55 protein-coding genes, 1 tRNA gene and 1 riboswitch (1 of these 57 running past the window's edge) are annotated in these 57671 nt (G+C 38.7%); of the genes, 42 read left to right on the top strand and 14 right to left on the bottom strand.

The genetic code is table 11. The features are described from left to right. The 6 genes from metK to LJE09_RS07505 form a co-directional block, all read right to left on the bottom strand. Nucleotides 1-829: the 5' portion of a methionine adenosyltransferase gene (gene metK, locus LJE09_RS07530; RefSeq protein WP_008707987.1), read on the bottom strand. 353 nt of this gene lie to the left of the window's left edge; only the first 829 of its 1182 coding nucleotides appear in the window; it begins with the start codon at nucleotides 827-829; its stop codon lies beyond the left edge, outside the window. 162 nt (nucleotides 830-991) lie between these two features. Next, nucleotides 992-1093, bottom strand: a riboswitch (SAM riboswitch). Between the two features lie 98 nt (nucleotides 1094-1191). Then, nucleotides 1192-2484, bottom strand: coding sequence for a UDP-N-acetylglucosamine 1-carboxyvinyltransferase (locus tag LJE09_RS07525; RefSeq protein ID WP_008707990.1), 1293 nt, complete (start codon nucleotides 2482-2484; stop codon nucleotides 1192-1194). Between the two features lie 216 nt (nucleotides 2485-2700). After that, nucleotides 2701-3213, bottom strand: a complete 513-nt coding sequence (locus LJE09_RS07520) for a shikimate kinase (RefSeq protein WP_022380404.1) — start codon at nucleotides 3211-3213, stop codon at nucleotides 2701-2703. Nucleotides 3214-3264: 51 nt separating this feature from the next. Beyond that, on the bottom strand, nucleotides 3265-3855 hold the full coding sequence (locus tag LJE09_RS07515) for a flavin reductase family protein (protein ID WP_008707992.1): 591 nt from the start codon (nucleotides 3853-3855) through the stop codon (nucleotides 3265-3267). Nucleotides 3856-3889: 34 nt separating this feature from the next. Further along, nucleotides 3890-5560 carry a putative manganese-dependent inorganic diphosphatase gene (locus LJE09_RS07510; protein WP_008707993.1) on the bottom strand — a complete coding sequence of 557 codons (1671 nt, stop codon included), beginning with the start codon at nucleotides 5558-5560 and terminating at the stop codon, nucleotides 3890-3892. Between the two features lie 13 nt (nucleotides 5561-5573). Next, nucleotides 5574-6482 (bottom strand): S1 RNA-binding domain-containing protein, encoded by a 909-nt coding sequence (locus LJE09_RS07505; RefSeq protein WP_022380403.1) that lies wholly within the window; start codon nucleotides 6480-6482, stop codon nucleotides 5574-5576. A 285-nt stretch (nucleotides 6483-6767) separates the two neighbouring features. Between LJE09_RS07505 and LJE09_RS07500 the strand changes: the two genes are divergently transcribed. Then, the gene (locus LJE09_RS07500; RefSeq protein WP_020993340.1) at nucleotides 6768-7424 is read left to right on the top strand and encodes a GTP pyrophosphokinase; all 657 of its coding nucleotides are present in this window, start codon (nucleotides 6768-6770) and stop codon (nucleotides 7422-7424) included. Nucleotides 7425-7757: 333 nt separating this feature from the next. On the opposite strand, the gene LJE09_RS07495 is transcribed toward LJE09_RS07500, so the two are convergent. The 7 genes from LJE09_RS07495 to dnaA form a co-directional block, all read right to left on the bottom strand. After that, complete coding sequence (locus tag LJE09_RS07495) at nucleotides 7758-8210, bottom strand: DUF1002 domain-containing protein (protein WP_008707996.1); 453 nt, start codon at nucleotides 8208-8210, stop codon at nucleotides 7758-7760. A gap of 392 nt (nucleotides 8211-8602) precedes the next feature. Next, nucleotides 8603-9475, bottom strand: a complete 873-nt coding sequence (gene rsmA / locus LJE09_RS07490) for a 16S rRNA (adenine(1518)-N(6)/adenine(1519)-N(6))-dimethyltransferase RsmA (protein ID WP_008707998.1) — start codon at nucleotides 9473-9475, stop codon at nucleotides 8603-8605. Between the two features lie 47 nt (nucleotides 9476-9522). After that, nucleotides 9523-11877, bottom strand: a complete 2355-nt coding sequence (locus LJE09_RS07485; protein WP_255601790.1) for a hypothetical protein — start codon at nucleotides 11875-11877, stop codon at nucleotides 9523-9525. Between the two features lie 73 nt (nucleotides 11878-11950). After that, nucleotides 11951-13036 (bottom strand): DNA replication/repair protein RecF, encoded by a 1086-nt coding sequence (gene recF, locus LJE09_RS07480; RefSeq protein WP_008708000.1) that lies wholly within the window; start codon nucleotides 13034-13036, stop codon nucleotides 11951-11953. A 4-nt stretch (nucleotides 13037-13040) separates the two neighbouring features. Further along, on the bottom strand, nucleotides 13041-13250 hold the full coding sequence (locus LJE09_RS07475; protein WP_008708001.1) for an RNA-binding S4 domain-containing protein: 210 nt from the start codon (nucleotides 13248-13250) through the stop codon (nucleotides 13041-13043). A 13-nt stretch (nucleotides 13251-13263) separates the two neighbouring features. Further along, complete coding sequence (gene dnaN / locus LJE09_RS07470) at nucleotides 13264-14379, bottom strand: DNA polymerase III subunit beta (RefSeq protein WP_008708002.1); 1116 nt, start codon at nucleotides 14377-14379, stop codon at nucleotides 13264-13266. A gap of 278 nt (nucleotides 14380-14657) precedes the next feature. Further along, nucleotides 14658-16013 (bottom strand): chromosomal replication initiator protein DnaA, encoded by a 1356-nt coding sequence (gene dnaA, locus LJE09_RS07465; RefSeq protein WP_008708003.1) that lies wholly within the window; start codon nucleotides 16011-16013, stop codon nucleotides 14658-14660. 622 nt (nucleotides 16014-16635) lie between these two features. On the opposite strand from dnaA, the gene rpmH reads away from it, so the two are divergent. The 13 genes from rpmH to LJE09_RS18740 all read left to right on the top strand — a co-directional run bounded on the left by rpmH (nucleotide 16636) and on the right by LJE09_RS18740 (nucleotide 30027). Further along, nucleotides 16636-16770 carry a 50S ribosomal protein L34 gene (rpmH, locus tag LJE09_RS07460; protein WP_008708004.1) on the top strand — a complete coding sequence of 45 codons (135 nt, stop codon included), beginning with the start codon at nucleotides 16636-16638 and terminating at the stop codon, nucleotides 16768-16770. A 63-nt stretch (nucleotides 16771-16833) separates the two neighbouring features. Continuing rightward, the gene (rnpA, locus tag LJE09_RS07455; RefSeq protein WP_008708005.1) at nucleotides 16834-17205 is read left to right on the top strand and encodes a ribonuclease P protein component; all 372 of its coding nucleotides are present in this window, start codon (nucleotides 16834-16836) and stop codon (nucleotides 17203-17205) included. After that, a complete protein-coding gene (gene yidD / locus LJE09_RS07450) occupies nucleotides 17174-17386 on the top strand; it encodes a membrane protein insertion efficiency factor YidD (RefSeq protein ID WP_008708006.1) in 213 nt (70 codons plus the stop codon). Before rnpA ends, yidD begins: the two co-directional genes overlap by 32 nt. Before the next feature lie 75 nt (nucleotides 17387-17461). After that, a complete protein-coding gene (locus LJE09_RS07445; RefSeq protein WP_334303160.1) occupies nucleotides 17462-18763 on the top strand; it encodes a YidC/Oxa1 family membrane protein insertase in 1302 nt (433 codons plus the stop codon). 20 nt (nucleotides 18764-18783) lie between these two features. Beyond that, nucleotides 18784-19725 carry an RNA-binding cell elongation regulator Jag/EloR gene (gene jag / locus LJE09_RS07440; RefSeq protein ID WP_118521695.1) on the top strand — a complete coding sequence of 314 codons (942 nt, stop codon included), beginning with the start codon at nucleotides 18784-18786 and terminating at the stop codon, nucleotides 19723-19725. Between the two features lie 429 nt (nucleotides 19726-20154). Beyond that, nucleotides 20155-21528 carry a tRNA uridine-5-carboxymethylaminomethyl(34) synthesis GTPase MnmE gene (gene mnmE / locus LJE09_RS07435; RefSeq protein WP_020993344.1) on the top strand — a complete coding sequence of 458 codons (1374 nt, stop codon included), beginning with the start codon at nucleotides 20155-20157 and terminating at the stop codon, nucleotides 21526-21528. Between the two features lie 70 nt (nucleotides 21529-21598). Continuing rightward, nucleotides 21599-23473 carry a tRNA uridine-5-carboxymethylaminomethyl(34) synthesis enzyme MnmG gene (gene mnmG / locus LJE09_RS07430; RefSeq protein WP_020993345.1) on the top strand — a complete coding sequence of 625 codons (1875 nt, stop codon included), beginning with the start codon at nucleotides 21599-21601 and terminating at the stop codon, nucleotides 23471-23473. Nucleotides 23474-23652: 179 nt separating this feature from the next. After that, complete coding sequence (gene rsmG, locus LJE09_RS07425; protein WP_020993346.1) at nucleotides 23653-24375, top strand: 16S rRNA (guanine(527)-N(7))-methyltransferase RsmG; 723 nt, start codon at nucleotides 23653-23655, stop codon at nucleotides 24373-24375. 233 nt (nucleotides 24376-24608) lie between these two features. Further along, nucleotides 24609-25682 (top strand): ABC transporter ATP-binding protein, encoded by a 1074-nt coding sequence (locus LJE09_RS07420; protein WP_227311109.1) that lies wholly within the window; start codon nucleotides 24609-24611, stop codon nucleotides 25680-25682. Nucleotides 25683-25684: 2 nt separating this feature from the next. After that, the gene (locus LJE09_RS07415; RefSeq protein ID WP_128866561.1) at nucleotides 25685-26548 is read left to right on the top strand and encodes an ABC transporter permease subunit; all 864 of its coding nucleotides are present in this window, start codon (nucleotides 25685-25687) and stop codon (nucleotides 26546-26548) included. A 19-nt stretch (nucleotides 26549-26567) separates the two neighbouring features. Continuing rightward, a complete protein-coding gene (locus LJE09_RS07410) occupies nucleotides 26568-28034 on the top strand; it encodes a GldG family protein (protein WP_227311107.1) in 1467 nt (488 codons plus the stop codon). After that, a complete protein-coding gene (locus tag LJE09_RS07405) occupies nucleotides 28035-29834 on the top strand; it encodes a DUF4340 domain-containing protein (RefSeq protein ID WP_227311105.1) in 1800 nt (599 codons plus the stop codon). Nucleotides 29835-29922: 88 nt separating this feature from the next. After that, nucleotides 29923-30027, top strand: a complete 105-nt coding sequence (locus LJE09_RS18740) for a DUF6783 domain-containing protein (RefSeq protein WP_334297975.1) — start codon at nucleotides 29923-29925, stop codon at nucleotides 30025-30027. Between the two features lie 66 nt (nucleotides 30028-30093). Here LJE09_RS18740 and LJE09_RS07400 read toward each other — a convergent pair whose 3' ends face one another. After that, nucleotides 30094-31047: an alpha/beta fold hydrolase gene (locus LJE09_RS07400; RefSeq protein ID WP_008708024.1), complete on the bottom strand. Its 954-nt coding sequence runs from the start codon at nucleotides 31045-31047 to the stop codon at nucleotides 30094-30096. A 633-nt stretch (nucleotides 31048-31680) separates the two neighbouring features. Between LJE09_RS07400 and LJE09_RS07395 the strand changes: the two genes are divergently transcribed. The 28 genes from LJE09_RS07395 to LJE09_RS18395 all read left to right on the top strand — a co-directional run. Next, nucleotides 31681-32448 (top strand): ParA family protein, encoded by a 768-nt coding sequence (locus tag LJE09_RS07395; protein ID WP_025578451.1) that lies wholly within the window; start codon nucleotides 31681-31683, stop codon nucleotides 32446-32448. Further along, nucleotides 32448-33422: a ParB/RepB/Spo0J family partition protein gene (locus LJE09_RS07390; RefSeq protein ID WP_008708028.1), complete on the top strand. Its 975-nt coding sequence runs from the start codon at nucleotides 32448-32450 to the stop codon at nucleotides 33420-33422. The genes LJE09_RS07395 and LJE09_RS07390 overlap by 1 nt, the downstream gene beginning before the upstream one ends. A gap of 13 nt (nucleotides 33423-33435) precedes the next feature. Continuing rightward, nucleotides 33436-33954 (top strand): DUF4446 family protein, encoded by a 519-nt coding sequence (locus tag LJE09_RS07385; RefSeq protein ID WP_020993348.1) that lies wholly within the window; start codon nucleotides 33436-33438, stop codon nucleotides 33952-33954. A gap of 192 nt (nucleotides 33955-34146) precedes the next feature. Continuing rightward, the gene (gene serS / locus LJE09_RS07380) at nucleotides 34147-35439 is read left to right on the top strand and encodes a serine--tRNA ligase (RefSeq protein WP_008708031.1); all 1293 of its coding nucleotides are present in this window, start codon (nucleotides 34147-34149) and stop codon (nucleotides 35437-35439) included. 32 nt (nucleotides 35440-35471) lie between these two features. After that, nucleotides 35472-36347, top strand: a complete 876-nt coding sequence (locus tag LJE09_RS07375) for a DUF3881 family protein (RefSeq protein WP_008708032.1) — start codon at nucleotides 35472-35474, stop codon at nucleotides 36345-36347. Between the two features lie 236 nt (nucleotides 36348-36583). Beyond that, a complete protein-coding gene (locus LJE09_RS07370; protein ID WP_173681490.1) occupies nucleotides 36584-37393 on the top strand; it encodes a hypothetical protein in 810 nt (269 codons plus the stop codon). A gap of 490 nt (nucleotides 37394-37883) precedes the next feature. After that, nucleotides 37884-37957: transfer RNA gene (locus LJE09_RS07365), tRNA-Arg, on the top strand. 326 nt (nucleotides 37958-38283) lie between these two features. After that, nucleotides 38284-39249 (top strand): ParB/RepB/Spo0J family partition protein, encoded by a 966-nt coding sequence (locus LJE09_RS07360; RefSeq protein ID WP_227311104.1) that lies wholly within the window; start codon nucleotides 38284-38286, stop codon nucleotides 39247-39249. A gap of 14 nt (nucleotides 39250-39263) precedes the next feature. Next, nucleotides 39264-40049 carry a ParA family protein gene (locus tag LJE09_RS07355; RefSeq protein WP_055163322.1) on the top strand — a complete coding sequence of 262 codons (786 nt, stop codon included), beginning with the start codon at nucleotides 39264-39266 and terminating at the stop codon, nucleotides 40047-40049. Next, on the top strand, nucleotides 40039-40944 hold the full coding sequence (locus tag LJE09_RS07350; RefSeq protein WP_173679440.1) for a ParB/RepB/Spo0J family partition protein: 906 nt from the start codon (nucleotides 40039-40041) through the stop codon (nucleotides 40942-40944). Before LJE09_RS07355 ends, LJE09_RS07350 begins: the two co-directional genes overlap by 11 nt. Before the next feature lie 78 nt (nucleotides 40945-41022). Further along, nucleotides 41023-42021, top strand: coding sequence for a DUF6017 domain-containing protein (locus tag LJE09_RS07345; protein ID WP_173720419.1), 999 nt, complete (start codon nucleotides 41023-41025; stop codon nucleotides 42019-42021). A gap of 9 nt (nucleotides 42022-42030) precedes the next feature. After that, nucleotides 42031-42327 carry a hypothetical protein gene (locus LJE09_RS07340; protein WP_118339751.1) on the top strand — a complete coding sequence of 99 codons (297 nt, stop codon included), beginning with the start codon at nucleotides 42031-42033 and terminating at the stop codon, nucleotides 42325-42327. A gap of 7 nt (nucleotides 42328-42334) precedes the next feature. Beyond that, the gene (locus tag LJE09_RS07335) at nucleotides 42335-42739 is read left to right on the top strand and encodes a hypothetical protein (RefSeq protein WP_118339754.1); all 405 of its coding nucleotides are present in this window, start codon (nucleotides 42335-42337) and stop codon (nucleotides 42737-42739) included. 134 nt (nucleotides 42740-42873) lie between these two features. Further along, the gene (gene bsh / locus LJE09_RS07330; protein ID WP_118339757.1) at nucleotides 42874-43851 is read left to right on the top strand and encodes a choloylglycine hydrolase; all 978 of its coding nucleotides are present in this window, start codon (nucleotides 42874-42876) and stop codon (nucleotides 43849-43851) included. Between the two features lie 38 nt (nucleotides 43852-43889). Next, on the top strand, nucleotides 43890-44570 hold the full coding sequence (locus LJE09_RS07325; protein ID WP_005347231.1) for a GTP pyrophosphokinase: 681 nt from the start codon (nucleotides 43890-43892) through the stop codon (nucleotides 44568-44570). Nucleotides 44571-44605: 35 nt separating this feature from the next. Further along, the gene (gene cls / locus LJE09_RS07320) at nucleotides 44606-46165 is read left to right on the top strand and encodes a cardiolipin synthase (RefSeq protein ID WP_055053948.1); all 1560 of its coding nucleotides are present in this window, start codon (nucleotides 44606-44608) and stop codon (nucleotides 46163-46165) included. Between the two features lie 254 nt (nucleotides 46166-46419). Next, nucleotides 46420-47784 carry a citrate/2-methylcitrate synthase gene (locus LJE09_RS07315; RefSeq protein WP_172679323.1) on the top strand — a complete coding sequence of 455 codons (1365 nt, stop codon included), beginning with the start codon at nucleotides 46420-46422 and terminating at the stop codon, nucleotides 47782-47784. A 1-nt stretch (nucleotide 47785) separates the two neighbouring features. Next, the gene (locus tag LJE09_RS07310; protein WP_006858455.1) at nucleotides 47786-48211 is read left to right on the top strand and encodes a MarR family winged helix-turn-helix transcriptional regulator; all 426 of its coding nucleotides are present in this window, start codon (nucleotides 47786-47788) and stop codon (nucleotides 48209-48211) included. A 175-nt stretch (nucleotides 48212-48386) separates the two neighbouring features. After that, nucleotides 48387-49820: a phospholipase D family protein gene (locus tag LJE09_RS07305; protein WP_055053946.1), complete on the top strand. Its 1434-nt coding sequence runs from the start codon at nucleotides 48387-48389 to the stop codon at nucleotides 49818-49820. Next, nucleotides 49799-50509, top strand: coding sequence for a response regulator transcription factor (locus LJE09_RS07300; protein ID WP_003693048.1), 711 nt, complete (start codon nucleotides 49799-49801; stop codon nucleotides 50507-50509). The genes LJE09_RS07305 and LJE09_RS07300 overlap by 22 nt, the downstream gene beginning before the upstream one ends. Then, entirely contained in the window at nucleotides 50509-51552 is a 1044-nt protein-coding gene (locus LJE09_RS07295) for a HAMP domain-containing sensor histidine kinase (RefSeq protein ID WP_055053945.1), read from the top strand. The genes LJE09_RS07300 and LJE09_RS07295 overlap by 1 nt, the downstream gene beginning before the upstream one ends. A gap of 33 nt (nucleotides 51553-51585) precedes the next feature. Further along, nucleotides 51586-52650, top strand: coding sequence for an FUSC family protein (locus LJE09_RS07290; protein ID WP_055060228.1), 1065 nt, complete (start codon nucleotides 51586-51588; stop codon nucleotides 52648-52650). Beyond that, nucleotides 52640-53212 (top strand): CDP-alcohol phosphatidyltransferase family protein, encoded by a 573-nt coding sequence (locus LJE09_RS07285; protein WP_055053943.1) that lies wholly within the window; start codon nucleotides 52640-52642, stop codon nucleotides 53210-53212. Before LJE09_RS07290 ends, LJE09_RS07285 begins: the two co-directional genes overlap by 11 nt. Nucleotides 53213-54114: 902 nt before the next feature. Further along, on the top strand, nucleotides 54115-54474 hold the full coding sequence (locus tag LJE09_RS07280) for a LytTR family DNA-binding domain-containing protein (protein ID WP_227311102.1): 360 nt from the start codon (nucleotides 54115-54117) through the stop codon (nucleotides 54472-54474). Between the two features lie 68 nt (nucleotides 54475-54542). Next, entirely contained in the window at nucleotides 54543-54905 is a 363-nt protein-coding gene (locus LJE09_RS07275) for a hypothetical protein (RefSeq protein ID WP_227311101.1), read from the top strand. 192 nt (nucleotides 54906-55097) lie between these two features. Next, nucleotides 55098-55619: a hypothetical protein gene (locus tag LJE09_RS07270; RefSeq protein WP_227311100.1), complete on the top strand. Its 522-nt coding sequence runs from the start codon at nucleotides 55098-55100 to the stop codon at nucleotides 55617-55619. Continuing rightward, nucleotides 55532-57079: an alkyl/aryl-sulfatase gene (locus tag LJE09_RS07265; RefSeq protein WP_227311098.1), complete on the top strand. Its 1548-nt coding sequence runs from the start codon at nucleotides 55532-55534 to the stop codon at nucleotides 57077-57079. Before LJE09_RS07270 ends, LJE09_RS07265 begins: the two co-directional genes overlap by 88 nt. 410 nt (nucleotides 57080-57489) lie before the next feature. Further along, on the top strand, nucleotides 57490-57671 hold a 182-nt coding region (locus LJE09_RS18395; RefSeq protein ID WP_173681639.1), incomplete at its 3' end, for a helix-turn-helix domain-containing protein.

Below are 57671 nucleotides of genomic sequence, written 5' to 3'. Positions count from 1 at the left end.
AGTCTTTACCGGAGAAAGCACCGCCGCCATGACGTCCGGTTCCACCGTAAGTATCAACGATGATCTTACGTCCGGTAAGTCCGCTGTCACCATGAGGTCCGCCGATCACGAAACGTCCTGTTGGGTTGATGAAATATTTTGTGTTCTCATCTACCATATCTGCCGGAATGATCTCATCGAAAACATATTTCTTAATGTCCTCATGGATCTGCTCCTGAGTTACATCCGGATCATGCTGTGTAGAGCATACTACTGCATCGATACGGCTTGGTTTTCCGGCTTCATCATATTCTACAGTAACCTGTGTTTTTCCATCCGGTCTTAAATATTTTAATGTACCGTCTTTACGGATCTTCGTTAACTGACGTGCAAGTTTGTGTGCCATGTTGATGGCATATGGCATATACTCTTCTGTCTCATTGGAAGCATAACCAAACTGGATACCCTGGTCACCTGCTCCGATGGCATCAATTTCATCTTCACCCATTTTTGCTTCAAGAGCTTTATCTACGCCAAGAGCGATATCAGCAGACTGTTCATCGATTGCTGTGATAACTGCACATGTATCAGCATCAAATCCATATTTTCCACGTGTATATCCGATTTCACGGATAGTATCTCTTACGATTTTCTGGATATCAACATATGCATTTGTTGTAATCTCACCCATAACAAGTACAAGACCTGTAGTTGTAGCAGTTTCACATGCAACACGACTCATAGGATCTTTTTCCATAAGAGCGTCAAGAATAGCATCGGAAATAGCATCACACATTTTATCCGGATGGCCTTCAGTTACAGATTCAGAAGTAAATAAAATTTTCTCCATTGTGTTCTCCTTTTTTATTCATTTACAATTGTTTCCCGACCGCAGAATAACCCGCAGCCATTTATGTACTGTATCAACAGATTATTTCTCTCCGCTGATACTTTTCCGTTAACAAAAAGAAACAGCCCGAAGTAATCGGACTGTCTGATTATCTCAACAATCCTCTTATTGTTCGATCACTCGCTCAGGTTGGCACCTTCCTACACAAACAGGGGTTGCCGTGGCTTCGCAGATCCTTTGTATCTCCACCACTCTGAATAAAAGGCTATTACTAATTATTAACTTGCATTAATTAAGATTGCTGCATACCATACAATATACTTAACCCTTACAAATGTCAAGTAATTTTTTGGTATTTTTTATCATCCCACCCTGAGACGGAATTTCTGGATTTCTTTCTCATTGGATACTCTCTCAATCTCAGCACCGAGAGATCTCAGCTTATCTTCAAAATTCTCGTATCCTCTCTGGATATATACGATATCATCAACAACTGTGATTCCATCTGCTGCAAGACCTGCGATCACCAGGGCTGCACCTGCACGCAGATCCGGTGCACTTACTCTCGCACCTGTAAGCTTCTTCACACCATCAATAATTGCTGAATTTCCCTCAACTTTGATGTTTGCTCCCATACGTGAAAGTTCGTCCGCATACTTGAATCTGTTCTCAAAAATACTCTCTGTTACAATACTGGTTCCCTCTGCAAGTGCCAGAGTTACAGCAATCTGTGGCTGCATATCTGTAGGATATCCGGGATATGGAAGAGTCTTTACATGAGTACGGTGAAGTCTCTTTGGTGCACGTACACGAACTGCATCATCAAATTCCTCAACCTCACATCCAATTTCTTCAAGTTTAGCCGTAGTTGCTTCCAGATGCTTCGGAATTACATTCTTAACTGTTACATCTCCGCCTGTTGCTGCCGCAGCAAACATAAATGTACCTGCCTCGATCTGATCCGGAATAATAGAATACTCTGTACGGTGGAGCTTCTCCACACCTTTAATACGGATCACATCTGTACCTGCACCTTTAATATTTGCCCCCATACTGTTCAGGAAGTTGGCAACGTCAACTACATGCGGTTCTCTTGCGGCATTTTCCAAAATAGTACGTCCCGGAGCCAATGAGGCTGCCATCATAATATTGATCGTTGCACCTACAGAGACAACGTCAAGGAAAATATGGCTTCCATGAAGTTCATCTGCTTTCGCAACAATTGCTCCATGCATGATATCTACATCTGCACCAAGCGCTCTGAATCCCTTCAGATGCTGGTCGATCGGACGGCTTCCGATGTTGCATCCACCTGGAAGCGGTACCTCTGCATGTTTATACTTACCAAGAAGTGCTCCCAGCAGATAGTAGGAAGCTCTGATCTTCTTGATATATTCATAATCAACACTTACATCTCCAATTGTAGATCCGTTAATCTTCACAGTAGATTTATCAATACGGTCTACCTGTGCTCCAATACCAGCGATCGCTTCAAGCAATACATTGATATCCCTTACATCCGGCAAATTCTCTATCAGAATCGTCTCATCAGTCATTATGGCTGCTGCAAGAATAGCAAGTGCCGCATTCTTGGCACCGGCAATCTCAACTTCACCGACTAAAGGGTTGCCTCCTTTTATAACATACTGTTCCATATCACACCTCTTATTTATTTTCACTCCATGAGCAGAATTAATGGTCACTGTTCACTCTGTTTTTCGTTTTCTGCGAACATGTAACTTCTGTTTCAAATGCATATATGTTTATACTAAACGATCATCCTATTTTAAAGTCAGTTGTATATTATATCATATATTTATCATTTGTAAACAAAAATTATTTACCACTGTCCTTTTCCCGAGCTGTAATAATCACTTTCCCTGCTCTTTGATATGTATTATCTCCAGAATTGCCCGAAGACTTTCATCCAAATCTTTCCCCTCTTCATCAATGGTAATATCTGCATATTTCTCGTACAGAGGTACACGTTCCTCATACAGATCTTTCAGGCTCTGACCGTCCTTTAACAGAACTCCGCGGCCTTTCAGATTTCCCAGTCTTTTGGATAAAGATTCCAGTGATAATTTAAGATATATAACCTTACCTATAGACTTCAGATGTTCCATTGCCTCATCACAGTAAATAACACTTCCGCCGGGTGCAATGACCGTATCTGTCACATGAATGTCTGCATTAACCTGATTTTCAATTTCCTTAAATTTTTCCGGTCCGTCCTGCTCTATGATCTCTGAAAGCTTTCTTTTCTCCTGTTTCTGTATCAGAAGATCCGAATCCAGAAATTCATATCTCAATGCTTTTGCAAGAATAACTCCTATTGTACTTTTCCCTGAACCGGGCATTCCTATTAATGTCACATTATTCATGTTTATGTCCTTTCATTTTATCATACATTGTCTGCGTCTGCAAATTGCGGATTACTGTTTCTTTTTTCCGGATTTTTTCTTCTTTTTTTTAACGCTGTATCCAAATGTTCCCAGTTTTTTACCAATTCCCAGATATTCACCATGAGAATACACCAGAGGTTTCGCATCATTCAGATGAAATTTCTTCTTCTCGTCCATATACTGCGGATCAGCATGAACTGCAAGCACATCCGCCAGAAACATATGGTGGGAACCCAATTCCAGAACCTGCCTTACTTTGCATTCAATACTCACCGGAGATTCTGCGATCATGGGAACTTTCACAAAATCCGCCTTCTCTTTGGTAAGCTTCATTTCTTTAAATTTATCAACATCCCTGCCGGAACGGACTCCACAGTAATCCGTTGCATATGCCAGTTTCTCTGTTGTCAGATTTATTACAAATTCTCCCGTCTTTCTGAGCATATCATAGGAAAAACGGGATGGCCGCACAGAAATAGACACCATCGGCGGATTCGTGCAGACAGTTCCTGCCCATGCAACTGTAATAATATTGTCATTCCCCTCTCCGTCAGAAACACTTACCATAACTGCCGGAAGTGGATAAAGCATATTTCCTGCTTTCCAGGTTTCTTTTTCCATTTCTTATTATCCTCAGCTATTCTGTCTGCTGCCATCAGTTGTAATCGTTCTGTCCGGCCTGTGCAGCTTCCATAAGTGCCGGAATCAGCTGTTTCTTACGTGAAACAACGCCTTTCAGATCAAATACACCATCCTTTGGCTCCATATGGAAAGCAATACGTGCCATTTCCTCACTTCCCTCACCATAATAGAGAAGCTCTGTAGATTCCTCAATAATATTGGTAAGCATAAAGAATACGCGGGTAACACCATGACGGCCACACTCGCTGACCATAAACGGAACCAGACGCTCTTTGATTTCTGCCAGCTCATCGCTGTCCATAGAACTGATCTGTCCAACACCAAAGTTGATCTCATCCTCAGCAATAAATTTCTTATAATCCTGATAGAAAATTTCTTCCGGTGATTTGTCTTTCAGGTTACTTCCTGCTTTAAACATCTCTTTTGCAAACTGCTCAATATTGATTCCTGCAATAAGTGCCAGCGCACCTGCCGCCATCTTGTCAGATAATGTGCAGGTAGGTGAACGAAACATCAGTGTATCTGAAATAATCGCAGCACAGAGAAGCCCCGCAATACTCGGTGAAATCTCAAGTTTCTGCTCCCCATACATTTCATACAGAATCGTTGCTGTACATCCGACCGGCTGATTTCTGAAAGAAATCGGTACCATAGTTTCCAGAGAACCCAGTTTATGATGGTCAATAATCTCCACGATTTCAGCTTTATCGATATTGTCAACTGCCTGATCTTTCTCATTATGGTCCACAAGTGCTACTTTTTTCCTGTGCATATCCAGGAAATTTCTTCGGGAAATTGTTCCGATACATTTTCCCTTTTTGTTAATTACAGGGAACGCACGATGACGGTGTTTGATCATCTCATTCTGAATATCATCCGTAAAATCCTCTGTATTAAAAGTAACCAGATTATCTGTTTTCATAATATACCGTACAGGAATACTCTGGTTGATCAGTCTTGCGATCGTAAATGTATCATACGGAGACATAATAATTACAATTTCTCTCTCATGAGCAAGCTTTATCACCTTTTCGCTGACTTCAATTCCCATACCAACGATAATACAGCTAACATTCTGCGCAATCGCCTGAAGATGATCCTCTTCTCTGTCTCCCATGATTATCAGGTCATCCGGTTCAATATAGGCTTTGAGCATTTCTGGATTTGCAGTTCCCACCAGAACTTTTCCTTTTGTAAAATATCCATGCTCATTTCCCTCTACTACGGTACCTGCAATTGTCTCGGCAATTCTTCTGTACTGTGTCTTCGCTCTTGACAGCAGATAACTGTCTGTTGTATCCATATAAGTCTTAGCAATATCACCGATTGTGATCAGACCTTCCAGCTGTCCTTCTCTGTCTCTGATCGGAAGAGATACGATACTTTTCTCCATCATCAGATCCCATGCATTTTTCAGGGACATACTCTTATCAGCTTCCGGACTCATACGGATATCCATATCTTTTATCTGTGTTCCAATGTTAGACAGATATCCCGGCGGCTGCATGCCGAAACGATTTAACACATATTCTGTTTCTTCATTGATCTGTCCTGCACGCTTTGGAATGTATTTCACCTTCTGAGAAGTCCTGTTTTTGATGTCCGCATAGGCAATTGCTGAACAGATGGAATCCGTATCCGGATTCTTGTGACCTATTACAAATATTTTTTCCTGATTTCTCATACAGATTCTAACCTCAATTATCTAATTTAATGTTTGCAAAAAGTGCGCCAAGAGATGTGGAAGCCTCTTCCTTTGAATCCGGAAGCTCGATCACTTCCTCCTCAATTTCCTTAGCCATCATATCTGTTGCCTCTTTGATGCTCAGACTTAATTTTCCATCTTTGACAGCAGTTACTTTTACCTTTACTTTATCTCCAACTGTCAGAACTTCTGATGGTTTCTTAATTCTCTTCTCACAGATCTGTGAAATATGAACCAGACCTGACAGACCATTTCCCAGATCTACGAATGCACCATATGGCTGTAAGCTCTCAACAACACCTTCTGTTACAAGTCCGACCTGCACATTGGAGATTTTTGTTTTTCTCTCCTCTTCTGCTTTTTCTCTTAATATTTCCTTTGCAGAGAGAATTAATCTTCCTTTCTCTTTATCAATATCGAAAACCTGAACCTGGATTGGTTTGTTCAGATATTCGTTTGTATCCTCCACATAATTCAGGGCAAGCTTTGAGGCGGGAATAAATCCACGTACACCTTCTACATAGGCGATCACGCCGCCATTTACAATGCCTTTTACCACCACATCAATTACTTCTTTTGAATCCTTTAATTCTTTCAGCTTATCCCATGCAAGCACATCTGCTGCTTCTGTTCTGGACAACAGAATATTTCCATTTCCATCGTCTTTACTCACAACAGTCGCAGAAACTTCATCTCCCACATTCACCTGTTCCTTTAAAGAAAATCCCGGTTCTCTGCTGTAATCCTCTGCCGGAATAATGCCTTCCGCATAATACTTCAAATCTACCACAACTTCTTTTTCATCTACACTGATGACAGTTCCTGTAAGAATATCCCCTTCTTCAATTTTCTTAAAAGAGGCTTCCAGTTCTGTTTCGTAATCTTTCATTGATTCAGCCATTATCTGTTTTCTCCTTTACCTGGAATAAATGTAACTCTTCTCCATCTGTTACAGGATACTGAACAGTTACAAATAGAGTATATTATGTCAGCTATTTTCAAACATTATAACACAATCACTTTAATAATGGAAATCTGAATTTTCATACAGATAGTTCACACAAACAGATATTTATATGTTACAATAATATCATCAACCAACTATAGCAAATCTATAAACAAGTCCCCTGTGAGATTACAAAAATCAACGGGGAACTGCCTGTATCAGGAAAGGATATTATTATACATGAATTATGATTCTGTCCCCTTGAGGGATTTTAAAGAACTGAATGACTGGGAGACAGTTATTTTTGTCTATCAGTCTGCCCTTAAACAGGTAGAAACAAAGATCGATATTCTAAACGGTGAATTTCAGCACAGACATAAATACAATCCAATCGAACATGTAAAATCCAGAATCAAAACTCCGGAAAGCATTGTAAAAAAACTGAAACGACATGGATATGAATCCAGTATCGAGAACATGGTACGCTATGTAAATGACATCGCAGGAATCCGTATCAGCTGTTCCTTTACATCTGATATCTATCTGATCGCAGATATGATTTCCAAACAAAATGACCTGACGATCCTTGCAAGACGTGATTATATGAAAAATCCTAAAAAGAGCGGTTACCGCAGTTATCATATGCTGGTTACCACACCGGTCTTTCTCTCCGACAGTATCATTGATACCAAAGTAGAGATTCAGATCCGCACAGTTGCACAGGATTTCTGGGCGACTCTGGAGCATAAGATGCATTACAAATTTGAGGGAGACGGACCTGACTATATCACAAAAGAATTAAGAGAATGTGCGCGATATGTAGCAGAACTGGATACCCGCATGGAAGAACTCAATAATGAAATCCAGAAATATGGAAAATTATCAGATAAAAAATAAAAAATCCCCGTAAAACGAGGAGTGCCCCGGCAGTGGTTTACCGGGGCTATTATTATGAAAAAAATTTATGTGTAATGATAACACATTACAACGTCTTTCGTAGGTTCTTTCGAACTATCTATATAGTAGCAATCATTTATGAATAAATTATGAACTTGCAGTTAACTTTTCGTTTATTTGCACAATTATTTTATATTTTTTAATATTTTTTTATAGAATTACCACATATTTATAGTTCTTGCTTTATTTTATGCTTGTCTATCTTGTATATCTCCCATAATCTTCCATAACTATTTCGTCTCTTCACAGTTACGATTTGAGAATGAGCAGATTTTACTCAAAAAGACTCTTTGCAAAATCAGCCAGTTTATGCAGGATTCCTTTTACCTCTTCTTTACCAATCCCCATTTCTTCCAGTTTATCATATGCCTTCGTCACAGCACTTCTGAGCTGTTCCTCATCAATATCAGAATCCTTGATCTGTTTAACGATCTTTATGATTCTGTTCTCTTCTTCCTCCGAAAGGCTAACTCCTGCAGTACTCTCCGCAGTCTGGATCAGCGATCTGATCTGATCATCTGAAATATCCTGTTTTGCTGCCTCATTTTTCACATACATAATGATATCAACTACTTTGTCCGGATCTGATACAAGAGAATCAATCTCATTATCAGAAATAATCTCCTGTACAGATTCCGAAGTATCTGCTGCCATCGCCGGTACTGCCGGTGTCGTACATGTAATTGCTGCCGCAATAATAAGTATTCCTGCTTTTTTTATTCTCATGATTTAATTACCTCCATACTTTTGCCAGTCAATAATAAGTCTCTGTCTTTTCACTGTCAGCAGATTACAGACAATGAACAGGCATTTTCATTTACCGGCTCATTATATCAGAAATCTTATGCCTTCTGTAAAATAAATATCCCAATTTCTGTCTTCATAATTCCTTCGACATTTGTTCAAATTTTTTTCACATCTTAAACACGATTTTCTCATAATTGCAGGATATACTAAAGCCATAAAAATAATAAAGCCAACGTTATTTTTATAAAATTTCTTTTTCATATGTTGATTGCCGGAAGAGGCAATTAACTCTCCTTCCTTTTAAAAAATAAATTTGAACGTAATATAAAAAGCATCCGCTTAGCCACCGGATGCTTTTTATATTTATCTTTTTATGAAATTTCTGTAAATGCATTTGCCAGCTGTGCAAACTGTGCCAGTGTCAGTGCTTCTCCTCTGACACTCAGGGAAAGTCCACACATCCCCAACGCCTGCTCAATCTGTTCTTTAGAAAATGGTATCTCCTGTGAATTCTTCAGACCATTCACCAGTGTCTTCCTTCTCTGGTTAAAAGATGCTCTGATAATACGAAACATCAGCTTCTCATTCTTTACCTCAACCGGCGGTTTTTCATATCGTTCCAGTCTGATCACCGCACTTCCCACTTTAGGTCTTGGCATAAAACAGTTGGGCGGTACATTTGCCACGATCTTTGGTTTCGCATAATATTGCACAGCCAGTGAAAGCGCCCCGTAATCTTTTGTTCCGGGTCCTACCTGCATTCTGTCCGCAACTTCTTTCTGTACCATAATAGTAATAGAATCAACAGGAACCTGATTCTCAAACAATCCCATGATGATCGGGGTAGTAATGTAATATGGCAGATTGGCAACAACCTTGATCGGACGCCCCTGATTTTTTTCCAGTGCAAGCTGGCGGATGTCTACTTTGAGGATGTCGTTGTTGATGACTGTCACATTATCCCAATCTTTCAGAGTGTCGTCCAGAATAGGAAGCAGTGTTTTATCAATCTCAACTGCTGCCACTTCCCTTGCTGCTTCAGCCAGATACTGTGTCATGGTTCCGATTCCCGGTCCAATCTCCAATACAAAATCATCCTTTGTGATCTGTGCAGAATCTATAATCTTATCCAGAACATGAGTATCGATCAGAAAGTTCTGACCAAACCTTTTCTGGAATGCAAAATTATACTTCTGAAGCACTTCTATGGTATACTTTGGATCTCCTAGATACGGTCTGGGCATAATCTTTACTCCTTTTTCTTTATTACCTGTAACTGTACAAATACGCATTATTTAGTAAAATCTTTCTCGTACAGAACAATATATCCATCTCTGTCTATACGTTTCTTAGATACATTTCGTTTAAATTTACGGATTCCTCCCTGTGATTTTGCAATCGCAGCATCTATCAGTTCTTTTACTGCGCCAACATTCATAGGAGAATCCTCTTTCTGGTTAATTCCAATCAGATTATACAGCGCAAGCATTCCCATCTGATCAATAGCATAACCATTCTCTTTTGTATAAACCCTTGCAAAATTGACAAGTTCATCATTGGTAAACACAGGAATATTGATCATTGAAGTAAACTTCTTTGCGAATTTCGGATATCTGGCAATCAGTTTTCGCATACCAATCTTCTCATCTTCCACGATTACTGTAAGTCCGTCTGTATTAACTTCCATGGCTTTGTCAAGCATCTCTACTGTTTCCGGTGTCAGCTGATTTGCATTTTCGATCACAAGAAAGCCACCTGCCAGCTTTGAAAAAATCTTATAAATATTTTTTCCGTTGATCTGATCTGCAAAAACATATGCTACTTTTGACGCTTCCAGATTCAGTTCTTTACAGATTGCCGGAATCAGGCCTGAGATCAGTCTGGTCTTTCCGCATTCCTTACCGCCCATCACAATAATATTTCCAGTTTTAGAAGTCTTGTCTGCTGCAGCCATCTGTACATCATATAAAGTATCCACAAGCTGCTCTTTCATACCCGGAACCTTTACAAAATATGTAAATAACTGCTTCTCATCATCTGTAAGTTCTTTTTCTCTTGGTACGATATCCCTTGGATCTGCCCCATTTTCCGGCTGGATAGATTCTATAAAACGTTCCAGCTCCTCTTCTTCTGTCAGGGGTTGGGCTTCTTCCGTTCCCTCTGTATCATCTTCCGGATTCAGATCTGTATTCCCCATCGGTCCATGGAGAAATTCCTCTTCAGCTCTTCTAAGATCTTCTTCTGTAACCTCATCTTCTTCTTCAGCTTCTTCTATTTCCGGCTGCACCGGTATTTCCTTTTTCGGTTCTTCATCCGGCTTTGGATCAGCAACCTTTATATCTTGTATATCTCCGCTGAGGAAATCCGGTTCTTCCAGTTCCTCTGAAATATCATGGGCTTTTATTTCTTTATCATCAACATCAGTTTCTGAACTTTCTTCCTGTACTTCTTCTGTTTTTGACTCTTCTTCCTTCGGAATCTCAATTCCCTGCGCACTGGCAGCAGCAAGGATCGTATCCTCCAGATTCAACTCTTTCCCTTCCAGATCAAAAGAATCCATATTCAGTTTCGTCTCAGCAACTTCCTCAACTTTCGGCGGTTTGCTCAGTTCCATATTTTTCATGGATGCCGGAATATTTAATTCAGGCATCTTAATTGCAGCCATGGGTTCTGCCCCCGGTTTTTCAGGTTCTGCCTCCAATTCCGGAACATTTTCAGGTTCTTTCTGTGACGCATCACTCTTTATGATTTCTTCCGGAATCTCATCTTCCCTGGTGATACCGGCCTCGTTAACCATATCCATGGATTCTTCCGGAAACTCTTCTTTCTCTTCCTGAGTCTTACCTCCAAAGACATCCCTGATCCCCTTTGAAATCTTTTCCTGAATGCCTTCCATGCTGATCTGAACTTCCGGCTCATTGTTTTCTGTCGTTTCTTCCACTTCTTCAGCTTCAGGCTCTTCCTGCGCTTTTACTTCTGTTTCCGTTTTTTTCTTCTCCAGTTCTTTCGCCTGCTCTGGTGTAAGAAGTTTCGGAACAAACTGTTTCTCAAATTTTGCTTTCTCAGCACCTGTCAGCTCACCCATTCTCATTTTAAGATCATAGGCTTTCATAACATATTTGCCTTCACTGAACCAGAGAATGATTTCATTGCATAAATCCAGACATTTCTGTTTTTCTCCTGCTTTGTAATACAGGGCTGCCAGTTCATATGACCATTTCTCTGTAAATTCCTGTTCTTTATACTCTTCCAGGATTCTGATCTGCTCATTTAATGAAGAATTTTTTGCCCTTGCAATCTTGTACTGCAGAATATATTGTGTACTGTCATTCGAAGCCACCTGCTTATACTCTTCAAAAAATTCTTCTGCTTCATTGATATCATCCATTCGCAGAGAGATCTCAATCAGACGGTAAAGAATATTTTTTCCAATAGATGCCTTATGATATGCAAGAAGGAAAATCTCCTTACTGTCCTCATATCTTCCGTTTGCTGCATATATTTCACCGACAACACATAAGGTGCGGACATTTTTGACGCGTCTCCAGTCTATGCTGTCTACAATGTTCATGGCACCTTTATAATCTTTGTCCTGAACCAGCTTATTAATCTCTTCAAGTTTTATCCGAAATTCTTCTTTATCCAATGCATTCACCAACTTTCCATAATTACGCTCAGTGTATCATAAGCCCGTACCCTTGTCAAAAGATTGTTTCTTCTTACACAGGCTGTGATACCGTTCCCTGAACTACCTGAAATACCTTATTTATCTGAAACTGATGACTGATAAAATCATCCAGCCCTGTACATGTTATCAATGTCTGGATATCACTGATACTGTCCAGAAGATAATTCTGCCTGCTGCTGTCCAGCTCGGACAGAACATCATCCAAAAGCAGAACCGGTGTGTCTTTTATTTTTCTCTTTACTATATATATTTCTGATAATTTAAGTGAAAGTGCCGCTGTCCTCTGCTGTCCCTGAGAACCGTATTTCCTGATATCAATCCCATTTGCCATTACACACAGGTCATCTCTGTGTGGGCCTGCGGATGTCAGTCTCATCCTCATATCTCTTTCTCTGTTGGCACAAATGGTACTTTCCAGTTTCTCTGCTGTACAGTCCGGTTCATAAATAACGTTCAGTTCTTCCAATCCCCCTGTAAGATTACCATGTATTTTTCGAACCGTTTCATTTAGTTCTTTAATAAATTCACTGCGCTTGTCAATGATCTTCCGTCCATATTCAGCCATCTGTATATCCCAGATATCCAGTGTATCTTTAAGTGAAGGCTGAACACTGAGATCCTTCAGCAATTTATTTCTCTGATTTACAATATGGTTATATGAAGCCAGATCTGTAAGATATATTTTGTCTAACTGGCACAGTTCCAGATCAAGAAATCTCCTTCTCTCACCCGGACCATTTTTTATAATATTCAGATCCTCAGGAGAAAAAAACACCAGATTAACTACTCCGAAAAGCTCACTGGCCTTCCGGATAGGAAGACCATTGATCGCAACGCCTTTTGCTTTATTCTTTTTAAGATGCATATCAATCCTGTAGGAAAGCTCATCTCTTTTTACCATCATCCTGATATGAGATTCATCCTTTCCAAACTGAATCATATCCTTATCTCTGCTTCCTTTATGCGATTTTGTAGTTCCGCAAAGATAAAGTGCCTCCAGGATATTGGTCTTTCCCTGAGCGTTATTGCCGTAAAATATATTCGTCCCCTGTGCCAGATCGAGTTCCAGAGAATCATAATTTCTGAAATTTTTTAACTGAACAGATTCAATATACATTTATTCACCTGATCACTTTAATTTCTTTTCCATCATAAGAAACGATGTCACCTTCATAAACCTTTCGGCCACGACGGTCATCTACCTCTCCGTTTACTTTTACCAGTCCGTCAGTGATCACATATTTCGCTTCAACCCCGTCCTGAACCATATCTGCAAGTTTCAGTAACTGCCCCAGTTTTATAAATTCATCTCTGATTTTAATTTCTTCCATTTTCATTTACTCCCTATCTTGCCTGATTCTGGTTGATATTTACAGGCAGAATCAAATATGTGTAATTTTCCTCGTCATCCCTGATAAAACATGGTGCTTTTGGATTTACGAGGTAGATACTGATTGTTTCATCATCGATTACTTTGAGTGCATCGATCAGAAATCTTGGATTAAAGCCAATAAGGATATCTTTGCCCTCTTTATCAATATCAATATTTTCATTCATGGAACCCATTGCAGAATCAATACGTAATTCCATAGAATTATCTGTAATTTCAATAATGATCGGTTTCTTTTCTCCCTCTCTTACCAACAGAGTGGCTCTGTCGATACAGTCCAGAAATTCTTTTTTATTAATTTTAATTTTGGTTTCGTAATCGCTGGAAAGCATCTGATCAATACGGAAATATTCTCCATCGATTAATCTGGAAACAACAATAGTCTGGTCAAACTCAAATAAAATATGATTTTTTGAGAAATAAATATTTACAATATCATCAATTTCACCGGATAAAATCTTACTGATCTCATTAAGTGTTTTGCCAGGTACCACCACTTTGCGGTCAGCATAATCTTTTTTCAGTTCCATACGTCTGATCGCAATACGATGTCCATCGAGAGATACTATTTTCAGGTAGTTATTTTTGATTTCAAAAAGTTCACCGGTCATCAGCTTATTGGTTTCATTGGAGGCAATTGAGAAAATAGTCTGTCTAATCATCTCTTTTAATGTGAATTGAGAGATAGTAAGACTTTCTTCTTTCTCAATCAGTGGGAGATATGCAAAATCTTCTCCGGATTTACCAGGTATCGTGAATTTTGCTTTCTCACAGGTAATGGTGGCAGTAAGTTTCTCATCTGTTTTAATAGTTACCGTATTGTCTGGCAGTCGACGAATGATTTCATAGAAAATTTTTGCATCCAGCGCAATGATTCCTTTTTCTTCAATGATTCCATCAACAATTGTTTCTATACCGAGTTCCATATCATTAGTAGTAAATTTGATCTGGTTTGTAGTAGCATCAATCAGAATACATTCCAGAATTGGCATTGTTGTTTTAGAGGGAACTGCTTTCAGTGAGATGTTTACACTTTTGAGCAAGTTGATTTTCTGGCAAATGATTTTCATAATGTGTATAACTTCCTTTCTTGGGTGATGTGGTTTTTTATAGATAAATATATAAAAGGAATCCGTCGTCGCCGCCGTAGGGGATGTGAATATGTGAAAAACTCCATTGAAGGTTGATTTTTCAAGGAGTTCGGATATGGATAACTTCGTGTAAAGGTGTGCTTAAAGTATGTGTATAACTTGTGTATAACCGAAGCGCCCAAAAAGCGGCGAAAAGTTATACACACTTATACACATTCAATCAACATCTTATACACATGTTATACAGTCAGTTATCCTCATCCCTGTGGATTAATTTTTTTCTTTAAAGTTTCAATGGTGTTTTTAAGGTTTTCATCGTTGTTGATTTCTTTTTCAATTTTGTCGATGCCGTGCATAATGGTAGTATGATCACGATTTCCAAGACATTTTCCGATAGATTTCAGCGGAGTTGAGATGATTTCTCTGCATAAATACATGGCAATCTGGCGGGGGGTTACAATTTTGGAGTTACGCTTATTTCCACAGAGGTCATCCACTGTAACATCAAAATGTTCAGCAACCATGGAAATAATATAATCCGGCGTGATGACTTTCTTTTCATCAGGGGAAATAATATCCTTTAACGCCTGTTCGGCAAGTTCAAGTGTAACTTCCTTTTTTTCAAGTTTGGCAAAAGCCATCACCTTGTTAATCGCGCCTTCCAGTTCGCGGATATTGGATTTAATATTGTTTGCAATGTATTTGATTACTTCCTCGTTAATATCATATCCATCCATTTCTTCCTTCTTATGAAGAATTGCCATTCGGGTTTCGTAATCCGGCAGTGTGATATCTGCGATCAGGCCCCATTCAAATCGTGAACGGAAACGTTCTTCCAGGATTTCCATATCTTTTGGAGGTTTATCTGACGAAATAATAATCTGTTTTTTGGCACTGTGCAGGCTGTTAAAGGTATGGAAAAATTCTTCCTGTGTAGATTCCTTTCCTATAATAAACTGAATATCATCGACAAGAAGAACATCAATGTTTCTGTATTTTTCACGAAACTTGGTCATTGCCGAGTTATTTCCATTACGGATTGTTTCAATCAATTCGTTGGTAAACTCTTCACTGGTAACGTAAAGTACTTTGCTGTTTTCATCATGATCAATAATGAAATGAGCAATAGAATGCATCAGATGAGTTTTTCCCAGACCTGCACCGCCATAGATAAAGAGTGGATTGTAGGTATCACCCGGGGATTCGGCAACTGCAAGAGCTGCTGCCTGGGCAAATTTATTATTGCTTCCGACTACAAAGGTATCAAAAGTGTATTTTGGATTCAAATGAGCTTCCTCGCAGCGTGCGTCCTGAGACTGCGCTTTTGGAGAAACTTCTTCTTTTTTCGGAACATCTTCCGGCAATATGAAATTGATGTCACAGTTTTCCATTCCGGTAACTTCACTGATCGTTACCTGAAGTGGAAGTTTATATTTTTTACTTATATAATTGAGACCTACCTGCTCTGAAGGCACGATAATAGTGACAACATTGTCAACTACTTCGTAAACAGTAAGTGGTTTTAGCCAGGTATTAAAAGAAACGTCGGACAGATCATGTTCTGTCTTGACGATTTGCAGGATTTCGTCCCATTTTTCCACAACTTTGTTCATTTTCTGGTTCTCCCGGTTCGTATTACTTCTATATTAAATGTGTATTGATAATATTGAGTTTTCCACAAACTCTGACCGTATTCTTAAAAAAGACATAAATATCCTTATATATATTATAATAAAATGCCTGTTTTCGCAATGTATATTTGAGGGAAATGTGGAAAAAAGTTATCCCCACTTTTTATGTGGATTAGTGTGGATAACAGTGGAAAAGTCAATTCCGGTTACCATAATGTGACGTTATTCTTTTAAAAACGATAAAAAATGGGGATAATTTTATGCACAGTAAGAAAAGTAGAAATAAAAGCATTTTTTTGAAGATATGTGTAAAATAGACAGGAGAAAGTGGAAAGATATATAGGTATTCCACAAGTTATCCACAAGTTATCCACAAAATGTGGATAATATTACGTAAACCAATTATGTAATCCACAATGGCATAAAAAACCATTTAAATCTTTGTGTAAATAATACTTGACGAATCCACCCTTTATGAATATAATTGAAATGATGTTCTAATAAGTAAAGTTGGCGGGCAGGAGAGTTGTAGAATCCGGTGTCTGTCATACTTAAAAAGTTACAAAATTTAACATGGATAATAGATAAAGGAGGTGCTTTACCTATGAAAATGACATTTCAGCCAAAAAAGAGATCCAGAGCAAAAGTTCATGGTTTCAGAGCTCGTATGAGCACAAAGGGTGGTCGTAAAGTATTAGCTGCCAGAAGATTAAAAGGAAGAAAGCATTTATCAGCCTAAGAATAAGACCGCAATTATGTGGTCTTTTCTTCTCTTAAAAAAGAGATCAGGAAAGGGGATTCTATGCAAAGATCAGAGTCCTTAAAAAAAAATCAAGATTTTCAAAAAGTATACAGAAATGGAACATCAAAAGGTAATCGGTATCTGGTGATGTACGTACTGAAAAATCAGTACATGAAGAATCGTCTGGGAATATCAGTAAGTAAAAAAGTAGGGAATAGTGTGGTTCGCCACAGACTCACCAGATTGATAAGAGAGAGTTATCGGTTGAATGAAGCGGAATTTGAAAACAGTTTGGACATTGTAGTAGTTGCACGCCCACAGGCAAAGGACAGAACCTATCAAGAGATAGAGAGTGCGCTGATGCATCTGGCGGGAAAGCACTGCATAGCAGGTAAGAACAATGATAAAGAAGTTTCTGATCAGAATAATTAAACTCTATCAAAAGTATATATCACCGATGAAGAGAACAAAATGTCCTTATATTCCCACATGTTCTCAATATGGTTTAGAAGCAATCGAAAAATATGGTGCATTAAAGGGTGGTCTTCTTGCGGTATGGAGGATACTTCGCTGTAATCCTTTTTCCCACGGAGGCTATGACCCTGTACCGTAAAGACAGGAATGTACTTGAAAATTGAATATTGATCGATCGAAGGAACCTCCTGTCATTTATGGATTCTAGGAGGAAATGAACTTGGAAATGATTTTAGCGACAAAGAGCAGCACTCCTATCATTGGTCAGCTTGCGACCGTTATGGGATGGATCATGGATGGTATTTACAGATTGCTGAATATCTTTGGAATTCAGAATATCGGTCTTTGTATTATCATCTTCAGTATCCTTATTTATGCTCTTATGACCCCACTGCAGATTAAACAGCAGAAATTCTCTAAGCTGAGTGCGATCATGCAGCCGGAACTTCAGAAAATTCAAAAGAAGTACAAGGGAAAAAACAACGATACTGCTGCAATGCAGAAAATGCAGGAGGAAACACAGGCTGTATATCAGAAATACGGCGTATCTCCTACAGGAAGCTGTGTACAGCTTGCAATCCAGTTCCCTATTTTGATGGCCTTATATCAGGTAATTTATAAAATTCCGGCATATGTAGGAAGTGTAAGGGATATCCTTGCATCTGCAGTTACCAGTATTACAGGTGTAAACGGATATACAGATATCCTTCAGCAGTTTATCACAGATAATAAGATGACAAGAGTTCAGCTTATTATGGATGGAAGTAAAGCTACAAGTAATTCAGTCACAGACTTTTTGTATGCATTATCACCTTCCCAGTGGAAAACACTTGCTGAGACAAGCCAGTTTGCAGGATTTACTGATACGCTGAACAGCACTGCAAAAGAGATTTCACATGTGCAGAATTTCTTTGGTCTGAATATCGCTGATCAGCCACTGACTTATATTAAAGCAGCTTTTGTAGGTGGATCTGTTCTTCTTGCTATCGTTGCGATTCTTATCCCGATTCTTGCGTGGGCTACACAGACACTCAGCATAAAGCTGATGCCTCAGGCAGCACAGCAGGGTGGTGATTCACAGCAGGACGCAATGATGAATTCCATGAAGACAATGAATATGGTAATGCCGCTGATGTCAGCAGTATTCTGTTTCACATTCCCGGTAGGTCTTGGTATTTACTGGGTAGCAAGTGCAGCAGTAAGAAGTGTGCAGCAGTTTGTTATCAATAAAAAGATGGATAAGATCCAGATTGAAGACCTGATCAGTGAGAATATGAAGAAGATGGAAAAGAAGCGTGAGAAAGCGGGACTTCCACCTCAGAAGATTACAAATCAGGCCCATCAGAGCGCCAAGAATATCAATAAGATTGAAAAAGGCAGCAGCAATACAAATGTTGAGACAAGAGCCAAGAAGGTTGAAGAAGCTTACAAAGACGCTGCGAATGCAAAACCTGGCAGCATTACTGCAAAGGCCAATCTGGTAAAAGCATTTGATGAGCGTAATAAGAAGAAGTAGTCAGGAACGGAGGGGTTGGCATGGAGGATTATATCCAGTTTTCAGCGAAAACAAAGAGTGAAGCAATTACAAAAGCATGTATCGAGCTTGGCGTATCCAGTGACCAGCTTGAGATTCAGGTAATAAGTGAAGGCAGCAACGGATTTTTCGGAATCGGAAGCAAGCCTGCAGTAATTAAGGTTCGTAAGATTGAGCCGGTTTCTGAGGAAGAAGAAATGAAGGAGATCGTAGAGACAGTGAAACTTGATTCCTTCAAAGAGGAAGCCCCGGTTCAGGAAGAAAAGAAAACGGAAGCTATAAAACCGGTAAAGAAAGAAATCAAAGAGCCGAAAGCTGTTTCTGAGAAACCAAGACAGCCAAAACCTGTAAAGGAAAGGGCTGCAAAAGAAAAACAGCCGAGAGAATTCAGAGAGCCAAAAGAGAAACAAATCAGAGAAAAGACGGCTAAACCGGTAAAACCGGCAAAGCCTGTTGAGATCCTTACAGATCCGGAAGAGATTAAAGAAGTAGAAAACAGAGCAAAGGTATTCCTTCGTGATGTATTTGCGTCCATGAATCTTGGAGAAGTAGAGATTACATCTGAATATAACACAACGGACGGAAGTCTGGAAGTTGACTTTGAAGGCGAAGATATGGGAATCCTTATCGGCAAGAGAGGCCAGACTCTAGATTCTCTTCAGTATCTGACGAGTCTTGTGGTAAATAAAGGTAAATCAAATTACATTCGTGTAAAACTTGATACAGAAGATTACCGCAAGCGCCGTAAAGAAACTCTTGAGAACCTTGCAAGAGGTATTGCTTATAAAGTAAGAAAAACCCGCAAGCCGGTTATTCTTGAGCCAATGAATCCTTATGAGAGAAGAATTATCCATTCTGCTCTTCAGGGAAATAAATTCGTTGAGACAGTCAGTGAGGGTGAAGAGCCTTACCGTCATGTAGTGGTAAAATTAAAAAGAAATTAATATTATGACTGCTTCATTGCAGATATGAAAAAAGAATGTTATTCTAGGTGAAAGCGTGAATAACACGTAACTTTGCGTGTGCACTTTTACCTGGAGTAACATTTTTATTTTACGGAAAGTCTTGTATATATACCAGAGAGATTACACACTTGCAGAAAAAAATGTTACTGTTCATTCCGTTCACAGTAACGTGGCCAAAATTCATTCCAGATTGCCTGCGGCAATGGAATTTTGGCTTTGTATGTCTCGGGATTTTGGCATATTCATGCCAAAACACCTCGCGGGATAGTGGTGTGTGAAAAGTAACGAAAAAATAACAGTAGTCAGTGTGATTTTCCTGTTATGTATATAAGATGACAGAATTATTGTAACAGTCTACTGTTCCGCAGGGGCGGAACTATTATAGAACAGGCAAGTGAGGAGAAAAAAATGGAAACAACAATCGCAGCAATTTCCACAGCCATGAGTGCGTCCGGAATCGGAATCATCCGTATCAGCGGCGAGAATGCCATGGATGTGATTTCCCGTATCTACAGATCAAAAGGCGGGAAGAAAAAAATAAAAGAAGTTCCGACTCATACCATTCATTATGGATATATTTATGATGGAGAGGAACTGATTGATGAGGTTCTGGTAATGATCATGCATGCACCGAGGACTTTTACAGGAGAAGATACAGTAGAAATAGACTGTCATGGTGGTGTATATGCTATGCAGAGGGTTTTGGATACAGTGCTGAAAAATGGTGCCGAAATTGCAGAACCAGGAGAATTTACCAAACGTGCCTTCCTGAACGGACGGATGGATCTATCCCAGGCAGAGGCTGTTATGGATGTTATACAGGCGAAAAATGAATATGCGCTTCGCAGTTCCATGGATCAGTTAAGAGGTTCTGTGCAGAAAGCAATCCGAGATATCAGAGAAAAGCTGATTTATCACATTGCATATATAGAATCGGCACTGGATGATCCGGAACATATCAGTCTGGATGGATATCCCCAGGAACTTCTGGAAGTTGTGGATAATGAACAGAAAGAAGTGAAGCGCCTGTTGAAAACTTCTTCTGACGGAAAGATGATCCAGGAGGGAATCCAGACAGTTATCCTCGGAAAACCAAATGCCGGAAAATCCTCACTGTTAAATCTTCTGATCGGAGAAAACCGGGCTATTGTGACAGATATTGCAGGAACGACCAGAGACATTCTGGAGGAATATATCACACTTCATGGAATATCTCTGAAGATTATTGATACAGCCGGAATCCGGGAAACAAAGGATATTGTGGAAAAAATAGGGGTAGACAGAGCCAGAGAAATGGCACAGAAAGCAGATCTGATTCTTTACGTAGTGGATTCTTCTGTTCCGCTTGACGAAAATGATGAAGAAATCATGGAAATGCTTACTGGAAAAAAGGCGATTATCCTGTATAATAAAACTGATCTTCAGCCGGAAATCCAGCCGGAAATCCTGAAAGAAAAAACAGGACATCCTGTAATTCCGATTTCTGCAAAAGAAGAAAAAGGCATTACAGAACTGGAAGAACAGATTAAAGATATGTTTTTTGGAGGAGAGATTTCCTTTAATGATGAGGTATATATTACAAATGCCCGTCATAAAGCAGCATTGGAAGAGGCTGACAGAAGCCTTGATCTGGTCAGAAACAGTATCGAAATGGGAATGCCGGAAGATTTCTTTTCTATAGATCTTATGAATGCATATGAAAATCTGGGTAAAATCCTCGGAGAGTCTGTTGGTGAAGATCTGGTAAATGAGATATTCAGCAAGTTTTGCATGGGTAAATAGAAATCAAAAAATCGCCTTCGGCGATTTTTGAAAGAATAGAATGAGCAGTTGTAAAATAAAAGGAGACAAAATGAGAACGTTAGTAGAAGATTATGATATTGTTGTAGTCGGTGCCGGTCATGCCGGATGTGAAGCAGCACTTGCGGGCGCGCGCCTGGGCCTGAATACAGTGATGTTTACTGTAAGTGTAGACAGTATCGCATTAATGCCATGTAACCCGAACGTAGGTGGCAGTTCCAAAGGCCATCTGGTAAGAGAGCTTGATGCCCTGGGCGGTGAAATGGGAAAAAATATTGACAAGACCTTTATCCAGTCCAAAATGCTTAACTGTTCCAAAGGACCTGCAGTGCACTCCTTACGTGCGCAGGCTGACAAACAGGCATACAGCAATGAAATGAGAAAAACGCTTGAAAATACACCTAATCTGACTATTAAACAGGGAGAAGTAACAAAACTTCTGGTCGAGGACGGAAAGATTACAGGGGTAAAAACATATTCCGGTGCAACTTATAACTGTAAAGCAGTGGTCCTCTGTACAGGAACTTATTTAAAAGCAAGATGTATTTACGGTGATGTAAGTAATTATACAGGACCAAACGGACTGCAGGCAGCCAACTACCTGACTGATTCTCTGAAAGAGCTGGGAATTGAAATGTTCCGTTTTAAAACAGGAACACCTGCCCGTATTGCCGGAAATACAATTGACTACAGTAAAATGGAGGAACAGTTTGGAGATGAGAGAGTTGTACCATTTTCATTCTCAACTAATCCGGAAGATGTTCAGATAGAGCAGAAATCCTGCTGGCTGACATATACAAATGAGAAAACTCATGAGATCATTCGTGCAAACCTTGACCGTTCTCCATTGTATTCCGGTATGATCGAAGGAACCGGTCCGCGTTATTGCCCGTCAATTGAAGATAAAGTAGTCCGTTTTGCAGATAAGAATCGTCATCAGGTATTTATTGAGCCGGAAGGTCTCTATACAAATGAGATGTATATTGGTGGAATGTCCAGCTCTCTGCCGGAAGATGTGCAGGAAGAAATGTATCATTCCGTACCGGGACTGGAACATGCAAAAATCGTAAAAAATGCATATGCCATCGAATATGACTGTATTAATCCACGTCAGTTATATCCTACACTGGAATTTAAGAAAATCAAAGGACTGTTCAGCGGCGGTCAGTTTAACGGAAGCTCAGGGTATGAAGAAGCAGCGGCGCAGGGACTGATCGCAGGAATTAATGCTGCTCTGGAAGTTAAAGGTCAGGAACAGCTGATTCTTGACCGTTCTGAGGCTTATATTGGTGTTCTTATTGATGATCTGGTAACAAAAGAAAACCATGAGCCATACAGAATGATGACCAGCAGAGCGGAGTACAGATTACTTCTCCGACAGGACAATGCGGATCTGAGACTTCGTAAAAAGGGATATCAGGCAGGGCTCATCAGTGAAGAGGATTATCAGAAAATCCTTACGAAAGAAGAACAGATAAAAACAGAGATCAGCAGAGTAGAACATACAAATATCGGAGCAAACAAAGAGGTTCAGACCCTTCTGGAAAGCTATAACAGCACACCGCTGAAATCCGGAACCACTCTGGCAGAACTGATCCGCCGTCCGGAACTTTCTTATGAAGCAATCAAACCACTTGATAAAGAACGTCCGGAGCTGCCATGGGATGTACAGGAACAGGTTGACATTAACATCAAGTATGATGGATATATCCGCAGACAGTTAAAACAGGTAGAACAGTTTAAGAAACTGGAAGCAAAGAAAATCCCGACAGATCTTGATTATGAGAAAGTTGGAAGCCTGAGAATCGAAGCACGTCAGAAACTGGAAGCATACAGACCGATTTCAATCGGACAGGCTTCCCGAATTTCAGGAGTTTCTCCTGCTGATATATCAGTTTTACTGGTGTATCTTTCCAGTACGAAATAATTAATATAATACGCTTTAATGTGCTTATAAAAACAAGAAATTGGCAAAAAATATTAAAATAGTACATAAAAGAGTAAAATAACGGACTATAAATAACAGATAAAATCATAAAAGCACATAAAACAACCCTGTAAAATATACAAAAATAATAAATAAAGGTAGAAAAAGGAGAATAATACATGCCGTATAATCTGACGACATTGGAAAATGGATGCAGAGAACTGGGTATAGAGCTGAGCCAGAAGCAGAAAAATCAGTTTATCCAGTTTTATGAATTTCTGGTAGAAAAAAATAAGGTTATGAATCTGACAGGTATTACTGAGTTTGAGGAAGTACTTACAAAGCACTTTCTTGACAGTCTTGCCTGTGTAAAAGCCATTGATATGACAAAAGTAAAAACAATTATGGACATCGGTACAGGTGCCGGATTTCCAGGTGTGCCTTTGAAAATTGCTTTTCCACATCTGGAGGCATGTCTGCTGGATTCTCTGAAAAAGAGGGTAAACTTCCTTGAGGAAAGTTTTGAGCTTCTTGGATTAGAAGGGATTAAGGCGATTCATGGAAGAGCAGAAGAGTATGCAAAAAATAAAGAGTATCGTGAGAAATATGATCTCTGTGTATCCAGGGCAGTATCAAACCTTGCAACTCTGTCAGAATATTGTCTTCCTTATGTAAAGACAGGAGGAACTTTCATTTCCTATAAATCAGGAACTGTACAGGAAGAGGCAGAAGAAGCAGAGAAAGCAATCAATATCCTCGGTGGTCAGGTGAAAGACATCACATACTTTAAATTGCCGGACTCCGAGATTGACCGATCCCTTGTCATTATAAATAAGAAAAAATCTACACCTGGAAAGTATCCGCGTAAAGCAGGAACACCATTAAAAGAACCATTGTCATAATAAATCTATGTATAGTTGTCTCATGAAATCTTCTGGCAAAAAATGCCGAGATTTCGGGACAGCTATTTTTTTCAAACAAACATCACAGAATAATCACACTTTTATCCTAATTTCATCACAACTTCATCATAAACTATTTTTATAGAGATGTCCTCGGGTTCCCCCATTCTCTGTTTCACCTGGGGACATTTTCTATATTTTATTTTGGCAAAAATTAAGAGGAGGAGAACACATTGATTGAAGTAAACAATCTGGTCAAACGATATGGTAACCATACGGCAGTTGACCACCTTTCCTTTAAAATAGAGAAAGGCAAAATCTATGGATTTCTGGGACCAAACGGTGCAGGAAAATCCACTACAATGAATATGATAACCGGATACATCGCATCCACCGAAGGAACCGTCAAAATTGACGGACACGATATCCTCGAAGAACCGGAAGCGGCAAAGAAATGTATCGGTTATCTGCCTGAACAGCCGCCGGTCTATTTTGATATGACTGTCCTGGAATACATGAAATTTGTGGCAGATCTCAAGAAAATCCCAAAAGATAAAAAAGCAAACATGATCGAAGAAGTCATGGATATGGTAAAGATTTCAGACATGAGAAACCGTCTGATAAAGAACCTGTCAAAAGGTTACAGACAGAGAGTTGGTCTTGCTGAGGCGATTATGGGGTATCCGGAGGTGATCATCCTGGATGAGCCGACAGTAGGTCTTGACCCTAAACAGATTATTGAAATCCGAACCTTAATTAAAGAATTAAAAAAGAAACATACCGTTATTCTCAGCTCGCATATACTTTCTGAAGTAAGCGCGGTATGCGATTACGTGCTGATCATTTCTCATGGAAAACTGGTAGCAAGCGATACTCCTGAGAATCTTGGAAAACTTGCAGAGGGATCCAATACTCTGGAGATGCTTATTAAAGGTGAAAAAACACAGATCAGGCAGGCTCTCGAGGGAATCGAGGGAGTCAACAGCGTAACAATGGAAAAAGATGAGAAACAGAATCTCTGGAGTGTGAAAGTTTCAACAGAGGAGCAGAATGACATTCGGGAAAAAGTATTCTACAAAATGTCGGAGATTAACAGCCCAATCTATGAGATGAAGTCCAGGAAAGTATCACTGGAGGAAATCTTCCTTGAACTTACTGCATCCGATAAACCAATATCTGCAGACGAAGTCCCAAATACACCTGAAGATAAAGATATTGATGCCCGTAAATCAAACGAGACAAACGTAAAACAGACATCAGCAGAAATACCGGAAGAACAGAATAATGATAAAGGGGGAGAGAAATAACCATGACAGCTATATATAAAAGAGAGCTGAAAAGTTACCTGACATCCATGGTAGGATATTTATTTATCTTTTTCATTCTTGTACTGACAGGTATTTATTTTTCAGCATATCAGCTTTCAGCAGCATATCCGAAATTTGAATACACCTTAAGTGCAATTACCTTTGCATTCCTGATCGGAGTACCGATTTTGACTATGCGTGTACTTGCAGAGGAAAGAAAACAGAAAACAGATCAGCTGCTTCTGACAGCACCGGTTTCTGTGAGCGGTATTGTAATAGGTAAATATCTTGCACTGGTAACTGTATTTGCTGTTCCGATGGCAGTTATGTGTACTTATCCGCTGATTATGTCCAAGTTTGGCACAGTAGAGTTTGCATCTGCATATACAGCAGTCCTGGGATTCTTTCTCCTGGGATGTGCAAATATTGCAATCGGTGTATTTATGTCAGCATTAACTGAGAGCCAGGTAATTGCAGCAGTACTCACATTTGTTTTCTTATTTGCATTTTACATGATGAATGGTATTTCTTCCTTCTTCTCTCAGACATCTATGTCGACATGCGTGACATTTGGGTTATTGATCCTGGCAGCAGCCATCATTATCTATACCATGATCAAGAATATTCTGATCTCAGCAGTGATCGGTGTGATCGGAGAAGTGGCACTGATTATTATTTATGTAGTAAAATCCAGTATTTTTGAGGGCGGTATTCAGAAAGTCCTGGATGTGTTTAATCTGAGCGGACACTTTGATAATTTTACAAGTAACATCTTTGATATAAAAGGAATTGTATATTTTCTTTCTGTGATCGCAGTATGCCTGTTCCTTACAACACAGTCTATTTTGAAGAGACGCTGGAATTAGTGGGGAGGTGAAAGAAAAGATGAAAAATAATAAGCATAAAAAATTTGACAAAAAGAAACTGATTGGCACCATCAGTAAGAAGCATATCAAAAACGGCTCTTACACAATGGTTATGTCAGTGATATTTATTGCAGTAGTTGTAGTGCTCAACATGATCGTAAATGCGATTCCGTCCAAATATTCAGAAATTGATATCAGCAGCCAGAAACTCTACAGTATTGGTGATGATACAAAAGCAATGCTGAAAGATCTGGACAAGGACGTAACAATTTATCAGATTGCACAGAGCGGTTCTGAAGATGAGAATATTACCAATCTGCTTAAGAAATATGAAGATGAATCCAAGCATATTAAAGTAGAGCAGAAGGATCCTGTAGTAAATCCTAAATTTGTAACGGAATATACAAGTGATGATCTTTCTGCAAACAGTCTGATCGTTGTATGCGGCGACAGAAATAAAGTCATTGATTACAACAATATCTATGAGAGCACAATTGATTATCAGACCTACAGCTCTCAGACTACCGGTTTCGACGGTGAAGGTCAGATCACAAGTGCGATCGGATATGTAACATCCGAAGATCTCCCGATCCTTTATACACTCGAGGGACATGGTGAGAAGGAGATGGATTCTACTATCAAAGAAGACATCGAGAAGGCAAACATGGATATTCAGTCTCTGAATCTTCTTACAGAGGGAAGTGTTCCGGATGATGCAGACTGCCTGTTCATTGATTCTCCATCCACAGATATTTCAGAAGATGAAAAGACTGCTATTATTGATTATCTTGAAAATGGCGGAAAGGCGATGATTTTCTCTGATTATACAACAGAAGACCTGCCAAACTTTGATGCAGTTCTGGAAAACTATGGTGTTCAGAGAGAAGCTGGAATCGTATTTGAAGGTGATAATCAGCATTATGCAATGCAGATGCCATATTATCTGGTTCCGACTATAAACAGCACAGATGCAAGCTCTGAGACTGTTTCCGGAGGATATCATGTACTTGTACCATATGCACAGGGAATCAAAAAAATGGATGATGTAAGAGATACCGTAACGATCAACAGTATCCTCACCACATCAGACCAGGCATATTCCAAGACAGATCTGAACAGTGATACTCTGGAGAAAGAAGACGGAGACGAAGCTGGCCCATTTGATCTGGGAGTAAGCATCACAGAGACTCTGGATGATGACAAAGAAACGCAGATCGTATACTATTCAACTTCCAATCTGATGGAATCACAGGTAAATCAGATGGTATCCGGCGGAAATGAGAAGCTGATCATCGAATCCCTGAAGTGGATGACAGACACAGAAGACAGTGCAACCGTATCTATCCCATCCAAGAGCCTGTCTGTATCTTATCTGACACTTACAGACTATGATGCTGCATTCTGGAAGATTTGCACTATCGGTCTGATTCCTGGATTCTTCCTTGTTGTAGGGTTTGCAATCTGGATGAAGAGGAGAAAAGCTTAAATGAAGAATAAAACTGTAAAAATGGTTCTTGCAGTTGTAGTTCTTGGTGTCTGCTGCGGGGCTTACGCAGGTGTAAAAACCTACGTAGCCCATCAGGAGCAGAAAGAATCCGAAGAAGATTCTGAAGAAAGCACAACTGTATTTACTGCATCAACAGATAACATTAAATCTCTGGATTTTATGGTTGATGATACAGAGACAACATTTGAAAAAGATGATGACAGCTGGGTAAAGAAAGACGAAACAGATTTTCCGGTAAATCAGACTACTCTGGACAGTGCAGCATCTGCTATTGCATCTGTCGATTCGGACAGAGTTCTGGAGGACGTAGATGATCTTTCAGAATATGGTCTGGATTCTCCGTCAAACACGATTAAGATTGTAACAAAATCTGATGAGGAAGATGGCGATGACATAACAACTACACTGTATGTGGGAGATGAAAATTCCTCCACCAGTCAGTATTATGTAAGAAAAGATGATGATGAGAAGACAGTATACCTGATAGATTCTTCCTGCGTAGAGCCGTTTACCAAATCATTGAATGATTATGCGCAGATGGAAGATTTCCCTGCAATTTCCAATACAGATACCATTACAAAAATTTCTGTAGACGGCGATAATTCCTATGAATTATCAAAAGACGAAGATACAAGTATCTGGTCAGTAAAAGGCAGCGAGGATGAAGAAAAAGCAGACTCAGCTACCGTAAGTTCTCTGGTATCCTCATTCGGAAGCATGGCATATAGTTCACTTGCAGATTATAAATGTGACGACAAGAGCAAATATGGTCTGGATAAACCATATGCAACAATCACAGTAGATTATCAGGAAGAAGTTGCTGATGATGACACACAAGATGATACGACAGCTTCCGGTGAGACGGCAGATGAAGATGCTTCATCTGTGGAAGAAAACAGTGACGATGCTGAACAGGATACAGAATCAGACGAAAGTGTAAGTGAAACTACGGATGAAACATCAGAAAACTCAGACAGTGCATCAGACAATGAGGATTCTTCGGAAGAAGAAACTAAGATGGCAGATAAGCAGCTTACAATTCTTGTTGGAAATGAAACAGATGACAGCAGCAGATATGTCATGGTAAATGACAGCAATGAAGTCTATACGATGTCAACGGATACTCTGTCCGCACTCACTGATAAATCAGAAGAAGACTTCTGGGATATGACAGTAAGTTATGTATCTTTAAACAGCCTCGGAAGCCTCAAAGTAAATTATCAGGGCAGTGATTATAAAGTAAATGTTTCACGTGAAACATCCACAGATGATGATGGAAACGATACAGAAACAGTTACCTATAAACTGAATGGCTCTGATCTGGATGAAACAACATTTATAACATTCTACAATAAACTGATCAACATGACGGCTCAGAAACGTCTGACAGATAAATATGAACCTGACGGTGATGCAGAACTGACAGCTACATTTACAGAAGAAGACGGTGATACACAGGAAGTTGCATACTATAGCTACGATACAAACTATTATGCAGCAGTGGTGGATAATAAAGTATATCTCGTAAATAAGATGAGTGTAAAAGAACTGTTCACAGCATTTGAATCAGTTGTTGGAACAGAAGAAGATAGTTCAGATAAGACAGATTCAGACGAAGCAACAACAGATGATACTAAATCAGATTCAACAGATATGCCAAGTGAGAGCATAGAAGAGTCCGATGACAGTACATCTGAAACAGCCGGCATAACAAACGATTCTGATACATCCGAAGAGGAGAATACAGATTCTCAGGAAACGGACAGTACAGAAGAGTAAAAGAATAAACGAATCTATAAAAAAGTGAGGCAGGCATATAGAATTTCTTCCATATGCCTGCCTCACTTTTTGTTGTATTAGAGCGTGTTTGAAAAATCATTTCCACAATCTGCACGCCCCACTTTGCGGTATATTTTGTCCGAATTCGGTTGCTGTAGTCACCGCAACGTCGCCTTCTTCCGATTTGAAATAAAAAAATTTATCCTTCAAAACTGTCTCAAAATCAACTCGTCGACTCGTTCTGGCTTAAATATAAGGCTTAAAAGAAGATTTTAACCTGTTCAAGAAACGCTTCAGGTGCTTCAACATGTGGAAGATGTTTTGTTTCTTTGAGAACAGAAACTTCAATAGCCGGGTTGGAGGCACAATAATCATCAGTGACAGCCTTTCCGTTTGGCTCTGTTTCACCTTCAACAATATAAATACTGTTATCCAGTGCCTTAAGTGCATGACAGATATTTATATTTATATACTTAGCTGCAAGACTGGAGTACAAAAATCTGGTATAATATCCACCTTTATGAGCTGCTTCATAATAAGCATCTGCCATTTGATTATCCACATGGAATGGATTATAATACATCTTCTCGATAAAAAGATTATTTATATTATCACGTGATACGATCATATGATAAACCAGAGTTCCGAAAATCGGAATTTCCAGAGCTGCTTTTAACAGGCGGTCCTTTCTGTTTGGCATCTGTTTTAATTGAGTCAGGCTGGGCGGATTTACCAGCATGATTTTGTTAAAAAGTTCTTTCTCATTGTGACAGGCCATAGTAACAAAAGAGCCTGAAAAACCACTTGCAATCACATCTGTTTTCTGACCAATTATTTTTTTGATAAAATCACTGATCATCTGAACATAAACAAAATTTGTATAGGTAATGCTGGATTTGTCCGAACGTCCGCATCCTAACAAATCAACAGTATATACGGTATGGTCAATTGCCAGTTCGTCTTCAATTTTGCTCCATTCATACCCGGAAGCTCCAGGTAAAGTGTCATGAATCAAAAGAATCGGTGACCCAGTTCCCTTTTTGGTATAATAAATGTTCCCAAAGCGCCATTCAAAGTAATTGTCATTAGAAATGTGGAGCATCTGTTTTAATTGTGCAGCAGTAGCAATCGTGTGGTTAATGAAATGAACAGCAACAGTTGCGCCGGTCATCAGAGCAGCAAATGTAAGAAATTTGTGCTTGTTTTTACTCATTTTCGGCCTCCTTTATCAAGCATAACAAGTGATTAGCCTGCTAAAATTATATACCCATATTATACCGCGATACTGTCTGTTTTACAAGAAAATATGATGCGAAAAAAAGAACCATATGGATTGATGATGTTACTGTTCACTCCGTTCACAGCAACACGCTTCGCGATGCACAGAATTTATGCTAATCGCATAAATTCGCGCAGTATGTCTCGGGTTTTCTGTGACCTTCACTCACAAAAAACACCTCGCGGGATATTACCAGTGAACAGTAACTTGATGATTACTGTTCACACATCACAATCCCGCGAGGTGTTTTGGCATGAATGTGCCAAAATCCCGAGACATACAAGCCAAAATTCCATTGCCGCAGGCAATCTGGAATTTTGGCTGCGTTACTGAGAACGGAGTGAACAGTAACGATTGATGGAAAAAGAAAATGTCAATCACCACAAAATATACAATATTTATGTTAAAAATAATGTGTTTTTTTATGTTTCACGTGAAACATTATGTGGCATGATTAAAATAAAAGTGTTATAATAAACATGCATATGCCTGTTGGCATTATAAAAAATAATGTAACAGGCAAAATAGGAATAACTACAATTAAAACCTCATAAAGGAGGAATGAAGTTGGGAAGAATTATAGCAGTTGCTAATCAGAAAGGCGGAGTTGGAAAGTCAACAACTGCAATTAATCTTTCAGCATGTCTTGCAGAAAAAGGGAAAAAGGTTCTCGCAATTGATATGGATCCACAGGGAAATACTACCAGTGGTTTCGGCGTTGATAAGAACGGCATAGAAAATACATTGTATGAACTTTTGCTTGGAGAGGCAGAAACGAAAGACACGATTGTAAAAGATGTTGTTGAGAATCTTGACCTGATTCCATCTAATATTAATCTTTCCGGTGCAGAAATCGAGCTGGTAGGAATCGATGATAAAGAATTTATCTTAAAGGGAATTACAGATAAGCTTCGACGTAAATATGATTACATAATACTGGATTGTCCGCCGTCATTAAATATGCTGACGATCAATGCATTAACCGCAGCTACATCTGTATTAGTGCCGATCCAGTGTGAATATTATGCGCTGGAGGGACTTTCACAGCTGATTCATACCATTGATCTGGTAAAAGAAAGACTGAATAAACGTCTGAAAATGGAAGGCGTAGTATTCACAATGTATGACGCAAGAACAAACCTGTCTCTGCAGGTAGTGGAAAACGTAAAAGAGAATTTAAATCAGAATATTTATAAAACAATTATTCCACGTAATGTAAGACTGGCGGAGGCTCCAAGCTATGGACAGCCGATTAATATCTATGATCCGAGATCAGCAGGAGCAGAAAGCTACAGGCTTCTGGCAGAGGAAGTGCTCAACAGGGAGGATAATTAATGGCAGGAAGAAAAAACGGTCTTGGCAGAGGCTTAGATGCATTTTTTCCAGACAGAACATCTGTTGTCAAAGAACCTGCCAGAAAGACAACAACCAAAACAGTTAAAACAGAGAAGAAATCTGACGTAGCTGAAAAACAGACAAACCCTACTGTTGCAAAGAAGCAAACAGCAGATTCGAAAACAGGGGCAATGATCGTAAAGATCTCAAGTGTAGAGCCGAATATGGATCAGCCACGTAAACAGTTCGATGAAGATGCACTCATGGAACTGTCTGAGTCTATTAAACAGTACGGTGTACTCCATCCGCTTCTCGTGTCTGATAAAAAGGACTACTATGAAATAATTGCAGGTGAAAGACGCTGGAGAGCGGCAAAGCTTGCTGGACTGACAGAGATTCCTGTAATTGTTAAAGAGTTTTCTGAGCAGGAATTAGTAGAAATTTCCCTGATTGAGAATATTCAGCGGGAAGATTTAAACCCTGTGGAAGAAGCGATGGCATATAAACGACTGATTGATGAATTTCATCTGAAACAGGATGAAATCGCAGAGCGTGTAGGGAAGAGCAGAACAGCAGTAACAAATGCAATGAGACTTCTCAAACTCAGTGAAAAAGTGCAGCAGATGCTGATTGATGAGATGATCACTGCCGGTCATGCCAGGGCAATCCTTTCGATAGCAGATAAGGAAAAGCAGGAATCAATTGCAATGAAGGTTTTTGACGAGAAATTAAGTGTTCGTGAAACAGAAGCGCTTGTAAAACGTATGCTGGAGCCGCCAAAAACAGCAAAGAAGAGCAAATTCAGTTCTGCTGAGGATGCAATATATGAGAGTCTGGAAGAAAAAATGAAAAGTATCATGGGTACCAGAGTCCAGATTCACAGAAAGAAAAATGACAAAGGTAAAATTGAAATTGAATATTATTCCAAGGATGAACTGGAAAGAATCATAGATCTTTTCGAATCCATTGGTTAGGAGTGACAGTAATATGAGTGGCATTTTTGAAAATCTTGGAATTGATTCCGGGATCATCATTATTATACTGCTGATTCTTACTATCTTCCTGCTGGTAAGGAATATCAGTATGAATATGCGCCTGAGCCGTCTGGAACGTAAATATAAGACGTTCATGAAAGGTTCAGATGCACAGTCTCTGGAAAAAGTATTCGTTAGAAAATTCGCTCAGATAGATAAGCTCTATGATGCGAAGGAAGAACATGATCATGATCTTCTTTTTATCAAAAAGAATCTTGATAAAATGTTTAATAAATATGGCGTAGAAAAGTATGACGCATTTGATGATGTAGGTGGAAAGTTAAGTTTTGCGCTGGCTTTGCTGGACAAAGAGAACACAGGCCTTATCTTAAATGCAGTACACAGCCGGGACAATTGTTTTTTGTATATGAAAGAAATTGTAAAAGGCGAATCCTACGTTATGCTCAGCCAGGAAGAAGTAGAGGCACTTCGTAAGGCAGTGAATTTTGGACTGGATAATATTGAAGAATAAAGTTTTTTAAAAGTTACTGTGAACGGAGTGAACAGTAATGTTTAAAAGTTGAAAACAAGAGCATACTAAAAGAGAATCTGTTTTGTGCAGGAATGCACATGATATGATAAATTGATATCAGGGGGAAAGTTGTTGCCAGATTTTACCCTGACATCATTACATAATGTAATAGAATATTTCAGGAGGAACAAGATGTTAGATATTAAATTTGTGAGAGAAAATCCGGAAGTTGTAAAACAGAATATCCGCAACAAATTTCAGGATAATAAACTGGAATTAGTGGATAAAGTTCTGGAACTGGACAAAGAGAATCGCGAAATCAAACAGGAAGTAGAAGCTCTTCGTGCAGAGAGAAATAAAATTTCCAAACAGATCGGTGCACTGATGGCACAGGGAAAGAAAGAAGAAGCTGAAGAAGTAAAGAAACAGGTAGCTGCTTCCGGAACCCGTATTGAAGAACTTTCCACAAGAGAGAAAGAGGTAGAGGAAGAACTTCTCAAAGATATGATGGTAATTCCGAATATCATTGATCCATCTGTACCGATCGGTAAAGATGACAGCGAGAACGTAGAAATAGAGAAGTTTGGTGAACCGGTTGTTCCGGATTTTGAAGTGCCATATCATACAGAAATTATGGAAAACTTTGATGGAATCGATCTTGACAGTGCAAGACGTGTTGCGGGAAATGGTTTCTACTATTTAATGGGAGATATCGCAAGACTTCACTCAGCAGTAATCTCCTATGCACGTGACTTCATGATAAACAGAGGTTTTACTTACTGTGTACCTCCTTTTATGATCAGAAGCAATGTTGTAACAGGTGTAATGAGTTTTGCTGAAATGGATGCCATGATGTATAAGATTGAGGGTGAAGATTTATACCTGATCGGAACAAGTGAACATTCCATGATCGGTAAATTTATCGATCAGATCATTCCTGAGGAAGAACTTCCGAAAACTCTTACAAGCTATTCTCCATGTTTCCGTAAGGAAAAAGGTGCTCATGGACTTGAGGAGAGAGGCGTTTACCGTATTCATCAGTTTGAAAAACAGGAAATGATCGTTGTCTGCAGACCGGAAGAGAGTCCGATGTGGTTTGATAAATTATGGCAGAATACAGTAGATCTGTTCCGTTCTCTGGATATTCCGGTTCGTACACTTGAGTGCTGCTCCGGTGACCTGGCAGACCTGAAAGTAAAATCTCTTGACGTAGAGGCATGGTCTCCACGTCAGAAAAAATATTTCGAGGTAGGAAGCTGTTCAAACCTTGGTGATGCACAGGCACGTCGTCTTAAGATCCGTGTAAACGGAAAAGATGGTAAGAAATATCTTGCACATACATTAAATAATACTGTTGTAGCACCGCCTAGAATGTTGATCGCATTCCTGGAGAATAACCTGAATGAAGACGGTTCTGTAAGTATTCCTAAAGCTCTGCAGCCATACATGGGTGGTATGACAAAGATTGAGAAAAAGCACGCTTAATGGAGGGTGAGCTTTTTCAGGGAGGTGTTCTTATGCACAGTTATCTGAGGGCAGTTGGTTTTTCCAGGATCACCAAAAGAAGCAGTATCAGACAGATCATTACGGATGTGGTTGAAACTTATGATGAGAAAACGGTCATAGAGAACTACCCTGATGGTATGTTTGCAGAGTTTTCCAAGAATTATGGATGCGATTGTGGAATTACTGTCTGCGGGCAGTATGATGAAAACAACGTATTTTATCCGGATTATTATTTTCCTTTTTTTCGCGGAACAGGCATTACAACACAGGAGAGTGTTGTGATAGAAAGACATGCAGACAAAGAATCTTTTGCAGGTGCCTGTGACGATTTGAGAATTGGGGTTACTTTAATTTTCTATCTTCAGAATGCTGCTGAGTATCTGCAACAGCGTGAAAAAGGCAACATACTTCCGGGTGGCCAGCCTTTAACCCTTTCCGGGCTGGCCAGGGAAGGAAAAATCCTTTTTCCTGTAGAGAAAGATAAAGAAGCAGTAAAAGCAGAACGTGAACTGACAAAGAACAGAAATCATCTCATTGCAGCCGCCAGAAACGGTGATGAAGAGGCTATGGAGAGCCTCACGATGGAGGATATGGATACATATTCCATGATTTCTCAGCGTATAGTTACAGACGATATTTTTTCTATAGTGGATTCCTATTTCATGCCATATGGAATTGAATGTGATCAATATAGTATCATGGGTGAGATTCTGGATTTTATGACATTCAAGAACATTATAACAGGAGAAGAAATCTGCCAGCTTACATTAGACTGTAATGATATGCAGTTTGATGTTTGTATCAATAAGAATGATTTGCTGGGGGAGCCAAAGATCGGACGTAGATTCAAAGGAATCATATGGCTCCAGGGACAGTTGCACTATTAATTAAAATGATTTAAGATGGCATGGACGAATATTTCGCCCATGCTATCTTGAGTTTTACAAGAATATGTTTCACGTGAAACATGCTTATAGCAATCCACTTGACGAGGAAATGCTATAGAAATATACATTTCACGCCGAATATTTGCAATTCATTCCATGGGTAAGAAAAGAATGAATTCCTATGATATACTTGGAGCAGGCAAGGTGGAAAACTGAAAAAAGGAAGGTGATATTATATGAAAAACAAATTATGGAAACAATGGATGATAAGTGGGGTTCTGGTTTCTGTAATGGTTGTATCATGCGGGGTATCTGTAAGTGTACAGGCAGAAGAAACAACAGAGACAGAAGAAGCAGCAGAAACCGATTCCTCTACTGAAAGTGAAGATGATCTGCAGATTCTTTTTGATCAGGCAGTTGAAGATGCGATGATTGCTGAGGATGGTGAGATTCTTCCGGTAGTAAGCCTGGATGAGGGAGAGCCTTATGCAGTTTATAATGAAGAGGGAAGAGTTCTTCTATATACATTCCATAAATATCCGGACAGTTATCTGGATGGCACTGATGTGAAACTGGAATGGGGAAATGTATGGACATTTACAGGTGGTGAACTGGAAGACTGGTATCAGGAAAATAAAGAGGGTGTAACAGACTGGCAGACAAGAATGAAAGAATTGCTTGGTCTGACTCCTGATAATGAATCTAACTATGTTACAGCTATGTGGGTAAAACCGGAAGATGTTTTTCGTCCGGCATATATTTCGGATATTGGAACAGTAGAAATGACAGATTCATTCTCCGAAGATGTTGATGCGGATTATAAAGCATGGTTTGATGCGAACATTATTTCCAGCTATTATGATGGCGAATATCCATGGACAAGATTGGGATATACTTATGACTGGGCGGATAATGGACAGGCTTACGGGTTGTCTGAGTTTATCGTTAAACAGGATAGTGATGTAAAAGTAGCATATACTGTTGAACTGGGTGAGATGATTCAAAAGCTGGAAGATAATACATGGAATCCGGAAGCAGAAAATTAGATAAGAAAAGCCAGATTGCACTTGTAATTTTCTTTGAAATATAGTATATTAGTTACTGTTCATACACCATTATTCCTCGAGGTATTTTTGCAAAAATATGCCAAAGTCCCGAGACATACAAGCCAAAATCCCATTGTCGCAGGTAATCTGGAATGAATTTTGGTTAAGTTACTGAGAACGGAGTGAACAGTAACTTATATTATGGGTGTTGATTAAATGTCCATATAGCTCAGCTGGATAGAGCACTCGCCTCCTAAGCGAAAGCCGAGGCATTCCCCAAAGGGAAAAAATGAAAAACAACTTTCAGTTCAAATCTATTCTGAAAAATGCCAAAGGTGACAACAAAGCATTCCCCAAATTGGGGAACGTTCTAATGTTACCAAATCAAAAAAATCTGTAGATTGACAACTCGAAATAGAGTTGATAATCTTATATATGGCCGAAGGGAAAAATCCCAGAAACCCAGTAAAATCAAGGGTTTGCGGCATGTGTCGTCATAGCTCAGCTGGATAGAGCACTCGCCTCCTAAGCGAGGGGTCGGAGGTTCAAATCCTCTTGGCGACGGGCTTCAAAGCGTTCGAAAATGTTAGCTGGATTAGCTGACAGCGAACGCTTTTGTTATTTTCTAATCACGTTCGTGACACAAAATTCCATTCAAAATGATCAATTTCCAGCTAACGAAATCCGATTTTTGTTAGCTGACAGCTAATCAAAATTACCGGTTTGCAAACATGGGTTTTAAGAAGTTCAGCTAACATTTGGGTTCTGCTCTGTTGTCACCCCTTATTTGGGAATGTAAATCAGAGAAAAGGCGAGAAAAGAAACAAACTCTCCCAAACTTGCAAACATGAATTAGCTGAAACAGTATTCAATTCTATTAGCTACAGCTAATGGTTAAACAGCAATGTCTGTTTGGAACTTTTCTAACTAAAAAAGTTCCAGGCAGGCATTTTTTAGTTCCTGAATCCTGGAGGAAAGGAGTCAAGATGACTGAACCAAACAGACAATCAGAAGAAAACGAAGAAAGAATCATAGAAATTGAGATTGAGCGTCTTCGACCGTTCAAAGAGCATCCGTTTCAGGTGAAAGATGATAAGGAAATGTTTCTTTTGCAGGAAAGCATTGAGAAGTATGGAATATTAAATCCGCTGATCGTCAGACCGGTACCGGATGGATACTATGAGATCATATCCGGCCACAGAAGAAAACATGCTGCGGAGAAACTGGGATACCGAAAAGTACCGGTGATCATCCGGGTATTAAGTGAAGATGATTCCATTTTAAGTATGGTGGATTCTAATCTTCACAGAGAACGGATCAGCTACAGCGAAAAAGCTTTTGCTTACAAACTGAAGAATGACGTACTAAAAAGAAAAAGTGGTCGAAAAAAGAGCCAAGTTGACCACAAAACACCAAGAAAACGATCGATAGATATTATCAGTGAGGATTGTGGTGATAGCCCAAAACAAGTGCAGCGTTATATATCACTGACAAAGCTTATACCGGAAATGTTGCAGAAACTGGATGATGAGATTATTTCTTTTTGTCCGGCTGTAGAGATAGCTGCATTAAGTGAAAAAGAGCAAAAGGAACTGCTTGTAGCAATGGAGTATGCACAGGCAATCCCGTCACTCTCACAGGCCCAGAGAATCCGGCAACTGAGTAAAGAAAAGCAGTTGTCACTGGAAAAGATGGAAGAAATCATGTGTGAAGTGAAAAAGGGTGAAATCACAAGAGTAGCTTTCACAAACGAACAGCTACATAAGTATTTTCCGAATTCCTATACACCGGCAATGATGAAACGGGAAATATTGGCACTACTAAAATTATGGAAAAAAGAATCATGGGAAAGTTAAAGGAGGAAGCAATCATGTGTAAAGTTATATCCGTAGTAAACCAGAAAGGTGGCGTCGGAAAGACCACCACAACCGTAAATGTAGGCATTGGACTGGCAAGAGAAGGTAAGAAAGTGTTGCTGATCGACGCGGATCCACAGGGAAGTTTAACCGCAAGTCTTGGATATGAGGAACCGGATGATCTTCGCATCACACTGGCAACGATCATGATGGATGTCATCAACGAAGAAGAAATCTCTTTGGAAGATGGGATCTTACATCACCAGGAAAATGTAGATCTTCTCCCGGCAAATATTGAGCTTTCCGCACTGGAAGTAACGATGGGAAATGTTATGAGCAGAGAAATGATCATGAAAGAATATATCGATGCGATAAGATGCCGATACGATTATATCCTGATCGACTGTATGCCAAGCCTTGGTATGATGACAATCAATGCACTGGTCTCTTCCGATTCCGTGCTGATACCTGTACAGGCCGCATATCTGCCGGTGAAAGGACTTCAGCAGCTGATCAAGACCATTCTTACAGTAAAGAAAAGGCTGAACCGGAAACTGGCGATTGAGGGCATTCTCCTGACTATGGTAGATTTTAGAACCAATTACGCAAGGGACATTGCATCGAGAGTACATACAACCTACGGAAGCCAGATAGAAGTATTTGAAAATGTGATTCCGATGTCCGTAAAAGCAGCTGAGACCAGTGCAGAGGGAAAAAGTATCTACATGCACTGTCCGAAAGGAAAAGTTGCTGAGGCATATATGAAATTGACACAGGAGGTTTTGAATAATGAAAAATAGAAGTGGCGAAAAGATTAAACTGGCTAGTATTGATGAATTGCTTGGTGTGGTAAATGAAGAGTCAGCAATGGAGATAGAGATCAGTAAGATCCATCCGTTTAAGAATCATCCGTTCAAGGTTCTGGATGATGAAAAGATGCAGGACCTGGTAGAAAGCGTAAAGATCAATGGAGTGCTGACACCGGTACTGCTTCGCATGGATGAAAATGAAGAATATGAAATGGTATCCGGCCATAGAAGAATGCATGCAGCACAGCTTGCAGGACTTACGACTATTCCGGCAATCGTAAGAGAATTATCGGATGATGATGCCATTGTGGCTATGGTGGACGCTAACATTCAGCGAGAGGAACTGTTGCCGAGTGAGAAAGCTTTTGCTTACAAAATGAAACAAGAGGCCATGAAACACCAAGGTTCTCGAACAGACTTGACTTTGGGACAAAATGTCCCAAAGTTCAAAAGAACAACGGAAGCAATTGCGGATGGGACAGGTGAAAGTTATAAACAGATTCAGCGTTACATTCGACTGACAGAGTTAATTCCGGAACTTCTTGATCTGGTAGATAGCAAGAAGCTTCAGTTCACGGTTGCCGTAGATATCTCCTACATCGATAAGGAAGTACAAGAATGGATTTACGAATATATTAGTGACACTGGATTTATTAAGCCAAAGCAGATTGCAGCACTCAGAAATCAGCTGAATGATGGACCGATCAATCAGATCCAGATGTTATCGATTTTTAATAACTGTGTGATGGCAAAGAAGATATCCCGGTCTCTCACCTTCTCAGAAAAGAAACTAACAAAGTATTTTCCAGATGATTATACAGCCAAAGATATGGAGCAGGTGATTGAATCATTATTAGAAAAATGGATGCAGGAACAGTCCTGTTAAGGATAGAAAAAGCTAAGAAAACAAAGTCAAAGAAGTTTAAAAAGAGGACTTCTTAGCAGAAAATGAAAGGAGGAAACTATGGAGAAAAAAATGACATTTAATTATTTTTACGGTACCGAAGCTGATCAGTTCAGCTTCTACCGCATACCAAAAGCATTATTTACAGACAGTTATTTTAAAGATTTATCGAGCGATGCTAAAATTTTATATGGACTGATGTTGGATCGAATGTCTCTTTCCATCAAGAATCAGTGGTTTGACGACAAAAACAGAGCATATATCTACTTTTCCATCGAAGATATCATGGAATTACTGAACTGTGGCAGAAATAAAGCCATTAAATCCATGAGAGAACTGGATGACGAAACAGGAATTGGTCTGATTGAGAAACGCAGACAGGGATTTGGAAAGGTGAAAGTTATCTACGTGAAAACCTTTATGCCTGAGAAAACAGATGAGAAAAAATTTGGAGAGGAATTAAAGAAGTTTAAAAAACAAACTTCTGTGGAAAATGAGAAATCTACAGAAGTTTACAATTCAAACTTCATGAAGTCCCAAAATCAAACTTCTAGAAGTCTCGAAAACAAACTTCAAGAAGTTTACATTTCAAACCCTAATAATACTAATCTTAGTGATACTGAAATGAATGATAATAAATCTAATCATATCATATCTGTGGATGAGAAAAGATTTGATAGCGATAACCGCTCTGAGGATTATCAGGCTTATGAAAACCTTGTCAAAGAGACCATTGATTATGAATCACTGGAAGTAACCCATCATGACGATATGCGACAGGTAGATGAAATCGTGAACCTGATCGTAGAAACTGTGATGTGTAAAAATGACAAGATCTTGATTGCCAGCAACTGGTATCCGGCATCACTGGTGAAGAAAAAATTTCTGATGCTGACCTATTCACATATCGAGTATGTCTTACACTGTATGCGTGGTAACACCACAAAGGTGAAGAACATCAAGAAATATTTATTAGCAGCCCTGTTTAATGCACCGTCAACGATGAACGGGTATTATCAGGCAGAGGTGAACCATGATATGCCAGGACTGGTAAGATAGGAGGTGTACATGTTTATTTTAAAACTTGCTGGGAAGATATTATTACTGCCGGTATGGCTGATTCTTTTTGTGATCGGCCTGGCAGTGAAGATGACAGTACAGACTTATGCGGTTGTCAGAGGGATCCTTGGGTTTATATTCACTTTGTTGATTATAGCGACTGCATACTGTTATCATGACTGGGTACAGGTTGCATTTCTATTTTCGCTGAGTGTAATTCTGTATCTGATCCTGTTTGCAGGAGTATTCGTGGACACTGTACTGGACATGACAAGAGAACGTCTTATTGATTTTATTATATCGTGAGGAGGATATGAAAATGAGCGAAAACAATGATTATATTCAGTTACCACCACTAAAAAAAGACACACCAGCCGATGTGGTAGCATTTATGTGGGAGTACATGAAAGTACCGGAGGATTCAAGAGAAAAAGTTAAGAATCTGCTTAAAGATGCAAATGAAAATGGAGTAAAAATAAGTCATCAGGCACCAACACTGTATGATGTTGTTCCGAAAGAAGAAATTGCTGAATTTGAAGAGCTTATGCGCAAAACCATAGCTGACATTGTATCAGAAGCCAGTAGCGTTGCCTGTTGGGTGTATGTGCAGAAATATGTGAAGCACAAAACCCTAAACGAAATGCTGCAAGAATTGCCAGACGTAGGTCAATTCATCCTAGCTATGAATACCTGGTTTGAAAAACTGATGGAGAAATAATCTAGGAAAATAGTTTAAAGTTTACATGTTATGATCATGTATGAAGTTGGAACAAAATAAAAGATTGTGCTATATTATTGTTCAAGAAAAAAACTCATTGACATATTTTAATCTATTTAGGAGGATAAACGATCATGTGTACAGCAGCAACTTATAAAACAAAAGATTTTTACTTTGGACGAACCCTCGATTATGAATTCTCTTATGGTGATCAGATAGTAATTACACCACGTAATTATGCGTTTAATTTTCGCCATGTTGGCGATATGAAAAATCATTATGCAATTATTGGAATGGCTCATGTTGCAGAGGATTATCCTTTGTATTATGATGCTATGAATGAAAAAGGAGTGGCAATGGCAGGACTGAATTTTGTCGGAAATGCTGTTTATGCCGCGATTAAGCCAGATGTGGAAAATATTGCACAGTTTGAATTTATTCCGTGGATTTTAAGCCAGTGTTCTTCTTTAGTTGAAGTTCGCGAGCTTCTTGAACGAATTAATATTGTTAATACTCCTTTCAGCGAGCAATTGCCATTAGCACAATTACACTGGATCATTTCTGATGAGAATGAGTCAATTACGGTAGAATCTATGTCAGATGGTTTGCATATTTATGATAATCCAGTAGGAGTGCTTACGAATAATCCGCCATTTCCACAGCAGATGTTTCAACTAAATAATTATATGCATTTATCTCCTAAACAGCCCAGAAATACTTTCTGCGAAAATTTGGCTCTTGATGCATATAGTAGAGGTATGGGAGGATTAGGTCTTCCGGGAGATCTCTCATCTTCCTCACGCTTTGTACGTGTAGCTTTTACAAAGGTAAATGCAATTTCAGGTGAATCAGAGGAAGAAAGCGTTAGCCAATTCTTCCACATTCTCGGATCTGTGGATCAGCAACGAGGATGTTGCGAAGTAGCGGATGGAAAATATGAAATCACATTGTATACGTCGTGTTGTAATGTTACAAAAGGTATTTATTATTACAATACTTATGAAAACCATCAGATCAGTGCAGTAGATATGCATGTAGAAAATCTGGATAGTGATAAAATGATTTGTTATCCAGTAATTCAAGGAGAACGAATCAACTATCAAAATAAATAATGTTTTGAAATCAGGGATGAGGTAGAAAGGAAAGTTCCATGACAAAAGATGAAGTAAAAAAACTCAGGATGAACAGTCCGGAATCACTACAGTTTTTAAATAATGCTACAAAATTTTATAATTTAATGATGATGTATCGTTGTGCTATTCGGGAGATACAAACTAAACTTGAGGTTTTGGATGATGAATTTTCAGTTGAGAACAATCGAAATCCTATTTCTTTTATAAAAACAAGAATTAAGAAGCCCAATAGTATTTACGATAAACTGCAGAAGATGGGATATGAATTTACAACAGAAAATATACAGACATATCTCAATGATGTAGCAGGCGTTCGAATAGTTTGTGCGTTTATTGACGATATTTATATGATATCAGATTTGATTACCCAACAGGATGATATTAAAGTTATTGAAATAAAAGATTATATAAAAAATCCAAAATCGAATGGTTATCGAAGCTATCATATGATTGTTGAAATACCAGTATTTTTTGCTAAGGGTAAAACACCTATGCGTGTAGAATTACAGATTCGAACCAATGGTATGGATTTCTGGGCAACATTGGAACATCAACTTCGCTATAAAAAAGGAATTGAAGAAATGCCTGGCTATGATGAGATAAGTGAAGAATTACTTCATTCTGCAAGAGCTATCATTGAAGCAGATAATGAAATGCAGAGAATAAAAGACAAAATTGGTATGTTCCACGAAATTTAGGGAGAAAACTGAGCAAGTAGGAAGGTGGAATATATATGAAACAAGATACTTTAGAGGGCAAAGCAAAAACAAAAAATGGGGTAAAACGGCTGTGTTTTTCCATAATCTGCATTCTTCTGGAAGTGATTTTTATTATTACTATCGTAACACGCTTGAATGAATATGCAGAAATCATAAATTTATTTACAAGGATTTTGAGTGGGATCTTGGTTTTGGGATTGTACGCATCAAATAAGACATCCTCTATGAAAATGCCTTGGATCATCTTAATTCTAATTTTCCCAATTATGGGTGTAGGCCTGTATTTGTTGATTGGTTTGAATGGTGGCACACATAAAATGCGTGAGCGATATGCAGAAATTGATAGCAAATTGTTACCAATGCTTCCGGACAGTCAGGAGTGTTTGAGCAAAATAAAAGAAACAATTCCGAAAGCAGGAAATATAGCAAGTTACATACAAAGAAATTCGCAGTATCCAATCTATCAGAATACGGATATTGTGTATTTTGATGAAGCAGTGAAAGGATTAGAGGCACAGCTTAAGGATTTGGAGAAAGCACAGAAGTTTATCTTTATGGAATATCATGCGATAGAAGACGCTGAAGCATGGCATAAGATTCAAGATGTTCTGGAAGAGCGAGTAAAAGCAGGTGTGGAAGTTAGAGTATTCTACGATGATATGGGTTCTATAGGCTTTATTAACACAGATTTTGTGAAAAAGATGGAGGCAATAGGAATTCATTGCCGTGTATTCAATCCGTTTATGCCAGGTTTAAATCTGTTTTTGAACAATCGTGATCATAGAAAAATAACAGTTATTGATGGAAAAGTCGGATTTACAGGTGGATATAATCTAGCAAACGAATATTTTAATTACACACACCCGTATGGACAGTGGAAAGATACAGGTATTCGTTTAGAAGGAGATGCTGTTCAGTCGCTTACGGTGACATTTTTGGAAATGTGGAATGCAGTAAGTGATAAGGATGCTAATGATTCTGATTTTAGTAAATACCTTTTCCACTATGATTATGCGGCACAGCAAACTGGGTTTGTTCAACCTTATGCAGACAGCCCTATGGATAATGAGCAAGTCGGAGAAGAAGTTTATATCAGTATGATAAATAAAGCTGAAAAATATTGTTGGTTTATGACTCCATATCTAATCATAACAGATGAAATGACGCATGCGTTATGTCTGGCTGCTAAGCGAGGGGTAGATGTAAGAATTATCACACCTGGTATCCCTGATAAAAAATTCATTTATAATATAACTCGTTCTTTTTATCATGGATTAGTTAAACATGGTGTTCGTGTTTATGAGTGGACTCCTGGTTTCTGTCATGCAAAAATGAGTGTGGCAGATGACTGTATGGCAACTTGTGGAACAATTAATCTGGATTATCGAAGTTTATATCACCATTTTGAAAACGGCTGTTTTATGGCAGATTGTCAGGCAGTTGTGGAAATAAAAAATGATCTGATAAGAACGATGGGAGAATGTCGTGATGTGACAGACCAATATCAAACCGGACGAAGTGCATATTTGCGACTGGGACAATTATTTATGAGATTATTTGCTGGATTGCTATAAGAATCTGATGAAACGACCTTTCAAAAAAAAGTTGATTTAGAAGTTAACTGTTTTTGAAAGGCCGTTTTTGCTATATCTAACAGTCTGTTGTACAAAGAAGATTTTGCATGGATGAAAAAACAAACCTTGTTGAGGTTAAATTGAGTTTTCCATTGTATTGTATTGCTAATGAATAAGAATAAGAAAAAGAACAGACAATGCTGAATGCACTGGAAACAAGAATATCTGAGTATAGTATGTAAGTTCGTAACAGAATGAAAGGAGCGATTCAAATGAGCAATTTGGAAAATTATATGAAACAGCAAGCAATTTTTTGTGAACAAAATGATAGCATTAGTAAGAATCTGTATTCAGAGTATGGTGTAAAAAGAGGCTTACGAGATGAAAAAGGCCAAGGTGTGTTGACGGGGCTTACAAATATTTCTGATATAAAAGCTTTTGAATATCGTGATGGAGTAAAGAGTCCATGTGATGGCGAGTTATCTTATCGTGGTTATAATATAAAAGATTTAGTAACAGGAAGTAAAGGAAAAAGGTTTGTCTTTGAAGAAGGAGCATATCTTCTTTTATTCGGAGAATTGCCAACTGATACACAGTTAATGGAATTTCAGGGAAGACTATCTGATTGTATGGAACTACCGACTAACTTTACCAGAGATGTCATTATGAAAGCACCTACATCAGATATTATGGGTTCTATGACTCGAAGTATTCTTACATTGGGCTCTTACGATAAGGAAAAAGAAAGTCTTGAAATTCCGAATGTGCTAAGGCAGAGTATGCAGTTGATCGCAGCATTTCCTATGTTAGCAGTATATGCATACCATGCTTATTGTCATTATGAAAAAAACGAAAGTATGTATATTCATAGACCTGAAAAAGATTTATCTATTGCTGAAAATTTCCTGCGCCTATTAAGACCAGATACAAAATTCACAGAACTGGAAGCAAGAGTACTGGATATAGCATTATTGTTACATATGGAACATGGTGGTGGTAACAATTCTACATTCACTACACGGGTAGTAACATCTTCAGGTTCAGATACTTATTCTGTTATTTCAGCAGCAATGTCATCCTTAAAAGGAAAAAAACATGGCGGTGCAAATCTGATGGTAATGAATATGATGGATGATATTAAAAGTCATGTGAAAGATTATGAAGACGAAGAGGAAATTGCATCATATCTGAGTAAGATTTTGAAGAAAGAGGCGTTTGATCAGAAAGGACTTATTTATGGAATGGGACATGCTGTATATTCTATTTCAGATCCGAGAGAAAGGGTGTTCAAAGGCTTTGTAGAACAACTCGCAAGGGATAAAGGACGTGAGAAAGATATGACCCTTTATAACAATATTGAGAAGATTGCACCTAAGTTGATTGCAAAGCAGCGTCAGATATTCAAAGGAGTAAGTCCTAATATAGATTTCTATAGTGGTTTTGTGTATGACATGTTGAATATTCCAAGAGAATTGTACACGCCATTATTTGCGATAGCAAGAATTGCTGGTTGGAGTGCACATCGCCTGGAAGAATTGATAACTACAGATAAGATCATTCGCCCGGCATATAAGAGTCTAGTCAGCAAAAAAGAATATATAGAAAGAGAGGAACGATAATATGGGAGCAGGAACCAGTGCAGAGGAGTTTTTTTTAAAGAGCATCAATGTTGAAAGTATATTTGAATTTGTCGAAAGAACAGATTATTTGTTTCTTTATAGTATAAAGGAATGTGTTGAAAAATCAGACTGTCATGAAGGAGTATATCTTTCAGAAGTGGCAGAATACATGAAATTATCGATTCCAGAAACATCTAAGATGGTAAAAAGTCTTGAAAATAAAGGATATATTATCTGGAAATTAGATGAAAAAAAAGAAAGAACATACCTTGTTTTGACGAACAAGGCAATTGAATTAAGTAATTGTCAGAAAGAAAAAATGATAGAAGCTTATGAAAAAATCATATCGAATATACAAGAAGATGACCTGGCAGTTACACGGTGTACATTGAGAAAAATCCGACAGCTTATGGAAGAAATAAAATAGTGATTAATACAACGGAGTAAGAAAAGCTCCTTCATATATTAGAATAAAAATATGACTGTTTCTTTAAAAAGAAGCCGGTCATATTTTTTTATGAAAAATAAATTTTGTTGAGGTTAAATTGAGATTGACTTTGTATTGTATAAGTATGAAATAAAAAGGAATCAGGTGATGTACAATGAAAAAGCATAAAATATGTAAAATCCTTCTTGTTATACTGGCAATTTTTTTATGTGTGGCTTTTTATGAATTGCTCGGAATCTGCGTTGCATATAAAAAGCAGCCGGAAGTGTCCAATACAACCAAAAAAGAAACAAAAAATGGGTCATGGAACGAATGCAGTGAAAATACAGAACGGGCAGTAATCATAGAAAAGAATCCAGAAGCGCTTTTACAAAGAGTGCGTTTGATCAAGAATGCAAAAAAGGAAATTATTCTTTCTACTTTTGCATTTCAATCCGATGAAAGTGGAAAATTGATTTTAGGAGCACTGCATGATGCGGCAGACAGAGGTGTACATATTCGTCTGTTAGTAGATGGAATGGAGAGCTGGATTGATATGGAAGGAAATCCGTATTTCTATGGATTATCTTCCCATGAGAATGTTGAAATTAAACTGTATAATAAGGCCAATCCGTTGAAACCGTGGAAAATGATGGGTAGAATGCATGATAAATATTTGATTGCAGATGGAAAGAGATATATTCTTGGGGGAAGAAATACATACAATTATTTCCTGGGTGATTTTCCGGGACATAAAAACTATGACAGAGACGTGTTAGTGGTTTGCGATGAACCTGAGAAAGAAAATTCAGTTAACCAGTTGTCAGAGTATTTTGAAACCATATGGAATCAGGAAGACAGTGGTTATTTTCATAACAATAAAAAACTGGCAAATAGAAAATCTGTAAAGAACGCAGTTTTAGAGTTGCAGAACAGCTATCAGAAATATTTTGAAGAGAATAAGGAAAGAATCTGCGAGACCGATTATACGGACGAAACTTTTGAGACAGAAAAGATTACATTAGTGTCAAATCCTATTCACACAGGTTCCAAAGAACCAGTAGTGTGGTATCAGTTGGGAGAATTGATGAAAAATGCAAAAAATCGTGTGAAGATCCACACGCCATATATTATCTGTAATGATATGATGTATAATACATGGGAGGAGATTGCAGAGAACGTTTCAGATTTTTCTATCATGACAAATTCAGTTGCGAATAATGGGAATCCATTTGGGGCTGCCGATTATGCGAAAAACAGAAATAGAATCTTAAGTACAGGAATTAATATCTGGGAATATGAAGGCGGTTATTCATACCACGGAAAAAGTATTCTCATTGACGACGATCTGTCTGTAATCGGTTCCTTTAATATGGACATGAGAAGTGCATATCTGGATACGGAACTGATGCTTGTAATTCGCAGTAAAGATATTAATAAACAGTTGGAAGAGGGCATGATGGAATATGAAAAAGTGTCCCGCCAGATATTAGAAGGCGGAACTTATAATGATCCATATCATGTAGAGCCAATCGAATTAACAAAGAAACGTCAGAGAAAAATATTTTTGGTACAGCATCTGCTTGGATGGGCAAGGTATCTGTTTTAATAAGGAGGAAGGAAAACGTGTTTCAAATATTGATTGTAGAAGATGATAAAGAATTAAGCCAGCTATTCCAAAAAGTGCTTGAGAAGAATGGATATCAAGTCAAAAGTGCATCGGATGGAGCACAGGCATTAGAAGTATTGGATAAGGAATATATTGATCTGATCATTTCTGATATTATGATGCCGGTTATGGATGGCTATGAACTGGTGTCAGAACTTCGTTCAGCAGGATATCAGATACCAGTGCTTATGATCACTGCGAAAGGTTCCTTTGATGATATGCGCCAGGGATTTCTTTCGGGAAGTGACGATTATATGGTAAAACCGGTAAATGTGAATGAAATGGTTTTAAGAGTCGGAGCACTGCTTCGCCGTGCACAGATACTGAATGAACACAAAATTGTGATCGGTTCAACAGAGTTTGATTATGATGCAATGACGGTTACAACTGATAAGGAAAGTCTTGTTTTGCCTAAAAAAGAATTCCTGCTTTTATATAAGCTTGCAGCTTCGCCAGGCAGAACATTTACAAAACAACAGTTGATGGATGAAGTATGGGGATACGAGACGGAGGCAGACCCACATACGATAGAGGTACATATAGGAAGAATCAGAGAGCGTTTTAAAGATAACCCTGATTTTGAAATCGTAACAATGCGTGGAATTGGATACAAGGTGGTGAAAAAATAATGGAACAAAAGAAAGAAAAAGGATTGCGGATCCGGTCCTGTCTGACTGGTGCAATCTGGCTGGCACTTGTATTTTCAACAGTCATATCTGCTTTATTATTTGCTTTTTTGAATCATTTTTTTAATCTGCCGGGCAGCATACCTGTGCTTGGCTGGCTTTTGATTTTTAATACATTGATTGCAGGGCTGATCACTTCCTTTATTAATGCAAAGTTACTGGAACCAATTACCAGACTTAGTAAAGCAATGAAGAAAGTTTCTCAGGGAGATTTTGAACAGCATTTGGAAACGAACAGCCGTATAGCAGAAGTTGGAGAATCTTATCAAAGTTTTAACGTTATGACAAAAGAACTTCGTGCAACAGAGGTGCTGCAGATGGATTTTGTATCTAATGTTTCTCATGAGTTTAAGACCCCGATTAATGCCATTGAAGGATATACAATGCTGCTTCAGGGAGAAGAACTGTCTCAGGATCAAGAGGAATATGTAGAAAAAATCTTATTTAACACCCAAAGACTTTCCGGATTGGTTGGTAATATTTTGCTGTTATCCAAGTTAGAGAATCAGAATATACCAATGAAAAAAACAGAATATCGTCTGGATGAACAGATCCGCCAGGCATTTCTTTCATTGGAAACAAAATGGACAGAAAAAGAAATTGGTTTTCAGGTAGAATTGGAGGAAGTTAAATATACTGGGAATGAAGGACTTTTTATGCATATCTGGATAAATCTTTTGGATAATGCGATTAAGTTCAGCCCTTCAAAGGGGACAATTACGATGTTTCTGAAACAAGAACAGGATTCTGTTAAGTTCATTCTGGAAGATGAAGGACCAGGAATAGAGGATGATGTAAAATCCAGAATATTTGACAAGTTCTATCAGGTAGATGGATCTCATAAAGCAGAAGGAAATGGCCTAGGTCTTGCACTTGTAAAACGGATTGTAGATAGTGCCGGAGGAACAATCAAAGCAGAAAACCGTGAATATGGTGGATGCAGATTTGTTATAGAGCTGCCAAAGCAGAAAGATGAGATTATATAGTTTTAAGATAAATTAGAAGATGGGAGGATTTATATGACATTTTATCAGGAGTTGCAGTTAAATCAGACAGGTTCTAAAAACCTGTTGAAAAAGAGTGAAACACTAAAAGAAAAATTATATCATATGTGGGTATATCTGGTGAAGATAGCTGTTACAATGGCATTTTGTTTTTTCTTTGTTAGTATTTTCAGCATCCTATTTGGAAATGAGAACAGCATTGTAGGTGTAGTAGTCTTATTATGTCTCATGGTGTTTAGAAATGCGGATCTGGGGATCCACACCGGACAATCTACGATGCTTTTGGCTTTGTTCTTTGTAATTATGACTGTATGTCCGCATTTAGCAAATCAGTTTTCACCGGTATTGGGAATGCTGTTAAATATTGCGGCACTGGCTGTGTTGATTCTGTTCGGATGCCATAATCCATTCATGTTTAATCAATCTACATTGGTTCTTGGGTATCTGCTGCTATATGGTTATGATGTTACGGGAAAAAGCTATCAGATGCGATTAGTCGGAATGGCTTTAGGTGCAGCACTTACCTGCTTCGTATTTTATCGAAATCATAAAAACAGAACTTATAAAAGAAATCTGAAAGATCTGATACAAGAATTTGATATCACTTCTTCCAGAACAAAATGGCAGATATGTCAGATTTTATGCGTACCGATTGTCCTTTGCATTGCAGAACTTTGTAATATGCCACGTGCAATGTGGGCTGGTATTGCGGCCATGTCCACGATTTTGCCGTTTATGGAAGATATGCACTACAGAGTCCGTAAAAGGATTGTCGGAAATATTGCAGGTGTTATATGTTTTACAGTATTATATTTTCTGCTTCCTTCGTCAATCTATGCATATATAGGAATTCTTGGTGGAATCGGTGTAGGATTTTCAGCACAATATGGCTGGCAGGCAGTATTTAACACATTTGGTGCTTTAGCCATTGCTGCAGAGACTTATGGACTACAAGGAGCGGTTAGTCTTAGAGTGATTCAAAATGTTTTTGGTGTTGTGTTTGCTTTAGCATTTTGTGTTATATTTTATTGGTTTATGTCTAAAAAAAAGGAAAGTGAGGTGACCGTACATGCAGAGTGAAGTGAATCAGGAAGAAAATTTGAATAGAATTATTACGGTTCCTAATCTTCTTTCTTTTTTTCGGCTTTGTCTGATTCCGGTAATTATATGGAGTTATTGTGTAAAGAAAAATCCTCTGTTAGCTGGTGAAATCTTATTGCTGTCTGGTCTTACGGATCTTGCTGATGGATATATCGCAAGAAGATTCCATAGAATTAGTAATTTAGGAAAAATACTTGATCCGGTGGCTGATAAGCTGACACAGGCAGCGATGTTAATCTGTCTGTTTACTCGTTTTCCGCATGTGCTTCTTTTAATCGTAATAATGGCAGGTAAGGAGCTGTATATGGTAGTCAGTGGATGTCTTGTGATACAAAAGACAGGAAAAGTACATGGTGCAGACTGGCATGGAAAGATAGTAACCTTTTTATTATATGGAACTGCAGCGGTGCATATTATATGGTTCCACATTACACCGATGGTATCAGATCTGTTGATTGGTTTGTGCGCTATAATGATGGTCATATCGGTTGCTCTGTATATTATCCAGAATACCAGGACTCTTAAGGGAGAGACTGTATAAGCAATTTTATATTGCAATGACTAGAAAAATATTTAGGAGAATATTGATGAGATAAAGAAGGATAAAAACTTAACCTGGATAGAATCAGAACAGATAATTTTTGCATGGCTGGATAAAGACAATCAGGTTACTCCGTTAACGGACGAGCAATTAAATCCGGTATGGAAAATACTAAATTACGAAACAGGGAAATATGAATCTGTTCAGAAACACTTCCGAGTATTTGAAGTGTAGAAGTTTTGTGATACAAAGTGTAAACGTAAGAAAAAATAATACATTTGCAGTCAATTTGTTATCGACAGTTGACCGCAAGCACGGTATAATAGACATAGATCTAATAAGAAAACCAAATAATCATTACTGTAAAATGTCAGGTAATGGTAGTCATCATTTATAATTGGAAGGAACAGGTTGGCTTTACCCTAATGGTGGAAAATCCACCATTTTTCCACCCAAACTGTAATTCCTCAGATGAAAACAGGTTTTCTTATCTTTTCTGAAATTGACAGAAAAAGCAGTAAAATCAAGGCTTTGAATGACTTTGATTGACATAGAATGCAAGCTGTTTTCTGTACCAGGATGAACTCCTAAGCGAGGGGTCGGAGGTTCAAATCCTCTTATGGACGGGCTTCAAAGCGTTCGAAATGTTAGCTGGATTAGCTGACAACGAACGCTTTTCTTATTTTCTGATCACGTTCGTGTAATGATTTTCCACAAAAAAGAAGTATTTTTTAGCTAACATTTGGGTTTCGTTCTGGTGTTATCCCTTATTCAGAGATGTAAAAATACTCAGAACTGACCGATGAAAGTGTTATAATACGAATTGAGTGCAGGATGTAAAACAATGTATATGAAGAAGAAAGAGTAATCGTAGATTTTTACTTATAAGAGGAGAATCAGCTATGCAGCAGGAATTTATTACAGTAATTTTTAATCGTACTAAGATTGCTATCCGGTGTGCAGACATTCTTTATGTGATCATGTCAGATGATCATTGTACGATTCATATGTTTGATGGAAGTGTTTATCGTTGTCGAATGACATTGAAAGAATTAAAGAAGCAGTTGGATGAAGGGTTTATGGAGGTAAAACGTGGCTGTATGATTGCAGTGTCTGCAATCAGTGATATTGGAGATAAAATTTTACTGTCTAATGGAGAGGAAATCTGCTATACAAAGCGAAAGAAAAAGGCTCTCAGAGAAGAACTGCAGAAAAAACAGGAGCTTATGATTGCAAAGATCAGTAAAAAAAGCTGCCGCTGACCCCGGAAGAATATGGCAAATATTATAAAATATGTGATGGTCTCCCGTTTGCATTTACGGATATAGAAATGGTATTTAATGAAGAAAAAAAGGCAGTGGACTGGATCTTTCGATATGGGAATGAAGCCTTGGCTACACTGGAAAAGCTGCCGTTGGACAAGATGATCGGAAATTCCTTTTCCAGCCTTTTCTCCAATATGGACGCAAAATGGCTTCATGTTTATGAACGTGCCACCTTGTACGGTGAAACACTTGAAATCATGGACTATAGTCCGGAAATAGATACCAATCTGAAAATTATATGTTTTCCTACATTTCCGGGACACTGTGGATGCATTTTATTTAATGCAGACCAAATGAAATCTATAAGTGAAGAAAATCATCTGGTCAGGTTGGCTGCAGTTGCTTTGAAAAGTAATCCCACTATATAAAGAAATATTATAAAGGAATGTTGTTTTACCGCTTATCGTGTTGATTTACCGCAATAAAAATGTCATTTCGCAACAGCTTGATTGTTTCCCTGATATATTCATGCTATATTTTTATTAAATATAGCTCTTGTGATCAATTAAGATTTACAGCAGAGAATATTCAAAATTCTTGTAGGACAAGGGGGAAATAACATGAAAAGAAAAAAAGTAATTGCTTTGATTACCACTGCATTGACATTTACCATGACTATCTGTGGCAGTTTAACTGCAGCTGCAGCATCAGAATTAACAGCGGAAAGTAAACCGGCCACTCAGTATACGATTGATGCAAACCAGGAAGTTTATGCATTGCTGGATTTCGAGGATACTGCAGAGTTTGAGAATGCTACAAAGGGTGGGATCGCTTCTCCGGATACTCTGGATATTTATGATGAGAACGGAAAGCTTGTATGGAGTCAGACGGCATATGCTTTTCTGGATCAGGATGCTCCGGATACAGCGAATCCCAGTCTTTGGAGAGATACACAGCTGAATCACATTTATGGTCTTTTTGAAGTAACGGATGGAATTTATCAGGTGCGTGGCTATGATATGTCAAATGTCACATTCATAAAAGGCGATACAGGATGGATTGTAGTAGATCCATTGATGAGTGTAGAGTGTGCACAAGCGCTCTTGCCCTGGTGGAAGAGAATCTGGGCACTTTTCCTGTAAAGGCAGTGATCTACAGCCATTCTCATGTTGATCATTTCGGTGGAGTCAAGGGAATTGTTTCGGAAGAAGAGGTACAAGCCGGCAATGTGCAGGTAATTGCACCGGAAGGCTTTGAGAAGCATGCTGTCAGCGAGAATATTTATGCAGGTACTGCTATGGGACGAAGAGCAAGTTATCAGTATGGAACAATGCTTGAGGGTGGTGAAACAGGATCCCTTGCCATTGGTATTGGTATGGGACAGTCCAAGGGTAGAACAAGTTATATTTCTCCTACACTTGAAATCACGCAAACTGGTGAGAAGCATACCATTGACGGAGTGGAAATTGAATTTCAGCTTACTCCGGGCACCGAAGCACCGGCAGAGATGAACTTCTGGATTGGATCCAAAAATGCTTTGTGGATGGCTGAAAACTGTACAGGAACACTCCACAATCTGTATACACTCCGCGGAGCCCAGGTGCGTGACGGAAACGCATGGGCAGAGTACATCATGGAATCTCTGGCTCTCTATGGTGATAAGGCAGATGTGGTATTCCAGTCCCATAACTGGCCACATTTGGGAAATGATACCATTCAGGAATATATGACCAATACAGCAGCTGTATATAAGTTTATTAACGACCAGACATTGCTCTACATTAATGAAGGTTATACGGAAACAGAGATTGCCAATATGATCCAGCTTCCGGAGGAACTGGAGAAAGTCTGGTATACTCGTCAGTATTACGGTACAGTTTCTCATAATTCGAAGGCAGTATATGAGAAATATATGGGCTGGTATGACGGTAATCCTGTCCATCTTGCTGAACTTACACCATCGGATTATGCCCAAAAGCTGGTAGAACATTTCGGTGATACAGATGCTGTTCTTGAAAAAGCAAAAGAAGATTTTGCCAAGGGAGAATATCAGTGGGTGGCTCAGATTACCAATACGCTGGTTTTTGCTGATCCGGAAAATACGGATGCACGTTATCTGTGTGCGGATGCATTGGAGCAATTGGGATATCAGGCAGAATCAGGTCCATGGCGCAGTGCTTACCTTTGTGCTGCACAGGAACTGCGAAATGGTACAAATACCGATGATGCAACGCGAAGTAGCGGTAACGGTGATGTTTTCTTACATATGACACCGGATATGATTCTGGATTATCTGGGAATTTTTGTAGATACGACGAAGATTCCAGATCTGACCTTTACAGCAAATATTATATTGCCGGAAGGTAATTATGTACTCCGCGTAAAAAATGGCGTACTTCTTTACCAGAAGGATGCACAGGATCCGGATGCAGATGTGACATGGAATACCAAACGTGCCGGACTGTTGGCTGTTGTTCAGAAAAACGCTGAGAATGTTGCTGCTTTGATTGAACAGGAGGGTGATGAGACCTGCCTGACACGATTGATGGATGCGGTTACTGTCACGTCAGAGTATAAATATTTTAATATTATTGAACCATAAAGCTTTGGGGCGGAAGCACAATTCAGGACTGTGGTGACTCCTAATGTGGATCCGATCACATTTTTTAACAACCGTAGCAAGAATTCCCTCACCTATAGGTGATGGGATGAATTGCATATTCGAGCATATCTGCTCAAATTCATAAAAAATCGCAAAAACACTTGTTCTGATACAATAAATATATTATAATAAAAAAGAACAATATGCTCTTGAAATTTGGACGGTCGAAATAAGCAATAAGTGAGTGTACATAATGAGTTTAGATAATAATTCTCATTCAGTGTTTTTGTTTGATTCTGGTTATGAAATATAGCAGAAAGATGCTGGACGATAAGATGTCAGAGAGAACAAAAGAAATCTTTGAAATATAGCACCTGTTGAAACAATCCATCAGTATATAGAGAGTCAGGGTGAGAAAGATAAACCGGGCAGTAAAAATAAGGATCTATCCAAATAAAGAACAGATAACCCAGATAGAGAAGACGATCGGCTGCAGTCGTTTTCTCTATAACCGGATGCTTGCGGATAAGATCCGTCATTATCAGGAAGAAAAAAAGATGCTGAAAAATACGCCGGCCGGATATAAAAAAGA

The organism is Blautia sp. DFI.3.45, assembly GCF_020593505.1.
Classification (GTDB): domain Bacteria; phylum Bacillota; class Clostridia; order Lachnospirales; family Lachnospiraceae; genus Blautia_A; species Blautia_A wexlerae.
The sequence above is the reverse complement of the archived record's forward strand: the minus strand, read 5'-3'. Positions and strand labels throughout refer to the sequence as shown.

Coding starts and splice junctions, on each gene's coding strand:
- LJE09_RS07525 (WP_008707990.1), bottom strand. CDS start 2,484: ATGGAACAGTATGTTATAAAAGGAGGCAACCCTTTAGTCGGTGAAGTT.
- LJE09_RS07520 (WP_022380404.1), bottom strand. CDS start 3,213: ATGAATAATGTGACATTAATAGGAATGCCCGGTTCAGGGAAAAGTACA.
- LJE09_RS07515 (WP_008707992.1), bottom strand. CDS start 3,855: ATGGAAAAAGAAACCTGGAAAGCAGGAAATATGCTTTATCCACTTCCG.
- LJE09_RS07510 (WP_008707993.1), bottom strand. CDS start 5,560: ATGAGAAATCAGGAAAAAATATTTGTAATAGGTCACAAGAATCCGGAT.
- LJE09_RS07505 (WP_022380403.1), bottom strand. CDS start 6,482: ATGGCTGAATCAATGAAAGATTACGAAACAGAACTGGAAGCCTCTTTT.
- LJE09_RS07500 (WP_020993340.1), top strand. CDS start 6,768: ATGAATTATGATTCTGTCCCCTTGAGGGATTTTAAAGAACTGAATGAC.
- LJE09_RS07495 (WP_008707996.1), bottom strand. CDS start 8,210: ATGAGAATAAAAAAAGCAGGAATACTTATTATTGCGGCAGCAATTACA.
- rsmA (WP_008707998.1), bottom strand. CDS start 9,475: ATGCCCAGACCGTATCTAGGAGATCCAAAGTATACCATAGAAGTGCTT.
- recF (WP_008708000.1), bottom strand. CDS start 13,036: ATGTATATTGAATCTGTTCAGTTAAAAAATTTCAGAAATTATGATTCT.
- LJE09_RS07475 (WP_008708001.1), bottom strand. CDS start 13,250: ATGGAAGAAATTAAAATCAGAGATGAATTTATAAAACTGGGGCAGTTA.
- dnaN (WP_008708002.1), bottom strand. CDS start 14,379: ATGAAAATCATTTGCCAGAAAATCAACTTGCTCAAAAGTGTAAACATC.
- dnaA (WP_008708003.1), bottom strand. CDS start 16,013: ATGAACAAAGTTGTGGAAAAATGGGACGAAATCCTGCAAATCGTCAAG.
- rpmH (WP_008708004.1), top strand. CDS start 16,636: ATGAAAATGACATTTCAGCCAAAAAAGAGATCCAGAGCAAAAGTTCAT.
- rnpA (WP_008708005.1), top strand. CDS start 16,834: ATGCAAAGATCAGAGTCCTTAAAAAAAAATCAAGATTTTCAAAAAGTA.
- yidD (WP_008708006.1), top strand. CDS start 17,174: ATGATAAAGAAGTTTCTGATCAGAATAATTAAACTCTATCAAAAGTAT.
- LJE09_RS07445 (WP_334303160.1), top strand. CDS start 17,462: ATGAACTTGGAAATGATTTTAGCGACAAAGAGCAGCACTCCTATCATT.
- jag (WP_118521695.1), top strand. CDS start 18,784: ATGGAGGATTATATCCAGTTTTCAGCGAAAACAAAGAGTGAAGCAATT.
- mnmE (WP_020993344.1), top strand. CDS start 20,155: ATGGAAACAACAATCGCAGCAATTTCCACAGCCATGAGTGCGTCCGGA.
- mnmG (WP_020993345.1), top strand. CDS start 21,599: ATGAGAACGTTAGTAGAAGATTATGATATTGTTGTAGTCGGTGCCGGT.
- rsmG (WP_020993346.1), top strand. CDS start 23,653: ATGCCGTATAATCTGACGACATTGGAAAATGGATGCAGAGAACTGGGT.
- LJE09_RS07415 (WP_128866561.1), top strand. CDS start 25,685: ATGACAGCTATATATAAAAGAGAGCTGAAAAGTTACCTGACATCCATG.
- LJE09_RS07410 (WP_227311107.1), top strand. CDS start 26,568: ATGAAAAATAATAAGCATAAAAAATTTGACAAAAAGAAACTGATTGGC.
- LJE09_RS07405 (WP_227311105.1), top strand. CDS start 28,035: ATGAAGAATAAAACTGTAAAAATGGTTCTTGCAGTTGTAGTTCTTGGT.
- LJE09_RS07400 (WP_008708024.1), bottom strand. CDS start 31,047: ATGAGTAAAAACAAGCACAAATTTCTTACATTTGCTGCTCTGATGACC.
- LJE09_RS07390 (WP_008708028.1), top strand. CDS start 32,448: ATGGCAGGAAGAAAAAACGGTCTTGGCAGAGGCTTAGATGCATTTTTT.
- LJE09_RS07385 (WP_020993348.1), top strand. CDS start 33,436: ATGAGTGGCATTTTTGAAAATCTTGGAATTGATTCCGGGATCATCATT.
- serS (WP_008708031.1), top strand. CDS start 34,147: ATGTTAGATATTAAATTTGTGAGAGAAAATCCGGAAGTTGTAAAACAG.
- LJE09_RS07375 (WP_008708032.1), top strand. CDS start 35,472: ATGCACAGTTATCTGAGGGCAGTTGGTTTTTCCAGGATCACCAAAAGA.
- LJE09_RS07370 (WP_173681490.1), top strand. CDS start 36,584: ATGAAAAACAAATTATGGAAACAATGGATGATAAGTGGGGTTCTGGTT.
- LJE09_RS07360 (WP_227311104.1), top strand. CDS start 38,284: ATGGTTAAACAGCAATGTCTGTTTGGAACTTTTCTAACTAAAAAAGTT.
- LJE09_RS07355 (WP_055163322.1), top strand. CDS start 39,264: ATGTGTAAAGTTATATCCGTAGTAAACCAGAAAGGTGGCGTCGGAAAG.
- LJE09_RS07350 (WP_173679440.1), top strand. CDS start 40,039: ATGAAAAATAGAAGTGGCGAAAAGATTAAACTGGCTAGTATTGATGAA.
- LJE09_RS07345 (WP_173720419.1), top strand. CDS start 41,023: ATGGAGAAAAAAATGACATTTAATTATTTTTACGGTACCGAAGCTGAT.
- LJE09_RS07340 (WP_118339751.1), top strand. CDS start 42,031: ATGTTTATTTTAAAACTTGCTGGGAAGATATTATTACTGCCGGTATGG.
- LJE09_RS07335 (WP_118339754.1), top strand. CDS start 42,335: ATGAAAATGAGCGAAAACAATGATTATATTCAGTTACCACCACTAAAA.
- bsh (WP_118339757.1), top strand. CDS start 42,874: ATGTGTACAGCAGCAACTTATAAAACAAAAGATTTTTACTTTGGACGA.
- LJE09_RS07325 (WP_005347231.1), top strand. CDS start 43,890: ATGACAAAAGATGAAGTAAAAAAACTCAGGATGAACAGTCCGGAATCA.
- cls (WP_055053948.1), top strand. CDS start 44,606: ATGAAACAAGATACTTTAGAGGGCAAAGCAAAAACAAAAAATGGGGTA.
- LJE09_RS07315 (WP_172679323.1), top strand. CDS start 46,420: ATGAAAGGAGCGATTCAAATGAGCAATTTGGAAAATTATATGAAACAG.
- LJE09_RS07310 (WP_006858455.1), top strand. CDS start 47,786: ATGGGAGCAGGAACCAGTGCAGAGGAGTTTTTTTTAAAGAGCATCAAT.
- LJE09_RS07305 (WP_055053946.1), top strand. CDS start 48,387: ATGAAAAAGCATAAAATATGTAAAATCCTTCTTGTTATACTGGCAATT.
- LJE09_RS07300 (WP_003693048.1), top strand. CDS start 49,799: ATGGGCAAGGTATCTGTTTTAATAAGGAGGAAGGAAAACGTGTTTCAA.
- LJE09_RS07295 (WP_055053945.1), top strand. CDS start 50,509: ATGGAACAAAAGAAAGAAAAAGGATTGCGGATCCGGTCCTGTCTGACT.
- LJE09_RS07290 (WP_055060228.1), top strand. CDS start 51,586: ATGACATTTTATCAGGAGTTGCAGTTAAATCAGACAGGTTCTAAAAAC.
- LJE09_RS07285 (WP_055053943.1), top strand. CDS start 52,640: ATGCAGAGTGAAGTGAATCAGGAAGAAAATTTGAATAGAATTATTACG.
- LJE09_RS07280 (WP_227311102.1), top strand. CDS start 54,115: ATGCAGCAGGAATTTATTACAGTAATTTTTAATCGTACTAAGATTGCT.
- LJE09_RS07275 (WP_227311101.1), top strand. CDS start 54,543: ATGGTATTTAATGAAGAAAAAAAGGCAGTGGACTGGATCTTTCGATAT.
- LJE09_RS07270 (WP_227311100.1), top strand. CDS start 55,098: ATGAAAAGAAAAAAAGTAATTGCTTTGATTACCACTGCATTGACATTT.
- LJE09_RS07265 (WP_227311098.1), top strand. CDS start 55,532: ATGGATTGTAGTAGATCCATTGATGAGTGTAGAGTGTGCACAAGCGCT.